At 56.6% G+C, this 56823-nt stretch carries 55 protein-coding genes and 1 pseudogene (2 of these 56 only partly in view); 40 read left to right on the top strand and 16 right to left on the bottom strand.

All coding sequences use genetic code 11. The features are described from left to right. Window positions 1-21, bottom strand: the 5' end (the start) of a protein-coding gene (locus AC0V6U_RS14005) for an acyl-CoA dehydrogenase family protein (RefSeq protein ID WP_472643745.1). 1752 nt of this gene lie to the left of the window's left edge; only the first 21 of its 1773 coding nucleotides appear in the window; it begins with the start codon at window positions 19-21; its stop codon lies beyond the left edge, outside the window. A gap of 61 nt (window positions 22-82) precedes the next feature. On the opposite strand from AC0V6U_RS14005, the gene AC0V6U_RS14000 reads away from it, so the two are divergent. Continuing rightward, window positions 83-1015 (top strand): L-threonylcarbamoyladenylate synthase, encoded by a 933-nt coding sequence (locus AC0V6U_RS14000; protein ID WP_472643744.1) that lies wholly within the window; start codon window positions 83-85, stop codon window positions 1013-1015. Here the strand turns inward: AC0V6U_RS14000 and AC0V6U_RS13995 are convergent. The 6 genes from AC0V6U_RS13995 to AC0V6U_RS13970 all read right to left on the bottom strand — a co-directional run bounded on the left by AC0V6U_RS13995 (window position 1012) and on the right by AC0V6U_RS13970 (window position 6557). Continuing rightward, window positions 1012-1356, bottom strand: a complete 345-nt coding sequence (locus AC0V6U_RS13995; protein WP_472643743.1) for a hypothetical protein — start codon at window positions 1354-1356, stop codon at window positions 1012-1014. The two genes, AC0V6U_RS14000 and AC0V6U_RS13995, sit on opposite strands and share 4 nt — an antisense overlap. A 52-nt stretch (window positions 1357-1408) precedes the next feature. Then, on the bottom strand, window positions 1409-2209 hold the full coding sequence (locus AC0V6U_RS13990; RefSeq protein WP_472643742.1) for a head GIN domain-containing protein: 801 nt from the start codon (window positions 2207-2209) through the stop codon (window positions 1409-1411). 152 nt (window positions 2210-2361) lie between these two features. Continuing rightward, entirely contained in the window at window positions 2362-2898 is a 537-nt protein-coding gene (locus tag AC0V6U_RS13985; RefSeq protein ID WP_472643741.1) for a CarD family transcriptional regulator, read from the bottom strand. A 295-nt stretch (window positions 2899-3193) separates the two neighbouring features. After that, window positions 3194-3532 carry a ferredoxin FdxA gene (gene fdxA / locus AC0V6U_RS13980; RefSeq protein WP_472643740.1) on the bottom strand — a complete coding sequence of 113 codons (339 nt, stop codon included), beginning with the start codon at window positions 3530-3532 and terminating at the stop codon, window positions 3194-3196. 47 nt (window positions 3533-3579) lie between these two features. Next, entirely contained in the window at window positions 3580-3837 is a 258-nt protein-coding gene (locus tag AC0V6U_RS13975) for a S4 domain-containing protein (protein WP_486169502.1), read from the bottom strand. Beyond that, on the bottom strand, window positions 3837-6557 hold the full coding sequence (locus tag AC0V6U_RS13970; RefSeq protein WP_472643739.1) for a helicase-related protein: 2721 nt from the start codon (window positions 6555-6557) through the stop codon (window positions 3837-3839). The genes AC0V6U_RS13975 and AC0V6U_RS13970 overlap by 1 nt, the downstream gene beginning before the upstream one ends. 280 nt (window positions 6558-6837) lie before the next feature. Here AC0V6U_RS13970 and AC0V6U_RS13965 point away from each other — a divergent pair, with 280 nt between their 5' ends. The 5 genes and pseudogenes from AC0V6U_RS13965 (at window position 6838) to AC0V6U_RS13945 (ending at window position 11243) form a co-directional block, all read left to right on the top strand. Beyond that, the gene (locus AC0V6U_RS13965) at window positions 6838-8481 is read left to right on the top strand and encodes a M23 family metallopeptidase (RefSeq protein ID WP_472645776.1); all 1644 of its coding nucleotides are present in this window, start codon (window positions 6838-6840) and stop codon (window positions 8479-8481) included. Window positions 8482-8574: 93 nt separating this feature from the next. Beyond that, a complete protein-coding gene (gene hemB, locus AC0V6U_RS13960) occupies window positions 8575-9570 on the top strand; it encodes a porphobilinogen synthase (RefSeq protein ID WP_472643738.1) in 996 nt (331 codons plus the stop codon). Then, window positions 9563-10120: a GNAT family N-acetyltransferase gene (locus tag AC0V6U_RS13955; protein ID WP_472643737.1), complete on the top strand. Its 558-nt coding sequence runs from the start codon at window positions 9563-9565 to the stop codon at window positions 10118-10120. The genes hemB and AC0V6U_RS13955 overlap by 8 nt, the downstream gene beginning before the upstream one ends. Continuing rightward, entirely contained in the window at window positions 10113-10670 is a 558-nt protein-coding gene (locus AC0V6U_RS13950; protein WP_472643736.1) for a GNAT family N-acetyltransferase, read from the top strand. Before AC0V6U_RS13955 ends, AC0V6U_RS13950 begins: the two co-directional genes overlap by 8 nt. Continuing rightward, a pseudogene (locus tag AC0V6U_RS13945) lies at window positions 10667-11243 on the top strand (gamma carbonic anhydrase family protein). Before AC0V6U_RS13950 ends, AC0V6U_RS13945 begins: the two are co-directional and overlap by 4 nt. 21 nt (window positions 11244-11264) lie before the next feature. On the opposite strand, the gene AC0V6U_RS13940 reads toward AC0V6U_RS13945, so the two are convergent. The 5 genes from AC0V6U_RS13940 to AC0V6U_RS13920 all read right to left on the bottom strand — a co-directional run bounded on the left by AC0V6U_RS13940 (window position 11265) and on the right by AC0V6U_RS13920 (window position 17299). Next, window positions 11265-11759 carry a DUF1993 domain-containing protein gene (locus AC0V6U_RS13940; RefSeq protein WP_472643735.1) on the bottom strand — a complete coding sequence of 165 codons (495 nt, stop codon included), beginning with the start codon at window positions 11757-11759 and terminating at the stop codon, window positions 11265-11267. A 47-nt stretch (window positions 11760-11806) separates the two neighbouring features. Next, the gene (locus AC0V6U_RS13935) at window positions 11807-13402 is read right to left on the bottom strand and encodes a cisplatin damage response ATP-dependent DNA ligase (protein ID WP_472643734.1); all 1596 of its coding nucleotides are present in this window, start codon (window positions 13400-13402) and stop codon (window positions 11807-11809) included. Further along, window positions 13403-14434 carry a ligase-associated DNA damage response exonuclease gene (locus tag AC0V6U_RS13930; protein WP_472643733.1) on the bottom strand — a complete coding sequence of 344 codons (1032 nt, stop codon included), beginning with the start codon at window positions 14432-14434 and terminating at the stop codon, window positions 13403-13405. It abuts the gene before it with no gap. A gap of 67 nt (window positions 14435-14501) precedes the next feature. Then, the gene (gene clpA / locus AC0V6U_RS13925; RefSeq protein ID WP_472643732.1) at window positions 14502-16928 is read right to left on the bottom strand and encodes an ATP-dependent Clp protease ATP-binding subunit ClpA; all 2427 of its coding nucleotides are present in this window, start codon (window positions 16926-16928) and stop codon (window positions 14502-14504) included. A 167-nt stretch (window positions 16929-17095) separates the two neighbouring features. Beyond that, window positions 17096-17299, bottom strand: coding sequence for a DUF1192 domain-containing protein (locus AC0V6U_RS13920; RefSeq protein WP_472643731.1), 204 nt, complete (start codon window positions 17297-17299; stop codon window positions 17096-17098). Window positions 17300-17434: 135 nt separating this feature from the next. On the opposite strand from AC0V6U_RS13920, the gene AC0V6U_RS13915 reads away from it, so the two are divergent. The 4 genes from AC0V6U_RS13915 to AC0V6U_RS13900 all read left to right on the top strand — a co-directional run bounded on the left by AC0V6U_RS13915 (window position 17435) and on the right by AC0V6U_RS13900 (window position 21965). Beyond that, window positions 17435-18457, top strand: coding sequence for an NAD(P)H-quinone oxidoreductase (locus tag AC0V6U_RS13915; protein WP_472643730.1), 1023 nt, complete (start codon window positions 17435-17437; stop codon window positions 18455-18457). After that, complete coding sequence (locus AC0V6U_RS13910) at window positions 18450-19079, top strand: glutathione S-transferase family protein (protein WP_472643729.1); 630 nt, start codon at window positions 18450-18452, stop codon at window positions 19077-19079. The genes AC0V6U_RS13915 and AC0V6U_RS13910 overlap by 8 nt, the downstream gene beginning before the upstream one ends. 186 nt (window positions 19080-19265) lie before the next feature. Further along, window positions 19266-20078, top strand: coding sequence for a cell cycle transcriptional regulator TrcR (locus AC0V6U_RS13905; protein WP_472643728.1), 813 nt, complete (start codon window positions 19266-19268; stop codon window positions 20076-20078). A 183-nt stretch (window positions 20079-20261) separates the two neighbouring features. Further along, window positions 20262-21965, top strand: a complete 1704-nt coding sequence (locus AC0V6U_RS13900) for a long-chain-fatty-acid--CoA ligase (protein ID WP_472643727.1) — start codon at window positions 20262-20264, stop codon at window positions 21963-21965. 103 nt (window positions 21966-22068) lie between these two features. Here AC0V6U_RS13900 and AC0V6U_RS13895 read toward each other — a convergent pair whose 3' ends face one another. Together AC0V6U_RS13895 and AC0V6U_RS13890 are read right to left on the bottom strand one after the other, a co-directional pair. Continuing rightward, window positions 22069-22482 (bottom strand): bactofilin family protein, encoded by a 414-nt coding sequence (locus tag AC0V6U_RS13895; protein ID WP_472643726.1) that lies wholly within the window; start codon window positions 22480-22482, stop codon window positions 22069-22071. 28 nt (window positions 22483-22510) lie between these two features. Further along, entirely contained in the window at window positions 22511-23680 is a 1170-nt protein-coding gene (locus tag AC0V6U_RS13890; protein ID WP_472643725.1) for a M23 family metallopeptidase, read from the bottom strand. A 306-nt stretch (window positions 23681-23986) separates the two neighbouring features. On the opposite strand from AC0V6U_RS13890, the gene AC0V6U_RS13885 reads away from it, so the two are divergent. The 10 genes from AC0V6U_RS13885 to AC0V6U_RS13840 all read left to right on the top strand — a co-directional run bounded on the left by AC0V6U_RS13885 (window position 23987) and on the right by AC0V6U_RS13840 (window position 31517). Continuing rightward, window positions 23987-25270 (top strand): glutamate-5-semialdehyde dehydrogenase, encoded by a 1284-nt coding sequence (locus tag AC0V6U_RS13885; protein WP_472643724.1) that lies wholly within the window; start codon window positions 23987-23989, stop codon window positions 25268-25270. 16 nt (window positions 25271-25286) lie between these two features. Beyond that, a complete protein-coding gene (locus AC0V6U_RS13880) occupies window positions 25287-25940 on the top strand; it encodes a nicotinate-nucleotide adenylyltransferase (RefSeq protein ID WP_472643723.1) in 654 nt (217 codons plus the stop codon). Between the two features lie 132 nt (window positions 25941-26072). Next, a complete protein-coding gene (gene rsfS, locus AC0V6U_RS13875) occupies window positions 26073-26420 on the top strand; it encodes a ribosome silencing factor (RefSeq protein ID WP_472645775.1) in 348 nt (115 codons plus the stop codon). Window positions 26421-26592: 172 nt separating this feature from the next. Further along, entirely contained in the window at window positions 26593-27012 is a 420-nt protein-coding gene (locus AC0V6U_RS13870) for a 23S rRNA (pseudouridine(1915)-N(3))-methyltransferase RlmH (RefSeq protein WP_472645774.1), read from the top strand. 21 nt (window positions 27013-27033) lie between these two features. After that, the gene (locus tag AC0V6U_RS13865; RefSeq protein WP_486169501.1) at window positions 27034-28269 is read left to right on the top strand and encodes a murein hydrolase activator EnvC family protein; all 1236 of its coding nucleotides are present in this window, start codon (window positions 27034-27036) and stop codon (window positions 28267-28269) included. Between the two features lie 158 nt (window positions 28270-28427). Next, entirely contained in the window at window positions 28428-29771 is a 1344-nt protein-coding gene (locus AC0V6U_RS13860; protein WP_472643721.1) for a S41 family peptidase, read from the top strand. Window positions 29772-29792: 21 nt separating this feature from the next. Next, a complete protein-coding gene (locus AC0V6U_RS13855) occupies window positions 29793-30269 on the top strand; it encodes a disulfide bond formation protein B (protein ID WP_472643720.1) in 477 nt (158 codons plus the stop codon). Next, window positions 30266-30787, top strand: a complete 522-nt coding sequence (locus AC0V6U_RS13850) for a demethoxyubiquinone hydroxylase family protein (RefSeq protein ID WP_472643719.1) — start codon at window positions 30266-30268, stop codon at window positions 30785-30787. The genes AC0V6U_RS13855 and AC0V6U_RS13850 overlap by 4 nt, the downstream gene beginning before the upstream one ends. A gap of 93 nt (window positions 30788-30880) precedes the next feature. Next, window positions 30881-31120, top strand: coding sequence for a hypothetical protein (locus tag AC0V6U_RS13845; protein ID WP_472643718.1), 240 nt, complete (start codon window positions 30881-30883; stop codon window positions 31118-31120). Between the two features lie 43 nt (window positions 31121-31163). After that, complete coding sequence (locus tag AC0V6U_RS13840; protein ID WP_486169500.1) at window positions 31164-31517, top strand: hypothetical protein; 354 nt, start codon at window positions 31164-31166, stop codon at window positions 31515-31517. A gap of 33 nt (window positions 31518-31550) precedes the next feature. On the opposite strand, the gene AC0V6U_RS13835 is transcribed toward AC0V6U_RS13840, so the two are convergent. Beyond that, the gene (locus tag AC0V6U_RS13835) at window positions 31551-32564 is read right to left on the bottom strand and encodes a GDP-mannose 4,6-dehydratase (RefSeq protein ID WP_472643716.1); all 1014 of its coding nucleotides are present in this window, start codon (window positions 32562-32564) and stop codon (window positions 31551-31553) included. Between the two features lie 50 nt (window positions 32565-32614). Here AC0V6U_RS13835 and pseG point away from each other — a divergent pair, with 50 nt between their 5' ends. The 9 genes from pseG (at window position 32615) to AC0V6U_RS13790 (ending at window position 42379) form a co-directional block, all read left to right on the top strand. Further along, the gene (gene pseG / locus AC0V6U_RS13830) at window positions 32615-33760 is read left to right on the top strand and encodes a UDP-2,4-diacetamido-2,4,6-trideoxy-beta-L-altropyranose hydrolase (RefSeq protein WP_472643715.1); all 1146 of its coding nucleotides are present in this window, start codon (window positions 32615-32617) and stop codon (window positions 33758-33760) included. Continuing rightward, on the top strand, window positions 33757-34392 hold the full coding sequence (locus tag AC0V6U_RS13825) for a formyl transferase (protein WP_472643714.1): 636 nt from the start codon (window positions 33757-33759) through the stop codon (window positions 34390-34392). Before pseG ends, AC0V6U_RS13825 begins: the two co-directional genes overlap by 4 nt. A gap of 73 nt (window positions 34393-34465) precedes the next feature. Further along, window positions 34466-35521, top strand: a complete 1056-nt coding sequence (pseI, locus tag AC0V6U_RS13820; RefSeq protein ID WP_472643713.1) for a pseudaminic acid synthase — start codon at window positions 34466-34468, stop codon at window positions 35519-35521. 130 nt (window positions 35522-35651) lie between these two features. Then, window positions 35652-36242, top strand: coding sequence for a sugar transferase (locus AC0V6U_RS13815; protein ID WP_472643712.1), 591 nt, complete (start codon window positions 35652-35654; stop codon window positions 36240-36242). Then, the gene (locus tag AC0V6U_RS13810) at window positions 36239-38209 is read left to right on the top strand and encodes an NAD-dependent epimerase/dehydratase family protein (protein WP_472643711.1); all 1971 of its coding nucleotides are present in this window, start codon (window positions 36239-36241) and stop codon (window positions 38207-38209) included. The genes AC0V6U_RS13815 and AC0V6U_RS13810 overlap by 4 nt, the downstream gene beginning before the upstream one ends. Before the next feature lie 39 nt (window positions 38210-38248). Continuing rightward, a complete protein-coding gene (locus tag AC0V6U_RS13805) occupies window positions 38249-39358 on the top strand; it encodes an O-antigen ligase family protein (protein WP_486169499.1) in 1110 nt (369 codons plus the stop codon). Next, on the top strand, window positions 39348-40256 hold the full coding sequence (locus AC0V6U_RS13800) for a sulfotransferase domain-containing protein (protein WP_472643709.1): 909 nt from the start codon (window positions 39348-39350) through the stop codon (window positions 40254-40256). The genes AC0V6U_RS13805 and AC0V6U_RS13800 overlap by 11 nt, the downstream gene beginning before the upstream one ends. A 178-nt stretch (window positions 40257-40434) precedes the next feature. Continuing rightward, a complete protein-coding gene (locus tag AC0V6U_RS13795; protein ID WP_472643708.1) occupies window positions 40435-41373 on the top strand; it encodes a nucleoside-diphosphate sugar epimerase/dehydratase in 939 nt (312 codons plus the stop codon). Next, entirely contained in the window at window positions 41342-42379 is a 1038-nt protein-coding gene (locus tag AC0V6U_RS13790; protein ID WP_486169498.1) for a UDP-N-acetylglucosamine 4,6-dehydratase family protein, read from the top strand. The genes AC0V6U_RS13795 and AC0V6U_RS13790 overlap by 32 nt, the downstream gene beginning before the upstream one ends. Before the next feature lie 49 nt (window positions 42380-42428). Here AC0V6U_RS13790 and AC0V6U_RS13785 read toward each other — a convergent pair whose 3' ends face one another. Continuing rightward, window positions 42429-43526 carry a DegT/DnrJ/EryC1/StrS family aminotransferase gene (locus AC0V6U_RS13785; RefSeq protein WP_472643706.1) on the bottom strand — a complete coding sequence of 366 codons (1098 nt, stop codon included), beginning with the start codon at window positions 43524-43526 and terminating at the stop codon, window positions 42429-42431. 386 nt (window positions 43527-43912) lie between these two features. On the opposite strand from AC0V6U_RS13785, the gene AC0V6U_RS13780 reads away from it, so the two are divergent. The 11 genes from AC0V6U_RS13780 to AC0V6U_RS13730 form a co-directional block, all read left to right on the top strand. Next, window positions 43913-45592, top strand: a complete 1680-nt coding sequence (locus AC0V6U_RS13780) for a right-handed parallel beta-helix repeat-containing protein (RefSeq protein WP_472643705.1) — start codon at window positions 43913-43915, stop codon at window positions 45590-45592. A 339-nt stretch (window positions 45593-45931) separates the two neighbouring features. After that, complete coding sequence (pseB, locus tag AC0V6U_RS13775; protein ID WP_472643704.1) at window positions 45932-46930, top strand: UDP-N-acetylglucosamine 4,6-dehydratase (inverting); 999 nt, start codon at window positions 45932-45934, stop codon at window positions 46928-46930. After that, window positions 46930-47334 (top strand): aminotransferase class I/II-fold pyridoxal phosphate-dependent enzyme, encoded by a 405-nt coding sequence (locus AC0V6U_RS13770; protein WP_472643703.1) that lies wholly within the window; start codon window positions 46930-46932, stop codon window positions 47332-47334. The genes pseB and AC0V6U_RS13770 overlap by 1 nt, the downstream gene beginning before the upstream one ends. Window positions 47335-47347: 13 nt before the next feature. Further along, window positions 47348-48076, top strand: coding sequence for a DegT/DnrJ/EryC1/StrS family aminotransferase (locus AC0V6U_RS13765; RefSeq protein ID WP_472643702.1), 729 nt, complete (start codon window positions 47348-47350; stop codon window positions 48074-48076). Then, complete coding sequence (gene pseF, locus AC0V6U_RS13760) at window positions 48076-48777, top strand: pseudaminic acid cytidylyltransferase (RefSeq protein WP_472643701.1); 702 nt, start codon at window positions 48076-48078, stop codon at window positions 48775-48777. Before AC0V6U_RS13765 ends, pseF begins: the two co-directional genes overlap by 1 nt. Window positions 48778-48852: 75 nt before the next feature. After that, a complete protein-coding gene (locus tag AC0V6U_RS13755; protein ID WP_472643700.1) occupies window positions 48853-50133 on the top strand; it encodes a lipopolysaccharide biosynthesis protein in 1281 nt (426 codons plus the stop codon). A 110-nt stretch (window positions 50134-50243) separates the two neighbouring features. Continuing rightward, a complete protein-coding gene (locus AC0V6U_RS13750; protein WP_472643699.1) occupies window positions 50244-51557 on the top strand; it encodes a hypothetical protein in 1314 nt (437 codons plus the stop codon). A 220-nt stretch (window positions 51558-51777) separates the two neighbouring features. Further along, window positions 51778-53169, top strand: a complete 1392-nt coding sequence (locus AC0V6U_RS13745) for an O-antigen ligase family protein (RefSeq protein WP_472643698.1) — start codon at window positions 51778-51780, stop codon at window positions 53167-53169. A gap of 74 nt (window positions 53170-53243) precedes the next feature. Beyond that, window positions 53244-53951 carry a polysaccharide biosynthesis/export family protein gene (locus AC0V6U_RS13740; RefSeq protein ID WP_472643697.1) on the top strand — a complete coding sequence of 236 codons (708 nt, stop codon included), beginning with the start codon at window positions 53244-53246 and terminating at the stop codon, window positions 53949-53951. An 8-nt stretch (window positions 53952-53959) separates the two neighbouring features. Further along, window positions 53960-56131 carry a GumC family protein gene (locus tag AC0V6U_RS13735; RefSeq protein WP_472643696.1) on the top strand — a complete coding sequence of 724 codons (2172 nt, stop codon included), beginning with the start codon at window positions 53960-53962 and terminating at the stop codon, window positions 56129-56131. Between the two features lie 39 nt (window positions 56132-56170). Further along, window positions 56171-56823, top strand: the 5' portion of a protein-coding gene (locus AC0V6U_RS13730) for a hypothetical protein (protein ID WP_486169497.1). It continues 421 nt past the right edge of the window; only the first 653 of its 1074 coding nucleotides appear in the window; it begins with the start codon at window positions 56171-56173; the stop codon falls past the right edge of the window.

The raw sequence follows: 56823 nt of genomic DNA, 5'->3' as shown, positions 1-56823 counted from the left end.
TCGTCCTTTGATTGGGTGCATTTCTCGGCTGGAGGCCGCCTGCCTCTTGGCAGGGCTTACGTATGAATATAGCGCAGATCGCATGAGCGACAAGAACCTTACGGAAGTGCTGGATGCGGATGCGCAGGGGATTGCGCGCGCGGCGGCGATTCTCGATTCGGGCCGACTTGTCGCGGTGCCTACAGAGACCGTCTATGGGCTGGCGGCGAGGGCGGATAGCGCCGAGGCTGTGGCAAAGATCTATGCGGCCAAGGGACGGCCGGATTTTAATCCGCTGATCGTGCATGTGCGGGATATCGAGCAAGCGGGAGAGCTGGCCGAGATTTCAGATGCGGCGCGGTCTCTGGCCGAGCAGCATTGGCCCGGCCCGCTGACATTGGTTTTGCCGTGCAAACCGGAGGCAAAGCTCGCTGGCGCAGTGACGGCAGGTCTACCCACGGTTGCGCTGCGAGCGCCCGCTCACCCTGTGATGCAGGCCTTGCTGGAGGCGGTGGATTTTCCGCTGGCCGCGCCGTCTGCCAATCGCAGCGGGTTCATCAGCCCGACGACCGCATGCCATGTGCTTGCATCACTCGATGGCCGGATTGATCTGGTGCTCGATGGCGGACCGACGCAGGCTGGTGTTGAATCGACAATTGTCGCTGTTCGCGCCGACGGCAGCTTGGAAGAATTGCGGCCAGGCCCTGTGGCGTTGGCAGGTGCGCATCGAGCCGAGGCGGGCGGTGTCGAGGCCCCCGGTCAGCTCGCGAGCCATTATGCGCCGGGCAAACCAGTGCGCCTAAACGCCGATCACGCCGAGACGGGTGAGTTTTTGATCGGGTTCGGCGCTGTATCGGGCGATTGCACTTTGTCAGCGGCGGGCGACCTGACCGAGGCTGCGTCCCGCCTCTATGATTGCCTGCACAGGGGCGCTGCCTCTGAAAAGCAGCGCATTGCCATTGCCCCCGTCCCAGAGGAAGGCATTGGCATCGCCATCAATGATCGATTGCGCAGGGCGGCGACCCCGCCAGACTAATCGTCTTCCGGCTCTACCGGGACGGTTGGCAGGATTTCCTGCATTTCAGCATAGGTCGCTTGGGCCTCATCGCAGGCCGCATCATCGCCTTCACGGCATTCCTCGATCTGCTTATCGTATTTGCGCTCAAGCTTGCCCAGCTTCTCTTCGCGGCGACGGATCTCGCGCCCGCGGTTCTCATCAGCCTCAGATTGGCTGGTGGTTGCCACATCCACCGCTTTACCGGCGACCTTCACTGGCGCCGTCACTACGTCGAGCGCAGTGCGGGCAAGGCATCCGCTCAAAGCGATGCTTGAAACAAGGGCGAGGGCCAAGGTTGAGGCAGGGGAAGGTGCGCGCATACGGTACTTGTTGCGCGCATCCCGCCGCTTGGCAAGTGAGGGAAGCGCCGGATTAGCTCTCGTCAGCCTCGTCTTGCGGTGTTTCTGTTTCTGTTGGTGGTTCATCTGCGGCCGGTTCTGCGCCCGCGCGCGGCGCGCAATTGAGGTCGCCTGAGCCGACCGAATTGAGCTCGCACTTGGCGCTGCCGAACACGTTGATATCGCCTGATCCGGCAATCGTCGCTTCGACTGTGCCATCAGAGGAGAAGGCCACATCCCCTGATCCGCCGATCGTCACTTCGGCGCGTTCGGCCATTAGATCATTGAGATTTACGTTGCCGTTGCCGCCGATCCTTACTTCCAACCGGTCCGCAGAACCCGCGCCGTTAACGGTGCCGGACCCGCCAATGTTTACGTCCAGCCTGCTTGCATCGAACTCGGTGACGGTCACACTGCCGCTGCCGCCGATATTGATTGATGCGCTATCCGCCATAACCGGGGTTTCGACATCGCCGCTGCCGCCGATATTGATATCACGCGGGGCGGGCATGGTGATGCGAACTGTTGTCGAACCACCGCTGTCCCAGCTGTCTTCACGGTAAATGGAGAGATCGCTGCCATCGAGATCAAAGCGCAGGGTTTCGACCGCTTCGTCATCGCCCTCCACCGTAATGTCGAGCGTCTCGCCTTCGGTGATGATCACCTTGTCCGGCCCTGCAATAGAGAGCGAATCGGGCGCTGCACCGGTCATTTCGAGTTCGGCCAATGGCACCCCGTCACCGCCGACATTGATGTCCATTTCACAGCCGGACAGGCCGACCCCCAGCATGAGGGCAGCGACGGGCGCGATGCGTTTTGAAAAAGGTGTCAGCATTGGGGGATCCTCCTCGGTATTTGAATAGCGTATTAGTGATATAATACACTACATGCGAAGGTTCAAGCATTGACTGGTTTCTGGCGCGCAAATGAAAAGGGGCCGCCTTTGTCAGGCAGCCCCTTTGAAACATTGCAATAGGAGTGGAGGGCTTAGCCTTCCTCGTCCGGATTGTCGTAATATTGCGGCGCATGTTCGCGCAGAACGTCGAGAATCTTCTCAAGCGCGGTTGGCTCGTCAGTCTCTTCCATTGCGGCCAGCTCCCGCGCGAGGCGGCTGGAGGCTGCTTCAAAGATCTGCCGTTCAGAATAGCTCTGCTCTGGCTGGTCTTCTGGGCGGAACAGATCGCGAGTAACCTCAGCGATCAGCACGATTTCGCCAGAATTGATCTTCGCTTCGTATTCTTGCGCGCGGCGCGACCACATGGTGCGCTTGACCTTTGGCTTGCCCTTGAGCGTTTCCATCGCTTCTTTCAAAGTCTTGTCGCTCGACAGCTTGCGCATGCCGATCGCTTCAACCTTATTGGTGGGCACCCGCAGGGTCATCCGCTCTTTTTCGAAGCGCAGCACATACAGTTCAAGCTGCATGCCGGCGATCTCTTCGTTTTGAAGTTCGATCACGCGGCCAACGCCGTGTTTGGGATAAACGACATAGTCGCCAACGGTAAAAGCAGGCACATTGCTTGCCATGCGAGTTCCTTTCAATTGGCTCAGTTCAATTGCAAATAGCCGACATGTCTTCCAGCGGCGCCGCGATGTGCAAACGCCGTCTAATCATTGCCGGATCTGTTGCTACTGGTCTGAAACCTTCCTGTTTTTCGACCCGGCGCTGGGACCAACCAGCGCGGTTGAACGATTATATAGCACAACCGCAACAAAATTGCGAATCGCAACTCTATTGGCCGCCTGTCAGCGTTTCTAGCTATGGAGCTGGATGCCCGGGCAGGGTCTTTGTTACGCTCTGGCTAGCGTCGGCGTTCGGGCCTTAATCGCCTTCGCCAGGTGCCTCGCTAAAGTACTTCTCAAACTTGCCTTCGACGCCTTTGAAATCATCGGCGTCTGCCGGTGCGTCCTTCTGGCTCGTGATATTGGGCCATTCGGCGGACAGCTTGGTGTTGAGCTCCAGCCATTTTTCCAGGCCGTCTTCGGTATCGGGTAGAATCGCCTCGGCTGGACATTCTGGTTCACACACGCCGCAATCGATGCATTCGCTGGGATTGATCACCAGCATGTTGTCGCCTTCATAGAAGCAATCGACCGGGCAAACTTCGACACAATCGGTGTATTTGCATTTGATACAGGCGTCGGTGACGACGTAAGTCATGAGGTAAGGCTTTCTTTCGATACCGTTTCGAGCGCTGCTAGTGCGCTTTACCCAGCGCGGTCAAGCTCGCGGTAGTGCGTGCGTGCTTCGTCGGGAGACCCGCGCCGCTGTGGCAGCGAGGTGATCTCAACTACGCGCACTTCATTACCGATTGCTAAAGTCAGCACGTCGCCTGCTACAACATCTTCGGATGCGCGCATCACATGCTTTCTATTGCAGCGTAAAGAGCGGCTTGCGATCATCTTTTGTGCGCGGGATCGGGTCCGCGCGAATCTGAGATAGACCAGCAGCCGGTCGAGCCGCATTAGCGCAAGAGGTCCGCCAAAGCATCGAAGGCGCCGCTGGCCTTGGCTGGGCCAGTGTCGGGCTTCTTACTGCGGTTTTGCGGTTTACCCTGTGGCCGCCCTTGGGGTGAGCCTTTGCCCCCTTTGCCGTGTTTTGCGCTCTTATGCTTGCCGTCTTCACGCTTGTTATTGGTGCCAGCGCCTTTGCCCTTGGCATTGGGGCGGCGTCGGCGCGGATTGTCGTCGCCAGCGCGCTTCGGTCGCCAGGTCCAGCTGTCGGGTGCGGGCGGTCCAAATGCACCTTCGGCGAGCGAGCGGGCGCGCTGCACCCGGAAACCCGCCGCGCTCAGCAGGCGGCGCGCATTGTCTTCTTCCAGACCAATTGAGATCGGCAGCGCCAGATCAAGCGCAAATTTCAGATTGCGCTGCTTGCCCGCTTTTTCCTGCGCTTTGCCGCGCGCATCGAAGGCCGCGCGGAAAATCTTCTCCGCCAGATCAACCCGGATCGCTTGAGTGCCGGCTGGACGATATCCAGCAGGGAGGCCCTTTGCCTCAGGGATGACCGGCAACATAGACGGGTTCAGCGGCCGTTTGTCGACGCCCAGTGCATGCAGCAATTGCCGCGGGGCTGGTTTCAGCAAAGGCGCAGCGAAAATATCAAGCGCGCCGAAAGTCACGCCGAGCTTGCGCAGGAACGGGCGCATTTCCTTGGGTAGATGCTCCAGCCCCGCCTTTTCGCGAGTCACAACCCCGCGCGCATCGATCAAGATATGCAGCAAAGCGCGCGCTTGCGATCCAGCCTCTGGGTCGCGCGCCGCCTCGGCCAGCTTGCGCAATGGCTCAAGCGGTTCCAACTGGCTTGTCAGCCACTGAGTCAGCCCGGCCTCCAGCGCAGTCCTGGGTGCCTCTGGCAAGGCCGAGATATCGCGCGCCAATATCAGGCGTGGCGCTGCGAAATCCTCTGGCCCAGAATTCGCCGAAAAGGTGATCTCGGCCAAAGTGCGATCTTGCCAACGGATAGCGCCGCGAGACAATTCCAATTCGCCAAGCCCCTCAGCCAGCAGCCAATTGGCCCGCTGCGTCAGGATCGTCGGCAGCGCCTTTTCTCCAGCGGCGAGCAGCATTTTGCGGTCGGCAACCGTGGCATTGGGGTCAACCACAAAGCGGAACCCATCGAGCCGCCCAATCGGCTCGCCCTCAACGCACATTTGCCCATCAGGCTCCAGCGTAACTGGCAATGCGTCGGCATCTTGTCCCAGCGACTTCATAAGTATTGTCGTCCTCCGATTGACGAACCTCTCGGTGAGCCGCCCATGCAGCGCATCCGATAATTTTGCTTCGACCGCGCGGGCGCGAGCAGCCATCTCATCCCGCGCCAGCACCCAATCGGGCCGCTGGCAAATATAGGCCCAGGATCGAATCGCGGCGATCCTACCCTGAAGTGTATCAATATCCCCTTGCGTGCGGTCCAGCTCTGCAATCCGCGCGGCAGCAAAGTCTGCGCCGATATAGCCATCGGCCATATCTTGCCAGAGCCGCGCGACGAACCGGGCATGATTGTCGGGGCCGATTTGGCGGAAATCAGGAAGGCAGCAGGCCTCCCAAAACCGCCGGACCTGCCCACTACCGCGAACAGTGCGGCCCAGATCATCCTCGGCCAGACGCTTTAGAACAGCGAGGTCAATCGCCCTGGGGGCTGCCGTCAAAACATCACTTTGAGGCTTGCTTTCCAGATCTCCGATCAAAGTGCTAATGCTGTCAAAGCGCGGCTCCGCCTCGCGCCAGAACAGCTTGGTCAGCGGCGCGAATTGATGCTCCTCAATCGCGTAAATCTCTTCCTCAGCAAATTCGAGCGATGCGCCGTTGCGCGTGCCGCCTCCGGCAAGCGTGCCGAAGCTGCCATCGGTCTGGTGCCGCCCGGCGCGGCCTGCGATCTGCGCCATCTCTGCGGGGGTCAGGCGGCGTTTGCGGCGGCCATCAAACTTGCTCAGCGCTGCGAAGGCGACGTGATGCAGGTCAAGGTTGAGGCCCATGCCAATCGCATCAGTGGCGACGATGTAGTCAACGTCGCCGTTCTGGAACAATTCGACCTGTTTGTTGCGCGTTTGCGGCGATAGCGCGCCCATCACCACCGCTGCGCCGCCTCTAAACCGCCGCAGCATTTCCGCCATCGCGTATACTTGCTCGACAGAGAATGCGACGATCGCGCTGCGCGGGGGCAGGCGCGACAGTTTCGTCTGACCGGCATGGGTTAGGGTGGAGAAACGCGGACGCTCGACCAGTTCAGCGTGCGGGATCAACTGTTTGACGATCGGCTCCAGCGTGGCTGAACCCAGGATCATGGTCTCTTCGCGGCCGCGCGCATTGATCAGCCGGTCGGTGAAGATATGGCCGCGCTCTGGATCTGCGCCAATCTGAGCCTCATCAATTGCGACAAATGCGTGATTGCCGCCTGTGCGGTTCATCGCCTCCATCGTGCAGCAGAAATAGCGCGCGTTTTCCGGCTCAATCCGCTCTTCACCCGTGATCAGCGCGACTTGCGCATCACCCTTGATCGCGCGAACCCGGTCATAAACCTCCCGTGCCAGCAGTCGCAGCGGAAAGCCCATCATCCCGCTGGAATGGGCGCACATCCGCTCAATCGCCAGATGCGTCTTGCCGGTGTTGGTCGGCCCAAGCACCGCTCGAACGCGGCTGTCGCTGTGATTTTGGCTGGGGTTCCAAGAGGGTCGGGCAGTCACATCATCGCTTGTGTCACCGCGACCGGCCTGCTGCAATGTCCCACGAACAATCCCTTAGACAGATTCTCCACAAGTCACCGCTTGGGCGAGTCCTTTGGTCGTGAGTTAAGGCAGCGTTTACTTTAATCGTGCAGGAAATCAGCCAATAGAGGTGATGCGCCGCCGGATTCGGGCCAGGCGCGCAGATTAGCAAGCCTTGCCAGTTTTAGGATGCGAGTTGGATCACGCACGCGACATTGCTGATGGCGAAATCGCCAGCTCTGCAGATTCTGCGGATCTGATGGACGTGGCTGACACGAATCTTGTGGGCCCTGAGGCGGGCGCATGCGATGCCCATGATGACGCGGACCTGTTCAGTTATTTTGGCGACAACGCTCCGGAAACCGGCGACGCTGGCACCGCCGTATCGACCAAGGTTTCGCTCACCCGCGCTGGCACTTGGCGCGATCGCTATGACGAGTGGAAGCATTCAGTCGAGGATCGCCTCGCAGCGATTGATCTTGCCCCCGATTTGGCGAGCAATATCGGCAGTCGCCGGTGGTTTCGCGGGTTTGGCACTATGGTCGGCCTGGCCGCTGTGGCGCTCGCTTTCTGGCCGGACATGAGCCCGCTTGAGGCCCGGCCAGCGATGAAAATCGATGCGGCCGCCCATGATGAGCTGCGCAGTCAGATGATTATGCCGCTGGCTCTGGGCGCCGACTCCGGTCGCCGGATGAGCCCGACCCCTGAGGTTATTCCGCTCACCAGCGCGCCTGAGCGCCCACAGATCGAGCTCGTTTCGACTTTGGCGGAAGGCGATAGTTTCCAAAGCATGCTTCGCCGCGCAGGCCTGTCCTCCAGCGACGTCAGCCGGGTGAGCGAGCTTGTGTCTGGCGCAATGCCGCTCAGCGAGATTGATGCTGGCACGCAAATGGACATCATTTTGGGCCGGCGCGAGGCGGACGGCGCGCCTCGCCCGCTCGATGAGCTGTCCTTTCGCGCTCGTTTCGACCTAGAACTGGCGATCACGCGGGAAAGCGGCGCTTTGGCGCTGGAACGCAACATCATTCGCGTGGATGAGACACCCTTGCGCATTCGCGGGACTGTGGGCGATAGCCTCTATCGCTCCATGCGCGCAGCGGGCGCTCCGGCCAGCGCCGTGCAAGACTACATCAAGGCGATTGATGAGCAGATCGATATGGACCGAGAGGTTCGATCGACCGACGAGTTCGACATGATCATATCCTACCGCCGCGCCGCCACGGGCGAACGCCAGGCAGGCAAATTGCTCTATGCCGGTGTTGATCGCGGCGGAACGTCCAAGACGCAATTGATGCGCTGGGGTGAGGATGGCCGCTTTTATGAGGCCTCCGGTGTTGGCGAACAGCGCGGCGGCTTGGTCGCCCCTGTACCCGGCCCGATTTCTTCACGCTTTGGCATGCGCCGTCACCCAATCCTCGGCTATCGCCGGATGCACTCAGGCATGGATTTCCGTGCTCGTCACGGAACGCCAATCGTGGCCGTTACCGATGGGCGAGTAACCTCGGCTGGCCGCGCTGGCGGCTGCGGCAATGCGGTGAAGCTGGATCATGGCGGCAATCTGTCCACCCGCTATTGCCACATGAGCCGAATGTCGGTGAGCCGCGGGCAAAATGTTCGGCGCGGACAAGTGATCGGCTATGTTGGCTCAACTGGGCTCTCAACCGGGCCGCACCTCCACTATGAAATGTACCGCGGCGGCCGCGCAATTAACCCGGCCAGCGTCAAATTCGTTACCCGAGCGCAATTGTCTGGTGAAGAACTCAAGAAATTCCGCGCCGCCCTTGGTCGTTTGAAAACGGTTGAACCAGGCCTCGCGCTGAAAGACCTGACCCCGACCAGTGAAGAGGTGGAAGCGCCTCTGCGCGAGATCGAGAAGCTCGACAGCGTCAAAGAGGTGGAATAGCGCGCCCGCTTTTGGCGGCGGTTGTTATTCCCCCAAGCTCCAGAATTTGCGGCGTGATTGCACGCGCTCCAAATTTGCGGCAACAGGTTGCCCATGACTGGCAGCTATCCGAACACCCGCCTTCGCCGCACACGCTCCACCGGATGGAGCCGCGCCTTGCACCGCGAAACTATGCTGACTTCGGCGGATTTGATCTGGCCCTTGTTCGTAACCGATGGCGAGGGAGTGGAGGAGCCGATCGCCACGCTGCCCGGCGTCTCGCGCTGGTCGGTCGATGGCATTGTCGAGCGCGCGAAAGAGGCGATTGCTCTGGGTATTCCGGTGATCGCGCTGTTCCCCAACACTCAGGCGGACAAACGCAGCGATGACGGCGCAGAAGCGCATAATCCCGACAATCTGATGTGCCGCGCGATCCGCGCGATCAAGGCGGAGTGCGGCGATGAGATCGGTGTGCTCACCGATGTGGCGCTCGATCCCTACACTGCGCATGGGCAGGACGGCCTGCTCAATGATGCGGGCTATGTCGTGAATGACGAAACGGTCGCGATGCTGGTCGATCAGGCGTTGAACCAGGCAGAGGCGGGCGCGGACATCATCGCTCCATCGGATATGATGGACGGACGCATTCACGCGATCCGCATGGCGCTGGAAATGGCCGGGCACACCAATGTCCAGATCATGAGCTATGCGGCGAAATATGCGAGCGCGTTCTACGGGCCGTTCCGCGATGCGGTTGGCTCTGGCGGGCTGCTGAAGGGCGATAAGAAGAGCTATCAGATGGATCCGGCCAACACTTTGGAGGCCTTGCGCGAGGTGGAATTTGACCTGGCCGAGGGCGCTGACAGTGTGATGGTGAAGCCTGGCCTCGCCTATTTGGATATTGCAACACGCGCGAAGGACCAATTTGGCGTTCCCGTGTTCGCCTATCAGGTCAGCGGCGAATATGCGATGATCGAGGCCGCCGTGGCGGCCGGGGCGGGAGACCGCGATGCGCTGGTGCTGGAGACATTGCTGGCGTTCAAACGTGCGGGATGCTCCGGGATACTCACCTATCATGCCGCGCACGCCGCGCGTCTTCTCAATGGCTGACTTTCGCCACGAGACGGAGCGGCTCATCCTGCGCGATTGGCGTGAGGAGGATTGGCCTGAGTTCTGGGAAGGCACCAACACGCCAGCAGTGATGCAATGGCTGGGCGGCGTGATCGACGAATCAGGTCAGGACAATGCGCGCCGTCGGTTAGAGGGGTATCATGCCGATCACGGCCACACCTTCTGGGTTGTAGAACGCAAATCTGACGGAGCAATTCTGGGGTTTTGCGGCCTGAAGCGCTGCAATGAACCCAAGGGCCCCATTGGCGATATGGAGGCCGGATGGCGTCTGCGCGAAAGCGCCTGGGGCCAGGGCTACGCCAAAGAAGCGGCTCAGGCCTCGCTTGAAATCGCGTTTCGCAAATTTGGTGCGCCCCATGTCATCGCGCTGACGGTGGAGGGCAATGCTGCAAGCTGGGGCCTTATGAAAAAGCTCGGGATGCAGCGCCGGCCCGATATGGATTTTCCGGACACTGTCTCTTGGGCGGAAGGTGAAAACATAATCGTTTACCGTATCGAGAAAGACGATTGGGAAGCCCCAAATGGGTGAGATTGTGCTGACGACCGAGCGATTGCAGCTGCGCCAGATTGGTGAGGATGACCTTGAAGCGCACTTAAAGCATCTCAACTCTCCCGCTGTGATGGCCAAGCTGGGCGGTCCGCGCACCGCCAAGCAGCTGGCAGAGAAGCACGAGGCCTCGCGCGCAGGCTTTGTGCAGGATGGGTTCGGCTTTATGTTTGCCTGCGATCGCAAGACTGGTGAGCTGGTCGCGCATTGCGGGATGAAACGCGTTTCCAACCCGCTTGCGCCCAATATTGGCGATCATGAGATCGGCTGGCTCGTGCGCGAGGATCGCTGGCGTCAGGGTTTAGCCGAAGAAGCGATGCGCGCCGTAATCCAATGGGCGTTTGACACGCATAACGCTCCGCATCTGGTTGCGCTCACCAGCGAGAGCAATATTGGCAGTTGGAAACTCATGGAGAAGCTCGGCATGCAGCGCCGCCCAGAGCTCGATTTTGACGATCCGTTCTTTGCCCCCGAACACAATCCAACCATTCAATACTCGCTCACCCGCGAGCAATGGGAGAACCATATATGAGCTCCGCCCAGCTACATCCCGGCGTCAATATCATCGAGATCCATGGCAAGACGCCTAAGATCCACGAAACCGCGTTTATCGCGCCCGGATGCACCATCATCGGCGATGTCGAGATCGGTGCAGGCAGCTCGATCTGGTACAATTGCGTGCTGCGCGCAGATGTCGCGCCAATCCGCATTGGCGAACGCACCAATGTGCAAGACGGAAGCGTGCTGCATTGTGACGGGCCAAAACCGGGCGATCCCGATGGCTGTCCGCTGATCATCGGGGATGATGTGCTAATCGGTCATATGGCGATGGTGCATGGCTGCACGATTGAGGATCGCGGCTTTGTCGGGCTGGGGGCGATTGCGATGAACAAATCCGTGATCGGCTCCGACGCTATGCTGGCAGCGGGCGCGATGCTGACCGAGGGCAAGGTGATGGAGCCGCGCATGCTGTGGGCCTAGCCGCCCGGCTAAGCCAATGCGCGAGCTAAACGATGCCGCGATTGCCGGTATGCGGCTGGGCGTGGCGCATTATGCGGAGAATGCAAAGCACCATGCAGAGGCGGTGGGCGAAGCGCTGGGCTAACGCCGCACCGCGCATTTCCGCCTAACCCTGCGTGTTCAGATGTCGCAGCATGTGCGGCACCAGATCCGCCTTGCCTAGCTCTACACCCAGGCTGCGCATGATCGCGTAGGCGATGCTGGTGTGGAAATAGAAGTTCGGAAACGACCAGTCGGCGATATAGTGGGCAACGGACAAGCGAAATTTCATCCCATTTGGCAGCTCCAGATCGACCATGGTGTCATCTGGCAGGAGCGCCTGCTCATCAAAGGCATCGAGCATGGCAAGAGTTTCAGCGAGCCTAGCCTTTGCCTCCGCCAGAGTGGTTGGATCATCTTCATTCGATGCCAGTTCAGCGCTTGAAATCGTGTTGAGCGATTGCCGCGGAAAATTGGCTAGCATCCGGATTTGCGTTGCAAAAGGCAGCATGTCCGGCGCGAGGCGGCCATCAATGATCGTGTCGGCGGCTTCATGGGAAGCAGCCTTGTCCAGCATTCCAGACAGGGCGGTGAGCATATTGCGATAGGTTGTGATGGGCATTGTGACCTCCAGTTGCAATTTGCAACTTAGGTGCTGGGCGCGATTGGTCAATCCCTGATAAGCGACCTTAGGTTGTCCAACCGGTCCGCCTCATGCACCGGCTTATCCCAGCGGATGCGGTGGATGCGCGGGAAACGCATGGCCAGGCCGCTCTTGTGCCGCTTGCTCGAGTGGACACTGTCAAACGCGACCTCGAACACCAGCGTCCGCTCCACCTCGCGTACCGGGCCAAAGCGGTTGAGCGTGGTTTGGCGCACTAGCTTGTCGAGCTTCTTCAGCTCAGCATCGGTGAAACCCGAATAGGCCTTACCCACGGGCAGCAGTTCGGCGCCCGCGTCTGGGTCGCCGTCCCAGCAGCCAAAGGTGTAGTCGGAATAGAAGCTCGACCGCCGCCCAGAACCGCGCTGCGCATACATCAGCACGCAATCCACCAGCAGCGGATCACGTTTCCACTTGTACCACAGCCCAACCTTGCGTCCGGCGATATAGGGCGCGTCCCTGCGCTTCAGCATCAGTCCCTCGATGGCGTCCTCGCGCGCGCCTTCACGGATTTCGGCAAGATGCGAAAAGTCGCGCGCCGCAACTATTTGCGAGAGGTCAAAGTGACTATTGGGCAGACGCGGCATCACCGCCTCCAAAGCCGCGCGGCGCCGTTCCCAACCCAGCTCACGCAGATCTTCACCTTCGAGCAACAAGACGTCATAGAGCCTCACAAAGGCCGGTAGCTCGGCGAGCATCTTCTTGCTGACCTTCTTGCGGCCTAGGCGCTGCTGCAAGGCGTTGAAGCTGGCTGCGCCGCCAGTCTCTCCGCCTTGAACCGATCCGCGCACCATCAATTCGCCATCGACCACCGCATCGATCGGCAAGACGTCGAGCAATTCGGGGAATGTCGCGGAGATATCATCGCCGGAGCGGGAATAGAGCCGTGTCTCGCCATTCACGCGTACCAATTGGACGCGGATGCCATCCCACTTCCACTCCGCGGCATAGTCGCTGAGGTCCAACTCCTCTTCCTCCAGAGGATGGGCGAGCATGAAAGGGCGGAACATAGGCCGGTTCGTGACATCCGGCGGATCGCCTCCATCGGCGGCCCAGGCGAACAGCTCGGCATAGGGCGGCTCCAGCGCGTGCCAATATTCCTCGACCTCTTCGACCGAGACATCAAAGCTTTGCGCAAACGCTGTCTTCGCAAGCCGAGCGGAAACCCCAATCCGCATGCCGCCAGTGGCAAATTTGATCAGGGCAAAGCGGCCATTCTCATCGAGCCGGTCGAGCAGCTTGGGCAGTTCGGTGGGGGCGCTGGCTCGGGTCAGGGCGGAGAGTGTCTCTACCACTTCGGCAATGCTCGGCGAGCTCTCCGATGACGCACTGCCTTCTGGCCACAGCAGGCTTGCCGTTTCCGCCGTGTCGCCGACGAAATCGCGACTCAGCGTCCATAACACCGGGTCGACGCGTTCCTTTAGGAGATTGCGGAAGGTGTTAGCCTTCACCGCCGGGAAATCGACCGATCCCGTCAGCGCTGCCAGTGCCCATCCGCGATCGGGATCGGGCGTCTCGCGCAAATAGGCGGCGATCAGGGCCAGCTTGCGGTTGCGGCTGGTGGTGTAGACGAGCGCATTGATGAGTGCGGCGAACTCTTCCACCTATTCGCCCTCTTCCTCGCGCCCGACCATTGCGAGTGCGCGTGCCTTTCGTTGGCCCAGCTCGCACCACCGCAGTAGCGCCTCTTCGCGCCCGTGCGTGATCCAGGTTTCGGTCGGATTCACCTCGAGGATGGTGCTGGTCAGTTCGTTCCAATCGGCGTGGTCTGAGATAATCAGCGGCAATTCAACGCCGCGTTGCCGAGCTCGTCCGCGCACTCGCATCCACCCACTCGCCATGGCGGTGATCGGATCGGGCAGCCGCCGCGACCACCGGTCATTGAGCGCTGCTGGTGTTGCGACGACGATGTGCCCGCGCATGTCGTCCTTCTCCGCTTCCGCGACCAGCCGCAATTCACCCAGATCGACGCCGTGTTCCTCATAGAGGCGGCACATTTTCTCCATCGCGCCATGAAGATAGATCGGCTGGTCATGGCCCGCCGCGCGCAATTCTGCGATCACCCGCTGCGCCTTGCCCAAGGCATAGGCGCCAACGGCGACGCATTGGTCGCGATTGGCGGCGAGCACGCCGAGCAATTTGGCCATTTCCTGCTCAATCGGCGGATGCACGAACACGGGGAGGCCAAAGGTCGCCTCTGTGATGAACACGTCGCATGGCACCACTTCGAAGGGCGCGCAGCTGGGGTCGTGACGCCGCTTGTAGTCACCCGTAATTACCACCCGCTCTCCGGCGTGCTCCAGCAGGATTTGCGCGCTGCCGAGCACGTGGCCTGCGGGGACAAAAGTCGCCTTTACTCCTCCGGGCAGGTTGATCGTCTCGCCATATTGCACCGGAGTCGCCTTTGAGGGCATCTCCCCCTCGCCGTTCTCAATGCCAGTGCGATAGCGCAGGGCCATGATCGCCAATGTTTCTGGCGTGGCGATTGTCTCTCCGTGCCCGCCGCGCGCGTGGTCCGCATGGCCATGGGTGACCAGCGCACGGTCGACGGCGCGCCCCGGATCGATCCAGCAATCCGCAGGGACGATCTGTACGCCCCATGGCTCGGGCCGGATCCAGGAAAATGGGGCGCTCATGACTTAAATACGAAAAAGGGCGCGAACCGTATGCTGGCGCGCGCCCCTTTTCTTTGGTTTGGTTGGCTTAGCTTTCGCTATCGCCGCCTCCCGTATCGCTCCCGCCGGTATCGCTGCCAGAGGCCTCTGGCTTGGTATCGCCGTTATCCTTTGCAGGCGGTGCCTTTTTCGCGGCGGGCTTTTTCTTCGCAGGAGCCTTGCGCTTCGGCTTGGCCTTGGGCGGGGCGGGGGTGAGTTCAAAGGTCGGCTTACCGTCCTTGATCCCGACATGCACTTCACCGCCATCGGCGAGCTTACCGAACAGCAGCTCCTCAGCGAGCGGCTGCTTGATCTTGTCCTGCAGCAAGCGGCCCATTGGCCGCGCGCCATAGAGCTTGTCATAGCCTTTTTCGGCCAGCCAATCGCGCGCGTCACCGTCAAACTGAATGTGGACGTTTTGCTCGGCCAGTTGCAGTTCGAGTTGCAGGATGAACTTGTCGACCACTCGAGCCACAGTGCTCCTACCCAGATAGGCGAATGGCACGATCGCATCCAAGCGGTTGCGGAATTCCGGCGTGAACATCTTCTTCACAGCCTCGCTGCCTGCGTCTTCCTTGGATACGTCGCCAAAGCCGATGCCCTGGCTCGCCATGTCGGATGCGCCGGCATTGGTCGTCATGATCAGCACAACATTGCGGAAATCGACCGTTTTGCCGTGGTGATCGGTCAGACGGCCATTATCCATCACCTGCAGCAGGATGTTGAACAGGTCCGGGTGGGCCTTCTCAATCTCATCGAGCAGCAGGACGCAATGCGGGTTCTGATCAACCGCATCGGTTAAAAGACCCCCTTGGTCGTAACCAACATAGCCTGGAGGCGCACCGATCAGGCGCGAAACGCTGTGGCGCTCCATATACTCAGACATGTCGAAACGCTTCAGCTCAATGCCCATGATCGAGGCGAGCTGACGCGCGACCTCGGTCTTACCAACGCCGGTTGGACCGCTGAACAGGAAGCTGCCAATTGGCTTGTCTGGATCGCGCAGACCAGCGCGGGACAGTTTCATCGCCGTCGACAAGCGGTGGATCGCTTCATCCTGGCCAAACACAACGTGCTTCAGGTCGCGTTCGAGGTTCTCGAGCGCTTTCTTATCGTCCTTGCTGACCGATTTCGGCGGGATGCGCGCCATTGTCGCGATGACTTGCTCAATCTCGCGGGCAGTGATCTTCTTCTTGCGGCGGCTGGGCGGCAGCAGCATTTGCATCGCGCCCACCTCATCGATCACGTCGATCGCCTTATCTGGCAATTTGCGATCATTGATATAGCGCGCGGACAGCTCGACCGCCGTTTTCAGCGCATCGGGCGTGTATTTCACGTTGTGATGCTCTTCGAAGGCCGTTCGCAGGCCTTTGAGAATCTTGATGGTGTCTTCAACCGTTGGCTCGTTCACGTCGATTTTCTGGAACCGGCGCAGCAGCGCGCGATCCTTTTCGAAGTGATTGCGGAATTCCTTGTAGGTGGTCGACCCGACACAGCGGATGGTGCCGCCAGACAGGGCCGGTTTTAGCAAGTTGGAGGCGTCCATCGCCCCGCCGCTGGTCGCGCCCGCGCCGATAACGGTGTGAATTTCATCGATGAAGAGCACCGCATGCGGCATTCCTTCAAGCTCGGTTACGACCTGCTTCAAACGTTCCTCAAAATCGCCGCGATAACGCGTGCCCGCCAGCAAAGCGCCCATATCGAGCGAGTAGATTACCGCCTCATTGAGCACCTCAGGCACTTCGCCTTCGACAATCTTGCGCGCGAGCCCTTCGGCAATCGCGGTTTTACCGACGCCAGGATCGCCGACATACAGCGGGTTGTTCTTGCTGCGGCGGCACAGGATCTGGATCGTCCGATCAACCTCGGGACCGCGGCCGATCAGCGGATCGACTTTGCCCGCCTCCGCCTTGGCGTTTAGATTGACGGTGAACTGATCGAGCGCGGTTTCTTTCTTCGCCGCTTCAGCAGGTTTCTCGCCGCCTTCCGGCTGCGGCTCGTCAGAGCCTTGCGCAGATTTCGCCTCCAGCTGGCGGCCGCCCTTGCCGATGCCGTGGCTGATATAGCTCACCGCATCGAGCCTGCTCATATCCTGTTGCTGCAGGAAGTAGACGGCATAGCTGTCACGCTCTGAGAAAAGAGCGACCAGCACATTAGCGCCTGTGACTGTATCCTTGCCCGAGGATTGCACATGCAAAATGGCGCGCTGGATTACCCGCTGAAAGCCAGCGGTTGGCTGCGGATCGGCCTCTTCCTCGGTCTTAAGTGATTGATATTCTTGATCGAGATACTGTTTTACGACCTCGCCAAGCTCCGCCAGATCGACCCCGCATGCGGCCATCACTTGGGCTGCGTCTTCATCATCGATCAGCGCGAGCAGCAAATGCTCCAGCGTGGCATATTCGTGGCGACGCTCCGACGCATGGCCAAGTGCGTGGTGCAGCGTTTTCTCTAGGTTCTGGGCAAAACTGGGCATGGGTCTGATTGTCTCTGGCTTAAACGGTTTGGCTTGCTGTTGGTCCGCGCGAATGCGCAGACCTCGGCGCTTGCAGCATATATGGGACGCCCTTTCTCAATTGCGACTCTGCACATGGGCTAAACCCACAAGACGGCATAAATCGGGCGGCGGGCTGTGGGATGGTACTATCCGCCCGGCTTCTTAAACAGGGCATCGGCCGCCTGCATATGCGCGGCGGTTTTCGCAGAATGGGCAGAAACTCGAGCGATTTCAGCCTCTAACAAAGCAATCCGTTCGCTGAGTTCGTCTTGCGAATAAGGCGCCAAATCCTCCGCTGCGAGTTTGCTCGCCGCGTCTCCTTTTGCGCGTGGCTGATCGTCGTCTTCCATATTGGTTCACAACATCGCAAGCAGAACGGCTTGCTGTCAATCCGCGCCATCGTTAATCGCCACCACTACCGAAGTTTCTCGCGTCTGACCCCGGGGCAAGGGGCAGGCCAATGAAGCGTGGCAAGGGGCAACACGATGGTCGATCACAATTCGGCGGCACTTCCGCAGCATATGCAGGCGATTGGTTTCGATGCGCCGGGCGGGCCCGACGTTCTGGTTCTGGAGCAAGCGGACGTTCCGCAGCCCGGTCCGCAAGATGTTCTGATCCGCGTGGCTTTTGCCGGGGTCAATCGGCCCGATTGCATTCAGCGCGCGGGCAATTACCCCGCGCCTGCCGGAGCCTCGCCGATCCTTGGCCTGGAGGTTGCGGGCGAGGTTGTGGCGGTAGGGACTGAAGTTCCGCCAGAGATGCTCGGCAATCGCGTTGCGGCGCTGACGCCGGGCGGCGGATATGCGGAATATTGCACGGCCCCGTGGCAGCATTGCCTGCCTGTGCCCGGTGACATGCCCTTGGAAAAGGCCGCGGCTTTGCCAGAGACATTGTTCACCGTGTGGCACAATGTGTTTGAGCGCGGGCTGGCCTGCGATGGGGAGCGGCTGCTGGTGCACGGCGGCACCTCTGGCATTGGCACTATGGCGATCATGCTGGCCAAGGCGTTTGGCGCAGAAGTGATCGTGACCTGCGGCGATGACGAGAAATGCGCCGCCGCGCGCGAGATTGGCGCGGATCTGGCGATCAACTACCGCTCGCAAGACTTTGTCGAGGCGATCAAGCAGCACACCAATGGAGAGGGCGTGAACATCGTGCTCGACATGGTTTCTGGCGATTACGTCCCGCGCAACCTCAAATGCCTCGCTGAGGATGGGCGGCATGTCACCATTGCGATCCTCGGCGGCGCGAAGGCAGAGATCAACATGGCGTTCGTAATGATGCGCCGCCTGGTGCTGACCGGATCAACCCTGCGCCCGCGCTCTGATGCGTTCAAGTCGGCGCTGGCTGAAGAGATCACGCGTCATGCCTGGCCATTGTTCGTAAGCGAAGAACTCGCCCCGATTATGGATCAGACCTTCCCCTTGGCAGAGGCCGCTGAGGCCCATGCCCGGATGGAGGCGGGCGACCACATCGGCAAGATTGTGCTAGAGGTATGCGGTGGCTGAAACCTATCACCTGCACGAGGACCCTCGCAGCGGAAACTGCTACAAAATCAAGCTGACCGCAGCGCTGGTTGGGCACGAGATCACCGCCACTCAATATGATATTCTGCAGGGCGAAACGCGTACGCCGAACTTTCTTAAGACTATTAATGCCAATGGCCGTATCCCGGTTCTTCAAATCGACGGAGACCAAGGAACGCGCTTTTTGCCAGAGAGCAATGCGGCGTGCTGGTATTTGGCGTCGGGCTCACCGCTCATCCCGCAAGATCGCTTTGCGCAGGCCGATATGCTGCGTTGGATGTTCTTTGAGCAATACAATCACGAGCCCAATGTTGCGACTCTGCGATTTTGGCTGGCAATTGTGGGCAAAGCCAATCTGTCTCCAGGGCAATCCGCTCAACTCGAGGCCAAAAGGGCGGCTGGTGAGGCGGCGATTGCGCTTCTGGATCAGCAGCTGAGCGAGTCGGCATTTCTATGCGGCAATCAAGCGACTTTGGCGGATATCGTCCTGTTCCCATACACCCACGTTGCGGATCAGGGCGGGATCGACCTCGAAAGCTACAGCAACGTTTGCGCCTGGATTGACCGCATCAAGGGATTGCCCGGCTTCACGCCAATGGTTTGAACCGCTGATGGGCGCGTTCTCGCGCTCAATCCGAGCCCTATTTGAAAGAATTTCAGGCCGAATTGCGCGCTAAGCCGCGTCATGTGCTGAACTCGCTTGCTCAATGCGGCGCAATTGCCTATCTACGGTCTCGCAACGGCCGCTCCGCAAGGGGCGGCCCTTTTAATTTTTAACGGAGTTTGCCTCATGGCCCAAGCGCCAAAGGAACAACCCAAGCCGCTCATGCCGCATGCGACCGCCACTTGGCTGGTCGATCACACCGGTTTGTCGTTTGAACAGATCGCTGAATTTTGCGGCCTGCATATTCTTGAAGTTCAAGCGATGGCTGATGATCTTGCGGGCAGCAAGTACACTGGCCGCGACCCGGTTCACGCCGGTGAGCTGAACCAGGAAGAGATTGACAAGGGTCAGGCGGACGCCAATTACGCATTGGTGATGCAGAAGGCTCCGGTTGAAGTGACCCGGACCAAGGGCCCGCGTTACACCCCGGTGTCGAAGCGTCAGGATAAGCCTGATGGCATCGCCTGGATCCTGCGCAGCCACCCTGAGGTGTCCGATGCGCAAATCTCAAAATTGATTGGGACGACTCGCAACACGATCGGCGCGATTAAAGAGCGTTCGCACTGGAACATTCAGAACATTCAGCCGAAAGATCCCGTGACCCTGGGCCTGTGTTCGCAGCGTGAGCTTGACGCGGTTGTTGCGAAAGCGGCCAAGCGTGCTGGCGTGGTTGCGGAAGAAGTGCCAACCGATGGCGATGATCGCAGCGATAAGGAAAAGCTCATCGAAGAGCTGCGCGCAGAGCGCGACGCCAATGTCAAAGCTGCCGCAGAGGCCGCGCAAGAAGCCGAAGCGGAAGCGTGGCTGGCGGCAAAGCGCGAAGCGGAAGAGAACGGCGACGTTGCGGAGACCGTTCCTGGCTACGCAGAAGAGCCAGCGGCTGAGCCGGAAGCAGAGCCTGCTCCCGCAGCCGAGGACGAAGAGACCAAGGACGACTGATCCCGCGCCATTTGGCGTTTCAGTTCAAGCCATAATGAAAGGCCGCCTGCAGGATCACCTGCGTGGCGGCCTTTTCGTATTCGCGTCACCTTTCGTGCAGCAGCGACCAAAATGGTTCAAAAAGATACTCCGCGGCGCGCAGAATCGCTTGTGACTTGCGATTGGATACGTCATGCTACTGACATGAATGTCAATAACGCGCCGTATCACCATCCCACCCCATGGGATTCGCAATTTGAGCTGATGAGCCTGCCGGACTTGCTCGAACGCTCAGTCCGCAGCGATCCCGGCGCGCCTTTGCTTCATTTTCTCGGCCGCACGTTCTCCTATCGAGAGATTTTTACTGAGGCTCAGCGGTTCGCGGCTGGCCTTCAAGCGATGGGTATCGAAAAGGGAGACCGAGTCGGCCTGTTTCTGCCCAACGTTCCGATCTACGCCTCGGCCTATTATGGGGCGATGATGGCGGGCGCGATCGTCGTGAACTTCTCGCCGCTTTATTCGGTTGAAGAACTCGCGTGGCAGGTTGAGGATTCGGGCACTCGCGCTCTAGTGACGCTGGGCGTTCCAGAACTTTATGAGACCGCCTCCAAAGTGCTCAGCGGCTCCAAGCTTGAAACGCTGATCGTTGGTTCGCTGCCCGATATGCTGCCCGGACTGAAGAGCTTCGCGCTAAAGACCCTTGGCCGCAGTAAACTCGCGAAAGTCCAATTCAGCGCCAATGTGAAAAGCTGGGCCGAAACGCTCGGTGATTGGGATTGGAGCGGTTGGGAAGCGGGGGCGGCATCTAGCCTGCCCGCGATTGACGCAGGCGAAGACCTGGCGCTGCTGCAATACACTGGCGGCACAACCGGGCGGCCCAAAGGCGCAATGCTGGGCCATGCGCAGCTTGTGAAGAACGCTCAGCAAGTTGCCGCGATCAACCCTTTCGGCAAAGGCTCTGATGAGGTATTCATGGGCGCGCTCCCGTTCTTCCATGTCTTTGCCAACACAGCCTTGCTCAACCACGCGGTTGCGAGCGGCGCCTCGATTGCAATCGTGCCTCGGTTTGAGACCAAGCAGGTGCTGCAAACGATCCAGAAATATAAGACCACCGGCTTTCCCGGCGTCCCAACCATGTTTCAGGCGCTGCTCGACCATCCTGATCTTGCGAAGACCGATGTGTCCTCGCTCAAGGTCTGCATTTCCGGCGGCGCGCCGATGCCCGCCCCGGTCCACGCTAAGTTCGAAGAGGTCACCGGCGTGCGCCTGGTCGAGGGTTACGGCCTCACAGAAAGCTCCGGCGTTGTCTCGGTCAATCCCTATGCGGGCACGCGCAAGCGCGGGACCATCGGCCAGGTTGTGGCAGGCACAGAAATCCTGCTGCTCGACAAAGAAGACCCGGCAATGCTCGCGCCAGCGGGCGAACCCGGCGAACTCGCCATTGCCGGTCCGCAGATCATGCGCGGCTATTGGAACCGGCCAGAGGCGGCGGCAGATGTTTTCATCGAGCATAATGGCAAGCAATGGCTGCGCACCGGCGATGTCGCGACCTTCGACGAGGACGGGTTCCTGCAGATCGTCGACCGGATCAAGGATATGATCGCGGTTGGCGGGTTTAAGGTGTTCCCGAGCCAGGTCGAAGACGTGATCCTTGAAAACGATGCGGTGAAGGAAGCGCTCGTGATCGGCATGCCTGACGACTATAAAGGCGAGGTGCCGCGCGCCTTTGTGACCTTGGCGGACACGGGCGCTGATGCGGAGAAAACTGCGGCGGAATTGCGCGATTGGCTAAATGGCCGGATCGGCAAGCACGAGCGGGTCGACCAAATTGTCATCCGCGATGAGCTGCCCAAGACGATGATTGGCAAGCTCGACCGCAAGGCTTTGCGGGCCGAAGTAATTACCTGAGCCCGCACGCCCAGCGAACGCGATCCCACTTTAGTTCTACCCAAACAAAAAGGCCCCGGAAAATCCGAGGCCTCTTGCAATGCTTTGAGTGTGTCGCTGCTCGCTATTGCGCGATCTTCAGCTGCGGCTCTTCATCGCCATTTGGCTTCGCGCCGCTTGCTTTGGGAGCAGCTGGCTTCACCTCAGGCTTGCGCCGATCGTTTGGGGCAAAACGGCCATCAACCTGAGCGCCTTGCTCGATGGTCAGCGCATCATAGTGCACGTCGCCTTCGATTTGCGCGCTCTTCAGGATCACCAATTCGCGAACATTGATCGAGCCCGTTACGCGGCCGGAAAGGCGCGCGGTCTCTGCCATGATCCCGCCGGTCACCAGCGAGGTTTCGCCTTGAACCAGTGAGGTGCACTTAATGTCGCCTTCGACCGAACCATCAACGTGCAGGTCGGCAGAGGCGGAAACATTCCCTTTGATCGAAACGTCAGAACCGATCACCGAGAAAGTTGAAGAATTGGATGGCATGGATTTTCCTCGGGGCTTGTCTTGGGGGTTAGTTTGAGGCGGTGCGGGCTGGTTCGGCTCCGCGGGCTTCTTTGAGAACATCGGGGGCGGTCTCCAGGAAAGGGCGCGGGTTTACCGCGCGGTCATTGATACGCACTTCAAAGTGCAGATGCGGTCCGGTCGAACGGCCAGTGCTGCCGATTGCGCCGATGGTTTCGCCAGCGGCAACTTGCTCGCCTTCGGCCGCGTCAAACCGCGACATGTGAGCATAGCGCGTCATCACGCCATTGCCATGGTTTACTTCGACGACTTTGCCATAGCCAGACTTGCGGCCCACAAATGTGACGACGCCTTTGGCGGCTGAGAAGATCGGCGTTCCGGTTGGACCTTTGAAATCCAGCCCGCCGTGCATCGCGCCGCCGCCATTAAACGGATCGCGGCGATAGCCAAAGCCGGATGAAACCGTCGTCTTCGAAAGATCGGTTGGCGTGAACTGCGGCACAGATTCGAGCCCGCGCTCCAGCGCCGCCATGCGGGCGAGGCTGAGACCGAGGCGCTCAAAGCGCGGATCGATACTGCCATCAGCAGAGGTCGCGAGAATCTCCAGCGGACCACCAACGGCTGACATGTCGGCGCTTTCCACCATGGATTTGGGGTCAAAGCCGAGCTTGCGCAGCGCACTCTCAGCGCGCTTGGCGCGGTCATCGGCAAAGCGGGTCACCCGCTCCACATAGGCGAGCTGCCGCGCTTCGATTTTGGCCAGAGATGCCGCTTCAGGGAACGATGCGCTGACCTTTTCGATCATCTCCGCGGTTTCGGTGGTCGAATCGGTCACGGTGCCGCTGGTGTCTTTCACATCAGCTGGCAGTGCTTCAGTCATTTGCTCAATGAAATTCTGCCGTGCGGTCAAATCTTCCGCAACAGCGCTGAGATCGTCACCATAAGTGTCCAACCGCTCCTGCGCTGTGGCCACTTTTGCTGCATTTTCGAGGAGAGAGAGCCGGTCTGCGTCTGCTTGATACTTAGACCACGCCATCGCCCCCATCGTCACCGCCCAGCCGACAACGAGCACGACGATGGTCGCCGCTGCAATTTTCTGCATGCGCGATGTGAATGTGATGAAGCGAACCTGACCCTGCGAGCGCATAAAAAACTCACGGTCAGGAAACCACTTCTCCAGCTGGTCACGCCAGCTGGCGGTGGAACCTTCTTTTAGCAAGGCGAACCCTTTTTTCTCTCTGCCCCAACTTGATTGATGGCGGCGCTACCAAGCGGGGTGCCTCAGGTCGAATCCAAAGGTTAACGGGCCGGGCGAAGTGTGAACATAACGCGATGAAGCGTTCATCTGAGCGAAATATGCCCGATAGGCGGGGATTTTCTGAGGGTTTTCGCTTAGGGATTGATGCTGAGAGAATCGCCCAATTTGGCCGATTTTGCGCCTTTTAGACGCCCGATTCGCTGCGCGACCGATCATGGCGTCATCGGGACTGACAGCGCTGTTTCGCGGTGCTATTGCCGTCAGATTATGACTGCAATTTCTCCCACTTTGCCTCAGCAAGCCAGCGCTGCTGAGATCGTCACAGAGCTGGCCCATTCGGCCCGCGCGGCCCAACGTCAGCTTGCCTCCATGCCGAGCGAAGCGCGCGCCGCCGCGCTGCATCATGCAGCAGATCAATTGCGCCGTGACGTCAGCGCAATTCTGGAGGCGAATGCGAAGGATCTGGCTGCTGGGAAGTCCGCCGGACTGCCTGGGGCCATGCTTGACCGGCTGGCGCTGGATGAGGCGCGAATTGAAGGCATTGCGGCCGGGGTGGATGCGGTTGCGCGCCTGTCTGATCCAGTGGGCCAGATTATCGACACCAGCGAGCGGCCCAACGGGCTGAAGCTGTCGCGGATACGCGTGCCGATTGGCGTCATTGGGCTGATCTACGAGAGCCGTCCCAACGTGACCGCTGATGCGGCGGCGCTGTGCGTGCGGGCTGGCAATGCCGCCCTGATGCGCGGTGGGAGCGAGGCAGTTCATTCGAATCACGCGATCCATGCCGCAATGACGTCAGGCCTGGTCCAAGCCGGCGTGCCCGCGGCGTGCGTGCAGATCATGCCGACCCAAGACCGGGCCATGGTTGGCGCGATGCTTACAGCCAGCGGGCTGATCGACATGATAGTGCCGCGCGGCGGCAAGGGGCTAGTCGCGCGGGTTCAGGCCGATGCGCGCGTCCCAGTGCTCGCCCATCTTGATGGCATTTGTCACACCTATGTTCACGCGGACGCAGACCCCGCAATGGCGCAAGATATTGTTCTTAATGCAAAAATGCGGCGCACGGGGATCTGCGGCGCGATGGAGACGCTGCTGATCGACGCGCGCTTCCCTAAAGCGGCAGAGCTGGTCAAAGCTTTGCTTGCCTCAGGCTGCGAAGTGCGCGGCGATGGCCGGGCGCAGAGCCTTGATCCTCGTGTCGAGCCCGCTGGACCAGAAGATTGGGACACGGAATATCTCGACGCAGTCGTCTCCGCCGCAATCGTCGACAATATGGGCGAGGCGCTGGCGCATATTGCCGCGCATTCGAGCGCGCACACCGATGCGATCATCACCGAAGATCAGTCAGCGGCAGAGCGGTTTTTTGCCAGCGTCGACAGCGCGATTGTGATGCACAATGCCTCCTCGCAATTTGCCGATGGGGCGGAATTTGGCCTGGGCGCAGAGATAGGCATTGCGACCGGGCGGCTGCATGCTCGCGGGCCCGTCGCGCTAGAGGGGTTGACCACGTACAAATGGCTGGTGCGCGGCACTGGCCAAGCGCGGCCTTAAGCCAATCGCACGCGTCATGCAGAGAGGCCTGCGAACGGGGCTGCTGGGAGGCAGTTTCAATCCTGCGCATGGCGGGCACCGGCGAATCACCCTGTTTACGATGGATGCGCTGGGCCTTGATGAGGCCTGGTGGCTGGTTTCGCCCGGCAATCCGCTAAAGCCGCGCAAGGGCATGGCGCCGTTGTCGGCCCGCGTCCAATCGGCGCAAAAGCAGGCGCGCCGCGCGCGGATTGTGCCCACCGCTATCGAACAACAGCTCGGCACGCGCTTCACGCTCGATACTCTGCGCGCGCTCAAACGCCGCTATCCCAAGCGCGAGTTTATTTGGCTGATGGGGTCGGACAATCTAGCGCAATTCCACCGGTGGAAGGCCTGGCGCGATATAGTGCGCACAATGCCGATTGCGGTGATCGCAAGGCCCGGCTATACCGGTCAGGCTATGGCGAGCCCCGCTATGGCCTGGCTCAGGCGCTACCGAGTGCCCGCCGCCAGCTTTCAAAAACGGGGGCGATGGAGCGCACCTGCACTGGTGTTATTGCGTTTCGATCCTGACACGCGTTCGGCCACGGCAATTCGCCGTGCCAATGCGGATTGGGCGGAGCAATATTCGCAGACAGGCGTGCGAGACCGGCTGACGTTCAGACGGATTCAGACATCGGAGGGAGTATGAGGCGCATATTCAGCGTTTCAAATCCTGCATTTACCCACCCCAGTATCTGGAGTTCTATGGTCGCCTATGAATCAGGCACAAACTTCCGCGTCCAATGCCAATGTGGCCCCGCCAGCAGGCGGAGCAGCTGATATGGCTAGCCATGAATTGCACGATTTGGTGATGCGTCAGCTGGACGATGATCAGGCGCAAGAAATCGTCTCGATCCCGCTTGAAGGCAAGAGCTCGATTGCCGATCACATGGTGATCGCATCGGGTCGCTCGACCCGGCAAGTGGCTGCTATCGCTCAGAAATTGGCTGAAACGGTCAAGCAGGCCGGGCATGGCCCGGTGCGCATTGAAGGACTGCCAGCGGCCGATTGGGTGCTGGTCGATGTCGGTGATGTGGTGGTGCACCTGTTCCGCCCCGAAGTGCGCAGTTTCTACAACCTAGAGCGGATGTGGGCGTTCGACGGCGAAGTCGGCATGGGTAAGGCTTAGTTTTCTAGCCTCAAGCGCCAGCGGCGGCATCCGCCGCCTCGGCTATCCTCGCTCACGCGATCAAAGATCGCATCGCTGCGGGCGGCCACTTGGCCTTGCGGCCCGCTACACGGGCCGGACCAGTTCAACATCGCAGCGAACCGGACCAGCGCTAGCAAATGGAGTTCTGACCATTCTCCTTCACGTCATCGCTCGCGGTAAGATCGCTCGTTCGCCCGAGGCAGAGCTGGTTGCGCGCTATGAGAAGCGGCTGACGTGGCCGGTCAAACTCACCGAATTGCCAGAAACCGGCGGGAAAATTCCTGATCCTCAGGCGCCGCTAAAGACCGTGCTGCTTGATGAGCGCGGCAAAACCATGAGCTCGGAAGAGTTCGCCGCGCTGCTTGGCCGCTGGCGCGATGACGGCATTCGCGAGGCCCGCTTTGTGCTGGGCGCGGCGGATGGGCACAGCCGCGAAGAGCGCGCTGAGGCCGATTTGTTGCTCGCGTTTGGCCCCGCAACATGGCCGCATTTGCTCGCCCGCGCGATGCTGATGGAGCAGCTCTACCGTGCCTCCACCATTCTTGCAGGTCACCCCTATCATCGCTCGTAATGATCGGGCAAAAGGGCGGGCATGAAGAGGCAAATCCTAGCTACCGCAGGCGCTATGACCCTGGCGATTGCGGGCTTTGCAGCGCTTGTCCCTGATGGCAATGCTCAGCGCGATATTGCGCTGCTCGATCCGGCTGAAGCGCGCCAGCAATTGGCCCGCGCTCAGCATGCGGCGGCGGATGCGCAAAAACGCGCCGCTGAACTAACCGAAAGAGCTGAAAACTCTGCGCTGGCCGCAGAAAAGACCGCGAGCGAGGCGGCGGCCTTGGCGGCGCAGGTCCAGCAATCCGAGGCAGAGATTGCAGCGGCTCAGGCGCGCTATTCCTTGGCTCAAACGCGCCGCGCAGAGCTTGGCGCACGCCTGGCGGAGCGGCAAGAGCCGCTGGTCCGTCTAACCGGCGCGCTGCAAGCGTTATCGCGCAGACCGCTCGCGCTTGCGGCGCTGCAACCCGGCTCCTTGCGCGAAACTGTCTATGTGCGCGCGGTTCTCGACAGCGCGGTCCCTCAAGTGCGCGCTCGCACCGCCGCCTTGCGCAGCGATCTGGACGAAGGCCGCGCTCTAGAGGATCAGGCGCGCGAATCGCTCGCTGATCTGCGCGGCAGCGAAGGCGCGTTGCAGGAGCGCAGAGCTGCGCTGACGCAGTTGGAAGCAAGCCAGCGACAAGCGTCCAGCGAAGCCCGCGCCATTGCTGCGCGCGAGAATGAACGCGCTCTCGCTTTGGCTGAAGATGCGCGCGATCTCGATGGACTGATCGGAGAACTCGGCAATGCGAGCGAATTGCGCCGTGAGCTAGCGTCTTTGTCCGGGCCGGTCCTGCGGCCTGCTCAGCCAAGTGCATCACAAGTGTCGATCGAGCCTTCGCCCACCCCGTCACAGGCCGCGAATGAAGTGATCCCGCCAGCGGATTTTCAGCTTCCGGTTCAAGGCCGCACAGTCGCTGGATTTGGCGCTCTCAGAGATAGCGGGTCGCGCAGCACCGGTGTGGTGATTGCGCCAGCTTCCGGGGCCCAAGTGATCGCGCCTGCGGCTGGCCGTGTGGCGTTCTCCGGGCCCTATCGCGGGTTCGGGCGAATCGTCATTATTGAGCATGAAAATGGCTGGACCAGCCTCGTCACAGGGCTCGCCACCAGCGATGCGGAGGTTGGCGATCAGCTCGTCAGCGGCAGTCCGTTGGGGGTTGCCGCCAGTCAGGATCCGGCCATTACAATTGAGCTTCGCCGCGCTGGAAAGCCAGTTAACCCGCTGCAATTCCTTTAGAAATTAGGGCGCGTCTGCCGGTCCAAGTGCCGCTTCCCAGATACCGGGCCTCACGCAAAACGACCCACTCTGATGCACAAAACTCATGTGGTCGCTCTCATCTGGCATTCAGACAGTTTGCGCGATACACATGGCATATTACGCTAGAGGAGCCCTGCGTGCCCAAGAAGTTTATCGCATTGCTGCAAAGTGCAGCGCTCGTGACCACCATCGCGCTTATCCCGACCGCCACGGCCAGCATGGCCCAAGTGGAAGGCCGCGCCGGTCCGGAATTTTCGAAATTGTTCGCCACCTATCAACGGATCAAGGCGAGTTATGTCGAGGATGTCGAGGACGAGGTTTTGGTTCGCGGTGCGATTGATGGGATGCTGGCGGCGCTTGATCCGCATTCCGCCTATCTCGATGGCAGCAGCCTGCAGCGCCTCAACACCATGATTGACGGCAATTACTCCGGTCTTGGCCTGTCTGTGGTGATGGAAGACGGCGCAGTGAAGGTGATCTCGCCATTCCGCGGCAGCCCTGCAGAAGAAGCGGGCATTAAGGCAGGCGACTTCATCACGCACCTCGATGGTGACCTGATTTACGGCGGCGAATTGGACGATGCCGTTGCGCGCATGCGCGGCCAGGCTGGTACTGCGATTGAGCTGACGATTTTCCGGGCAGGGCGCGAAGAGCCGCTGGAAGTATCGGTGACACGCGGCGTGATCGAGCTGGAGCCGGTTACGCATAAGCTGGAAGCAGGCAATGTCGGCGTGATTTCGGTCAACGAATTCTCCGCCGATGTCGGCCAGGACGTGTTCAACGCATGGGAAGCCATCCGAACCGAAGCGACCGGACGGGTCAGCGGCCTGATCCTTGATTTGCGCTCCAATCCGGGCGGCAGCTTGGATGAAGCAGTCGCACTGTCCGACCTGTTCCTCGATAAGGGCCGGATCGTATCGCAGCGCGGCCGGGCTCGCGGTGAAACCCTGCTGTATGATGCCGAAACCGTGTTCCGCGGCGATATGGCAGAGGGCACTCCGGTTATTGTGCTGATCGATGCGGGCTCTGCCTCGGCCTCTGAAATTGTCGCAGGCGCTTTGCAGGATCACCGCCGCGCGCTGGTGATGGGTGATCGCAGCTTTGGCAAAGGCAGCGTGCAATCGCTGTTGCCGCTGGGCCGTGACACCGCGCTTAAGCTGACCACGGCGCGTTATTACACGCCGTCGGGCCATTCGGTGCAGGAAGGCGGGATCAAGCCCGATATCACCGTGCCGCAATTGTCCGATCCGGATTACGCGCTGCGGAGCAAATATGTGACGCGTGAGAGCGATCTGCGCGGGCATTTGGTGAATGAGCTGGGCCTCAAGGACGATGAGCTTGAGGGCGATAAGATCGATGATCCGCGCTTCAAACTGACCGCTGAACAGCTGGAAGAACAGGGCGTTGAGGATTTCCAATTGCACTATGCATTGGAAACTCTGCGCCGCACGACAGCAAGTTCGGTGGCGCTGCGCGATTAAGCCGCCTAAAGCGGGCGCGTTATGGCTGATTTCTCGCGGTTAAAGGCCGCTCAAACCTTGGCACTTGCGCTCCCGGCGGGCCTGCTGGGCGGTGCTTACGTGTCGCAATATGGCTTTGACCTGTTCCCGTGCGAAATGTGCTGGTGGCAACGCTGGCCGCATTTTGCCGCGCTTGCCTTTGCCGTTCTGGGATTTTTTGCTGCGCCGAAGCGCCTTTGGCTTGGCCTTGCTGGACTGGCGGTGATCGTCTCTGGCCTGATCGGCGGATTTCATGCGGGCGTCGAATATGGCTGGTGGGAAGGCATCACCGGCTGCGCGACCATTCCCTCGGGGCCGGGAGCTGCGGCTTCGGTCATGGACACCAGCACGCCGCTGGTGCGCTGTGATGTCGCGCCGTGGAGCCTGTTTGGCGTTTCGCTGGCGGGTTGGAATTTCCTCTTTTCATGTCTCGGTGGGATCACCATCTTGGGACTGGCAGCCAAGCAGGAGCGAGCATGAAACGCGAAGACATCCACCGCATGATCCGGGTTGATCAGGCCGGCGAATTCGGCGCGACGCGGATCTATGAAGGCCAGCTGGCCGTGATGGGTGATCGCGGACCGCACAGCCAGGAAATCGCGCATATGGCCGAGCAAGAGAAGGTCCACCGCGAGAAATTCGATGCGCTTATGGCAAAGCGCGGTGTGCGCCCAACCGCGCTGCAACCGTTTTGGTCGATGGCGGGCTATGCCTTGGGCGCGGGCACAGCTTTGCTCGGCCCAGAGGCGGCAATGGCCTGCACCGCGGCGGTCGAAACCGAGATCGACAAGCATTACTCGGATCAGCTTGACGCGCTGGAGGCCGACAATGCCGACCCAGAGCTGGCTGAAATGATTGAGAAATTCCGCGAGGAAGAGCGCGAGCATCACGATGCAGCGATTGCCCACGGCGCGGAAAAAGCGCCCGCTTACGGCCTGCTCTCAGGCGCGATCCGCCTGGGTTGCCGCGCCGCGATCAAGATCAGCGAGCGGATTTAGCCCCGCGCGCCTGCTGCGCCGCGACCCTCTTCAGCCATGGTTCACGGGTGATGGTGTGATATAGCGTTCAGAAATTCATGTGAGGAACATCCGATGACGTCGCTGCCCCGTAAGACCCTGATCGCCAGTCTCGCGCTCGGCGCCTCTGCCATGCTTGCCGCCGCGCCTGCCTCGGCTCAGGAAGACGAGGCGCTGCCTGATGATGTGCAAACCGCCTATGTTTACGGCGATGATGACGCCCCGCCTTGCCCTGAAGGTACAATTTGCGTGATTGCGCGCCTGCCGGAAGATGACCGGTTCCGCATTCCGCGCGGCTTTGCGCTTTTCGGATAACCCCAAAAACACGGCATGGTCTCGTCGGGTTGAAAGCCTTGAATTGGTTGGCGCTTTTGGCACCCTCTCGTGCGATCCAGCGGGTGCAGGCGGACTGACCGGTTGCACGCAGCAGCTGATCAACGACGCCTATAAGGACCGGGCCGAAGGTCAGGATGTCCGCTTTAGCGAGCTGATCGAGCAAGCGCGCCAAGAGCGCCTGTCCAACATCGATGTCGATGCCGCCGCTGAACAGCGCCGGGTCGAACAGATCGAGCGCGAATATCTGGAGCGGCTCGAGCGAGAACGCTCGCAGGCGCTGCCAGGCGAAGACGGCCCGCCTGCTTTGACCGAGCCAGAGCCAGCCGACGCGGCAGAGCCTGCTGAGACACCCGCTGAGGAAGCGCCGCAGGGCTGAGTTTTGGGGCCGCGCGGCTAGCGCGCTGGCACCTTAAATCTTGTAATAGTCGCGATACCAATCGACGAACTGCTTAACGCCGTCACGCACATCCGTTTGCGGCACGTATCCAGTCAGTTCTTTCAGCAAGGTTGCGTCGGCCCAGGTCGCGGGAACATCGCCCTTTTGCATCGGCATGAAGTTCTTGACTGCCTTACGCCCGCACGCGCTCTCAATCGCCTCGACGAAGTCCATCAGGCGAACCTTGTCATTGTTGCCGATGTTGACGACCCGGTAGGGGGCGGCTGGTGACAGGCTGTCGTAGTCAGCGATGTCCTGTGGAGTTTCCGGCCGGATTGGTACGGCATCGATCAGTAGCCGGATTCCGCGCACCAAGTCTGAAACAAAGGTGAAGTCACGGTACATGTCGCCATTGTTGTAAATGTCGATCGGGGTGCCCTCTAGGATCCCCTTGGTGAACTTGAACAGCGCCATATCCGGCCGTCCCCACGGCCCATAGACCGTGAAGAAACGGAACATGGTCGTCGGTAGGTTCCACAGGTGGGCGTAAGAATGGCCCATGCTTTCATTGGCTTTTTTCGTAGCGGCATAAAAGGTCAGCGGCGTGTCGACCTTCTCGCGCTCATCAAAAGGCATGTCCTCATTTGCCCCGTACACAGAGCTGGTGGAGGCCATCAGCAGGTGGTCAACCTCAAGTTCGCGCGCGATTTCCATCACATTGAACGTGCCCGTGACGTTCGCGTCCAAATAGGCGCGCGGGTTTTCCAGACTGTAGCGAACGCCAGCTTGCGCCGCGAGGTGCACAATCGCATCCGGCTGCTCTTTCATCGCCAATTCGCGCAACGTGTCGAAGTCTTCCAGCATCCCCACTTTGCAGCTGAAGTGCTGATTTTGCAGCAGCATCTGATGCCGCCGCTCTTTAATGCGCACATCATAATAATCGGTCATCGCGTCATATCCGACCACCGCGAAGCCTTCCTCCAGCAACAGGTTTGAAAGGTGGAAGCCAATGAAGCCGGCGGTGCCGGTAATGAGAATTTTGCGCATGATACTTGGTCCCTAGGCCTCGATTGCAGCCATCTAGAAAAGAATGGACTATGCAGCAAAGCTGGGTAACGCAATTACCCGGAACTTGGAGACCTTTTTCAGTGCACCTCATTTTTCGTGTCGATGGTGATGTTCAGATTGGGGCGGGACACCTCTATCGGTGTTTGACTTTGGCCAATGCGATGAAGGCGGCTGGGCACTCTTGCGTATTTCTTTGCTCTCGAGTGCCGGATGGCTTCGGCGAAAAGCTGACGGAGGCTTACCATCGTCTGCATCTTATTCAGTCGGATGTGATTGGGGCAGATCTCACTTACGGGTGGGAGAATAATCCAGCAGTTCATGCTGACCAGCTCGCGGACTGGGAGGCTTGTCAAAATGCACTGTCCGAAATTTCAGTCGATCTGGTAGTCGTAGACCATTATTTGCTCGATCAGACGTGGGAGAGCCAGTGGGTGGGCGTTCCGTTGATGGTTATAGATGATCTTGCCAATCGGGAACACGAATCTACGGTCCTCCTAAATCAGAATCTTGGTCGCGAAGCTGAAGAGTATCTAGGTCAGATTCCTACAGACTGTCGTCTTCTGATGGGACCCTCCTATGCATTGTTAAGGCCAGAATTTGCAAAAGCGCGTGCCCAAGCCAAACAAAAAAGGTCTCAAGCTGAGGAGGTTGGCAACATTCTGGTCAATTTCGGAGCTGCTGATGCTGGCGGTCTGACCTTGCCGACAGTTCAGCATTTGACGAAACTCGATTGCAAGGCCCAAATCACCATTGTTTGTGGCTCAAACTCGGCTGAACTTGCGCAGTTGTCGGCGTTAGTTGAAGCTCATGTCAACGTTGAGCTAGTGTTGGACTCGCGGGATATGGCCAACCAAATGCTGAGAGCGGACCTCGCTGTAGGTGCTCCCGGTGCGACAAGTTGGGAGCGCTGCGCGCTGGGCTTGCCGAGCATTCTCGTAGCAGTGGCTGACAATCAGAAGGAAATTCTGGAGGAGTTGTCGAAAAGTGGTACGGCCATCGCCGCAGCCAATCCAGTGGAGGCGGCGAAAGCCGCAATTGATCTCGCTGGTAATTTTTCGAAATGGCGTCAGATGACTGAGCTCGCATTCGATCTATGCGATGGACGGGGCGTGCAAAGAGCAATAGATGCGCTGGCAGAGATTATTTTAGCCAAACGACAGGCACAATCCCGATGAAAGTCACCATTTTATGCTCTGATGTAGCGCATCCAATTTATCCGTACCTCGTCGGTTGGAGAGCGGCTCGAAGTGACGAAGTGACTTTGGTCAACGAACTCTCTCAAGTCGAGCAAGGTGATATTCTTTTCCTGATCTCGTGCCAAAATATCGTTGGACCTGATATTCGTGCTCGCTTTGCCCACACGTTGGTGGTTCATGCGAGCGATCTGCCAAAAGGACGCGGCTGGTCGCCTCTGGTGCACGAGATATTGCAAGGTTCGAAGCGCATTTGTGTTAGCTTGCTTGAAGCTGAAGATGTCGTGGATTCCGGCGCTATTTGGGAAAAGCGCTGGATTGAGTTTGATGGAAACGAAGTTCACGACGAAATCCATGCCTCTTTGTCGGTGGCAACCCTAGGGTTAATGGATTTTGCTATCGAGCAAACCAAGCTGACGCCTACGCCAAGCCAACAGGTTGGTGAACCAAGTTTTTGGCCCAAACGAACGCCAGCAGACAGCCGCGTTTCAGCGTCAGATCGTATTGAAGATGTGTTTGATCTTCTGCGCATCGCCGATAGTCAAAGGTACCCAGTTCATTTTGACTACCGCGGACGCACTTACAGTTTGGTTTTGGGTATCCACAAAGAGTAGTTTGAACGACCTTGCGCGCCTTTTCAGCGCTTAAGTAGATCGCAGACCGAGCAGGCTCGAAAGAGGCAATATTATGAATGAAGTGACAATTGATGGGCGGGCTATTGGGCCAGATCATGAGCCATATGTAATCTGCGAAGTATCAGGTAACCATAATGGCGATTATTCCCGGGCGATCAAACTGATCGAGGCTGCTGCGGCCACTGGTGCCGATGCGATAAAGATCCAATCGTATACTCCAGACACCATTACAATAGACAGCGACCGAGATGACTTTTTGATCAAAGGAACGCCGTGGGACGGCAAGACCCTTTATCAATTGTATGGCGAGGCTCAAACGCCGTTCGAGTGGCACGAAGGCTTATTCAAGAGGGCGCGCGAGCTTGGTGTGACACTATTCTCAAGCCCGTTTGACGAAACCGCGGTTGATCTTCTGGATGACCTTGGAGCTCCAGCCTTCAAGATTGCCTCATTCGAAGCCATCGACTTGCCCTTGATCCGCTACACTGCGGCCAAGGGCAAGCCCATGATCATTTCGACCGGCATGGCTAATCTGAGCGAAATTCACGAGGCCGTTCGGGCTGCGCGCGAAGGTGGGTGCAAGGATCTGATATTGCTGCATTGCGTCAGCTCGTATCCTGCTCCTGATGAGCAGACCAATCTGCGCACCTTACCGCATTTGGGCGAAGCGTTTGATTGCGTCGCTGGCTTGTCTGACCACACTATGGGCAGTGCCGTCGCGGTTGCATCCATCGCTCTCGGAGCGTCGGTGATCGAGAAACACTTCACTCTGGCCCGCGCAGATGGCGGCCCAGACGCTGATTTTAGTTTAGAACCAGATGAGTTCTCAAGCCTGGTGACAGATTGCAAGCGCGCATGGGTCGCGCTCGGCGATGTCGCTTACAGCTTAAAGGGTGCAGAGGAAGGGTCTGCCCAATTCCGGCGATCCCTTTACGTCGTCAAAGATGTTGAAGAGGGGGGCGTTCTGTCTGCACAAAACATCAGATCGATCCGACCCGGCTTCGGTATGTCACCAAAGCATCTTGATGCGGTCTTGGGCTCCAAAGCCAGCAGGGTTCTAAAAAGAGGCGAGCCGTTGAGTTGGGATATGGTTGCCTCATCCAACTAAGTGCAAAGTGGTGCTTGGCTTCGATGGCTGGTTTAATCCGCTTGTTTGATGGGCTGAGTTTGGTAATGACGCGCGCATCAGGAGAGGGTGACCATCGTCTAAGGTTCGGTCACTGGGAGTCGTACTACAAATGACTAAAAGGGTGTTCGATGTGGCGCTGGCATTGACGCTCTTGGTTTGCCTTGCCCCGGTCTTGCTTATCGTATCTTGCGCGATCGCGTTCTCGCTTGGCCTGCCCGTTATCTTTGTGCAGCGAAGGTCAGGATTGGCGGGCAAACCATTCAATATGTTCAAGTTTCGCACGATGACAAATGAAGTCGATGCGAGCGGCAAGCTGCTTCCTAATGCCGAGCGTATGACAAAGCTTGGAAATTTCTTGCGTGCGACGAGCTTGGACGAGCTTCCGGAATTGATCAACATACTGCTAGGAGAGATGAGTCTTGTTGGCCCTCGACCGCTGCTTCCAGCATATGATGAATTGTATTCCGATGAGCATGCCAGGCGCTTGGATGTTCGACCTGGTCTTACAGGCTGGGCGCAAGTCAATGGTCGTAGCTCCAGTAACTGGGCAAGCCGGTTCGACTTGGACGTTTGGTATACGGACAACCAAAGCCTGCTTTTGGATCTGAAAATATTGTTTTTAACGGTCGGTAAGGTGCTTTCCCGCTCCGACGTAACGACACCCGATCAGAACGAGCGCTTCAAAGGCTATGATGAATGAATAGCAGCAAAATACGTGTCCTGGTGACTTGTGCTGGAAGCGGCGTCGCGCAATCTGTAATTGACTCCCTGCGGTATTACAAAGAAACTTACTTTGTTGTGACCTCAGATCAGGGCCGTCTGAAATACTCGGTTCCTGATTGTGATGCGTTTGTGGATTTGCCGCAGATTTCAGATGCCGGCTATGCAGCCGCTGCGATCGATGTCTGCGAGCGTCTTGCAATTGATGTACTTGTACCCGGTCACGATCTTGAATTGGAATTGTTTTCGCGTGAGCGCGATCAATTTAACGCTATTGGCACTGAGGTAGCTGTTAGTGGCCCTGCCTTAACCAAATTGCTCCGTAACAAGCTTGATTGGGCAAGGGCGTTTCGTAAGAAAACGAAGGTTATCGCCCCATCGTATTCTGTTGACGAAGTGAGAAAAGGTGCGGCAGACGGCGAGTTTCCTATGATTGCGAAACCTGCTGGCGGATCGGCATCTTCCGGTCTACATATCTTGCACTCGGTGGACGATGCAGAAGGTTTGCCCGATGATCTAGTGGTCCAGGCTTTTCTCTATCCGAAACGATCTGCGCCAGAATTCGAAGCAGTGCAAAGTGCTGTTAAAGCTGGCAAAGTCGTCCAAATATCTGAAGTCTCTGTGCAATTGGTGTATTCCCATAAGGGTGCGTTGATTGGACGCTTCGCTTCGCTCAATCGTTTAAAGGGAGGGGTGCCCGTCGAAATTGTGCCGATCGAAGATGAGGGCTTATGGGCGGCCGTCAAAGAGATCGAAGATGTGCTTGCGGATATGGATCCGGTCGGACCCATTAACATTCAGGGTCGAATAACTGACGAGGGCGTCAGATTCTTTGAAATGAACCCTCGTTTTACTGGAATTACTGGGAACCGAGCGCAGTTTGGCTTCAATGAAGTTGACGCGGTTTGCAAAGATCTGACTCGCCAAAATGTGCCTGAATTGAAAGTGAGTCTCTCGAAGGTTGGCGTCCGCCAGGTGGCTTGCAGAGTTTGGCCAGATGAGAGTTTTGGATTTAGGCGCTCCGCTCGTAAGCTAGCGACTGTAGCGGTCTTAGGTGGCACGAGCTGGTTGGGACGCACTTTTATTGATCGATGTGAAGGCGCTGGGCTGCAGATTGCCGTGTTGTCTCGTGCAGCCTCAGTCGAGAAGGCGAAAAGCCAATTTTCGCACCTACCATTTGTCACAGTAATAGACAGTGCTGGCCCTGATGCGATGAACTATCTGGCCTCAGCAGATGCATTGGTTAATTTGGCGTCTGCGAGGCCGCCAGATGGCGTCGACGCTATACGCTCTTCCTACGAATTCCAGGTCGATTTGATGACAAAGGCGGTTGCTTCGCAAATACCATTCATCCTGAATGTATCATCTCAGTCGATTTATGGCCCTTCCGAAAAGGCGTGGGTTGAGGGATCTGAAATCCAAACCGCTACGCCATATGCATTTTCGAAGTATGCTATTGAAACCCATCTGCGTGAGCTGAGCTTCCTTAATCCGCAAATGGCAGTTACTTCGCTTCGTGTGGCCCGGTTGTTCGGAGCGGCGGATGGCTTGCGCGACAATGAGTTCCCGCACAAATTTGTAAAAAGTGCACTCACGGGCGGGGAAATTGTCGTAACTACTCCCAATGACACGTTAGACTTGCTGGACGTCCATGATGCGTCAGAATCGATAATGCACTTTTTGCATGTCCCGCCTGAAGCCGGGTCAAAGGTCTATAATGTTGGGGCAGGACGAGGAACGACGATTAGGGAGTACGTTGATGCGGTCGGCGCAGTTAGTGAGGAGCTTGGCCTGCCTGGACCGAAGGTATCAATAAACGCGAGTGTTGGCGCGCAAATTATCAGTGGCGGCTTTATGGATTGCGGTCTAGCGCACGAGGCTGGGTGGTCACCGAGTTATTCTATTGTTAAATCAATTAGATCGCTGGTGTCACATTTCCAAAAATGACCTTCGGTTTGCCATGCGGATTTTGAGAGATTTTCGGGTATGTCCGTGAGTCGAAACTTTCTGGTTTCAATCTTTGCCGCTCTTGCGGTGTGGTGCGTGACTCTGACGTTTCTTTCTCCCATTTTTTGGGCTGGAGGGGTGATGTTCCTCGCTGCTCTTTTTATGGTGGGTAGTAATGAAATTGGATCAATCAATAAGCGCGATACAACGCTGTTGTTCCTCATATTCGTTTTGTTGATGATTCAGTTTTCATGGGGGTATCTCAATGAATACTACAATCTAAGGCAGCTTTTGTTTGTCGCGTTTAGCGCAGTTCTCGCCATGGCGATTAGTAAAATAAGGGCCTCGGTCGAAGTCGCTTGGTTACCTTTTTACATAACTGGAGGTTTGCTTTTACTGTTGATCCTATCTGGGATTGACCCGGAGAGGGTGTTGGTTCGCAACTCACGTAACTTCCTTTCAGTCGTTATGCTTGGGTTATTTGCTTCTGCGATCGTGCTCTCGAAGCCGCCACAAGTGAGCAAAAATCATATTTTGGCCGCCTTCTTGACGATCGTGATTTCAGTCCTGAGCGAGGGACGAGCTGGGATCATCGCTTCTGTATTATTGATGGTACTCGTTCTAGCTAAAGGGGCGCTGGATGAACGTCGCGTGGTCTCCAGCGTCATCCGGAATGCCATTCTGGTAACCGTTTTGATGATATTGCTAGCTGCAGTGGCTGACTCCTTGCTGGAGCTGGTACCTAGATTGCGTAATCGCGGCCTGCATGACTTTTCTCGTATGACGATTAACTTGATGTACTTCCAAGGGATATCGTTTTCGGAGTTCATTTTTGGCCGGAATTATTTCGAGATATTTTTTCTGCAGAAATTTGGCTACAATCTGCACAACTCGTATTTGGCGGCGTGGGCGAACCTCGGCATTGCGTACCTTGGCCTAATTGCTTTTTGCCTACTTAAATCCGTCCTAAAAAGGCGCGAATGGCCATTTTTTTGGATTGTTTTGTTTTGCCTAGGCCTTCGAGCTACTACCGACGTTCAGATGCTCGGCGCAAAATACGACTACCTATTTTTGACTATGCTCTTTCTGGGACATCGGCATGTGCCAAATCTAATGCGATCGAAAGTGAAGCCTGACCATGCCGCATAAGCCAATAGACTTTTTCATCCTAGGTGCGCCGAAGTGTGCGACGACCGCTTTAGCCACCTATTTGGATCACCACTCACAGGTCGAAATCTCTAAGCCGAAGGAGCCACATTTCTTCGATGCACATTACACCGAAGACAAGCAGGCTTATGAGGCAAGATATTTCTCCAGTTCTAACAATGTAATAGCCCGAGGGGAAGCCACTCCAAGTTATTTGATGGTGCCTTGGGTGGCGAAAAGGATCGCGCAGTACAATCCGCGGGCCAAGCTTATTGTCTGTTTAAGAGATCCAGTTGGTCGAGCATTTTCCTCATGGTGGATGCTGTATTCACGAGGTCTCGAAAAATTGGATTTTGCTGAAGCGATCCGCGCGGAGCATGATCAAGGCAGCATATTTGATCAACCAGTAGCTCAGGAGCTATGGACTGCACAGATTGATGCGATTGCCAAAGGCAAGGAGTTGCCAGTTAGAACTTATTTGGCGGCGGGGGATTACGCCAAACATTTGGCGCGTTACATGGATCTGTTCCCGCGGGAACAGATCCATTTGGTTCTAAGCTCTCGGCTAAAGTCCCAACGGCAATGCGAACTTGAGCAGGCCTATCGCTTTTTATCAGTAGATCCACCGTCCGCTCCTTTGCAAGACGAGGGTCCAGTCAATGCAGCTTACGGCGCGAACGCTAGAAAAGTCTTACGCCTCGCTCAGAAGCTGAATTTGATGCAGTTTCGCTCAATAGTGCCCAATGCTCTGAGGGAACCGATCAAAGCGCGCTTGTCGAAAATGGGCAAGCCGCCGCAAATCGATGATCAGACACGATCTTACCTTAAGGGCCACTTTGAAGCTGGAATCTCTGCGCTCGAGGCGCAATGGCAGTTGGACCTAGCTGAATGGCGGAAGTAGTCTGGCCTTATGCGGCTTCACGTGTTTGCTCATCACCTAGAGGCTTTCTCAATGGGATGCCTGTTTGGAGTTTTCGGGGCGCCCCTGCACGTTTAATGATTGCGCTAATCTGGGTAGGCTTAACACATTCCTCGCCTGATTCAGCAAGGCAAAATTGTCAAAAAAATAGGGTTCACAAATGGTCGATTGGCTAAAGTCTCTATCGACTCTGAACCGGCGCAGTAAGGTCGCTCTGCAAGTTCTTGTTGACTTATTCCTGATTGTTTTGTCGTTTAATGTAGGCATGCTCATTCGCCTGGAGAGCTTTGAATATCTGGCGAATGACCGGCTCTGGCTGCCCCTCGCCTTCGCAACTGTCGCCACTATCGCGACGTTTCGTATCACTGGTCTCTACAAGTCATTGGTTAGATTTGTGACCAGCCAAATAATGGTCTCGATCAGCAAGGGTGCGCTGGTTTTCGCCGCAGTCATATTGATAACCAACTACCTGACAGTCGCGGGCCTCCCGCGTTCAGTGCCCATCATTTCTATCGGTCTCATTGTCTTAACAGTTGGTGGTCTGCGCTTTTTCGTCAGACAGATTATTCGCATGCCAATGCAAGTCATTAAGCAGCCTGTTGTCATTTATGGCGCGCGCGACGCAGGCCTCGAGGTGCTTAATTCACTGACTTACGGACGCGATTACGTCCCAGTCGCGTTTGTGGATGATGATCCGAACTTGCAAGGTCTAACGGTGGGCGGATTGCGTGTCCATGCGCCATCGAAGATGCCGAAACTGGCAGAGAAGTATCCGCTGCAGGCGATTTTGCTTGCGATGCCAAATCTTAGCAATGCTCGCCGCCGTGAGATATTCCGTGAGCTGGAAGACCTTCATTTGGAGGTCAAGACGGTACCTGGGTTATCTGATATTATCAGTGGGAAGGCGCAGATATCGGATTTGCGCAACGTGACCGCTGAAGACTTGTTGGGACGCGATCCTGTTGCTCCAGATAAAGAACTTCTTTCTCAGAACGTTGTAGGAAAAGTGGTCATGGTTACGGGCGGTGGTGGCTCAATTGGTAGTGAGCTTTGCTTAGCAAATACTTTTGCAAAACCCCAAGGCGTTGATCATCTATGAGATGTCCGAGTTTGCATTGTATGCTATAGATGCTGAGCTAGCAGACAATGCGAAACGTAACGACATAAGCGCCAAAATCGTTCCAGTGCTTGGATCTGTTCAGCATGCGAAGCGGTTGCAGGCGGTGATCGAGCAATTTGATGTGCAAACTGTCTACCACGCAGCGGCCTACAAGCACGTCCCTCTTGTGGAAGACAACATGGTCGAGGGCATCCGGAACAACGTTTTCGGAACTTTGGCCATTGCCACGATTGCACAAGATTCCGGTGTTGAGAACTTCATCCTGATTTCGACTGATAAAGCGGTGCGGCCCACCAACGTCATGGGCGCGACCAAACGAATTGCTGAGCTGATTTGCCAAGCATTGTCGGAAAAAGGTGGCGCGACCACCTACTCAATGGTTCGCTTTGGTAATGTACTGGGCTCTTCTGGCTCGGTGATACCACGCTTTCAGTCTCAGATTGATAGCGGTGGTCCAGTGACGGTGACGCACCGCGACATTAACCGCTATTTCATGACGATCTCTGAGGCGTCCCAACTGGTCATTCAGGCCGGAGCTTTGGCTAAAGGCGGGGACGTTTTTGTCCTGGATATGGGTGAGCCCATCAAGATCGTCGACCTCGCCATAAGTATGATCAAGCTCCATGGTCTTTCGCATTACTTCATGGACAGCCCTTCTGATGTTCAGAATGGCAAAGGTGAAATTCCCATCTGTTTTACGGGTCTGCGGAAAGGGGAAAAATTGTACGAAGAATTGCTCATCGGCAATGATCCTAAGCCGACGCAGCATTCCCGAATAATGACCGCATCAGAAGTCAGTCTACCTCGTGAAACGCTGGATCTTATGCTCGACAAGCTTTTGGCGGCCTGCGAGGCTTTTTCTCAACAAGAGATTATCGATATATTATTGGAACTGCCGTTGGACTATCAACCGCGCAATGCTGATACCCGCGGCGCAGTAACAGACGCTCTCGCCCAAGAAGCAGAAAACGCGCCAGCAAAATAGGATGAATAAGCCTCCCAGTAGGGAAGAAGATACTCTCAAGTTGACGGTCTTAGGAAAGTAAGCTGAGAGTTCTATCAATCACCTCGGTGAATTCTGCATCAGACATGTCACTCCCTGAGGGGAGACAAAGGCCGGTTTCGAACAGCTTCTCATCAAATCCTGCACCGTGGTATGTCGTACCTCGGTAAATCGGTTGCATGTGCATGGGTTTCCATAAGGGTCGCGACTCGATTTCGTGCTCAAGAAGCATCAACCGGACCTCTTCTCGGGTCACGCCTGTTACATCGGGGTCAATCGTTAAAGTTGTCAGCCAGCGAGTTCCTCGACACCCCTCTGGTTCTGGCATGAACTGCACGCCGCTTCTTGTTAGTGCCCGTTGGTATTGATCAAAAATCTCCCGTCGGCGCGCCACACGTTGATCGAGAACCTCAACCTGCCCCAAGCCGATCGCTGCGGATATGTTAGAAAGCCTGTAGTTGTATCCCACACTGGAGTGCTCGTAATGTGGCGCGGGATCCCTGGCTTGTGTCGCAAGGAAGCGTGCCCGCTCCGCCCATTCTGGGTGCCGGGTTACGAGCATGCCGCCACCGGACGTGGTAATTATCTTATTGCCGTTGAATGATAAAATCGCGGCGTCGCCGCCGGTGCCAGCCTTTCTAGATCCATCGAGCTCAGCACCAAAACTCTCTGCAGAATCGACAATAAGGCGAACGCCGTATTTGGCAGATAGGGCCTCCAAAGCTGTTAGATTTACGCTTTGTCCGTAAAGGTCGGTGGGAACGATAGCTTTTGGGAGGCGACCTTCCATGGCGGCCAATTCCAGCTCATTTGCCAATATATCGCAATTTATTGTCCATGTTGCTGGGTCCAAATCAAAGAAGCGCGGCTTTGCTCCGAGATAGGTAATCGGGAATACTCCGCCGGCGAAGGTCATCGAAGACACCCAAACTTCGTCGTCAGGCCCAACTCCAGCAACCATCAACGCGAGGTGCAACGCTGCTGTACCTGAAGACAGGCCAACACAGCATAGCCCGCCGCCGAGATATTCCGATACGGCGGCCTCAAATTGATCCAATTGCGGGCCGAGCGGCGCTACAAAATTAGAGGCAAACGCCTCTTTCACATATATCTCTTCCTTCCCTGACATGTGAGGGCGAGATAGGAAAATTCGCATCGAACTGGTGTACTCCAATTACCTATATACCGCGCTAGGCGCTAGCTGCCCTCGATAAAGGAGCGGCGGTCACGAAGTCCTTCGGTCCTTGCACCTCATATTCGCAGGCTGACCAAGTTTGGGTGCCGCTATTGCCAATCGGCGGTTTCCGGCTTCGGCTACTACCATCTTTGGCCCAAAACAATGGTCAGCTTTAACGCAAGCTGCGGACGAAGAGTTGCAATGTGACGCCAGTCGGGGTCGCAATGCTCAAGGTTGGTTGAGAATAAGGTGGCGCTTTTCAGGTCTGATACAGCATTGTGCGGTGAAAAGTCTGTTTTAGGTCAAGCTGGGGAAGCGTGGAGCGCTAGGATGAGCCGTTGTCTTTAAAAACTTCGAGAAAATTTGCTTTCCCCAATGTGGCCCTCGGGATTGCTAGTACTTTGAGCGGTGAGCACTTTGCCGTTGCTGCTGACCAAGGCATGATGGTTCTATACCTCAACGAGCGAGGCACGGCTTTGCCATGCAAAGAAATGTGCTCCAGCCCAGCGCTTCATAAAATCGCTGGCCCGACCATTGTCTTGCAAAAATTCTCAGAGCTGGCGTCCCGCCTTTCCTATGCCGCCGACTTGAGCCATCATTTGCAGGTTGCCGAAGGAGATATCGTCACGATCCCTGACGTCGGTACTTACCGCGTGCTTTCACCAAATTCGAAGTTTCAGCACTTGGCACATATCGGTGCGGAGGTGTCGCTTGAGGTGCTGCCCACTGACGGTGTTCACGACATTAGAGCCTTTGGCGGTGTAGGCGACTATGACAATCTGAAGGAAAGCCCTGGGAAAGTTGCAGCTAAGGCCACGGACAATTTCCCAGCAATTCTTGCAGCTGCACAAGCATTCGAAAAACACTTGAAGCGCGGCATACTCGCTTTCGCTGATGGCGGAGATTACTGGGCGTCTAACATGCCGCGGTTCCGTGTGTCGGACTTCACGTTATGGATTGCGAAAGGCACCACCATACGCACGACCACACCAACATCTTTTGGGACAACAATCTACGCAGGCCAGACTGGCAAGACTAGAAACGTCAAAATTATGGGCGGAGGGTCGGTACGCAGTTACCTGCCTAATCTCGATACCCTAATGGCTTGGCAGCCGAATACACTGGTGGCCGCAGGGTCTTATGTCAAAACATCGGCAAATCACGCTTATTGGACGAGAGATGGCGGGATCACAGGTACATCGGAGCCAACTGCAATTGCTGGATCTGAGCGTGATGGAGTAGTTGATTGGCGTGACGCACTAAACGAGAATGGCATAAGTGTTCACGGCGAACAGGTGGAAGTCGTGGGCATGATCGTGCCTGAGGCATCGAACAAAGGGATTACCTGCCAGTCTCCGCCTTGGAGCAATATCTGGTTCGAGGGCAATATTATAGGCATGACTCATCATGACGGTATCGAACTCAAAGGTAACCAGGGAGTGGCAGGACAAGAGGCATTATTTGGGCAGCGGGGTGCGATAATTAAAAATGTTGTCGAAGATGCGGGGCGCCATGGTATTCATGTGCAGCAGCCAGCGGCCGGTACAAATAAGAACCGGCACGTAACGGTCCGAGACAACACAGTGCTAAAGAATGGCTACCGACATAGTGGTAAGCGCCATACTGCATTTCGTATAAATCGATGCATTGAACCGGTCGTAGTTGGAAATAGAGTTATGGATTCATCCGGCAACGGCTTTCATTTTCGCAAATGCGACTCAATTGTTGGTGATGTGTTTGTCGAGCGGTGCGGGGTTTACGGACTGCATCTACAAGAGTGCGATGGATTTAAATTTGAGAGAATTACCATCAATGGGGGGTCTGGAAAATTTGCCGCAATTAGGGAAATGAAAGCTCGAGGCTTTGGAAGTTACGGCAAAGTAGAAGTGCTTGGTGGCAATTACACTTATGCGTTCGAAGAAATAGGACGAGCAGGCCAGGTCCAGGCATCCAGCATCTCATTTGATGTTGGGGAACTTGGCGAAATAAGGGGCGTTGGACCGAAAATTGCGTCTTGATTGATCCGATTTGAGTCTGTTGACGTGAAGTGCTCGGAAAAAGTCTCTATAAGCGTGAGTGCCGGGCCCAATTCTGTCGCAGGGCTTCGACCTCTCGGCTGTGGCTGATTGTGCCGCCGTTTTGTGCGATTGAGCGAGGGCTGCGGGCCGGACGAAAGTCACCCTCTTACTGGCTTGACTGCCGCGAATTTGTCCTTACCGCCGAGCCTAGCATACTCAGGTGCAACATTTCAAAATTGGATATTTTGGGACGAGCGACTATGGGAACCAACTGTTATGGTTCGCAGCACGTTAGCACCATCTTCACGACGTAATTTCTAGGTTAAAAAGGCCATTTCGATGCTCGAGAATTCCACCATCCTTCTTACCGGCGGCACCGGGTCCTTTGGGCATGCCTTTGTCCCGCTAGCTTTAGAAAAATACAACCCCAAGAAACTGATCATTTTGTCGCGTGACGAGATGAAACAGTGGGAAATGGCGAAGAAGTTTCAGGGCGATTCTCGTCTTCGCTTCTTTATTGGCGATGTGCGCGATCGCGAGCGGATGTATCGTGCGCTTGATGGTGTGGATTATGTGGTGCACGCGGCGGCGACCAAGATCGTGCCGACGGCAGAATATAACCCGTTCGAGTGCATCAAAACCAACATAAATGGCGCAATGAATTTGATCGACGCCTGCATCGATCAAGGCGTGAAGCGCGTCGTAGCTCTGTCGACTGACAAAGCCTCAAGCCCAATTAATCTGTATGGCGCAACCAAGCTTGCGTCAGACAAATTGTTTGTCGCTGGCAATTCATATGCTGGAGAACACAATACGCGGTTTGCTGTTGTTCGTTATGGCAACGTCATGGGGTCACGCGGGTCCGTCATTCCATTCTTTATGTCGATCAAGGACTCTGGCGAGTTGCCCATCACGGATGACCGAATGACTCGTTTCATGATCTCTCTGGAAGAAGGGGTGGAATTGGTATTTCACGCTTTTCAAGACATGGTGGGCGGAGAGGTCTATGTGAAAAAGATCCCGTCGATGAAGGTGACTGAAGTCGCAGGCGTGATCGCACCAGACGCAAATCAGAAAATCGTTGGGATCAGGCCCGGCGAGAAGGTACATGAACAGATGATCGGTGTGGAGGATGCTCCCTACACATTTGAGTATCCTGAGCATTTCAAAATTCTACCCGCTATCCATGAGTGGTCTGAGGATCCTTATCGCATCAAAGATGGAGTGCGGGTGCCAGATGGATTTTCATACACGAGCGACAACAATTCGGACTGGATGAGTCGTGAGGCATTGGCCGAGTGGATCGCTGCTAATCGCGACAGAATTGGGGCAATCTGATGATCCCTTATGGGCGGCAAGACATCCGCAAAGAAGATATCGATGCGGTTGTAGATGTCCTAAAGTCTGATTTCCTCACGCAAGGACCAGCAGTCCCGCGTTTTGAAGAAGCCATAGCGAAGGCGGCTTCAGCACCTTACGCTGTCGCCATGAACAGTGCTACCTCGGCCTTGCACGTGGCCTGCGCTGCTCTCGACCTGGGTCCAGGTGATAGCCTTTGGACATCGCCCAACACTTTTGTCGCATCCGCTAATTGCGCTAGATATTGCAGCGCAGACGTTGATTTCGTTGATCTTGATCCAAGCACAGGAAACATGTGCGCGCAAAGATTTGAGGACAAGCTCGCGCTGGCGGAACGCGATGGCAAGCTTCCCAAAATCGTCGTGCCAGTCCACCTTGCCTAGCCAATCATGCGAAATGGACCGCATTGGCCAGCTGGCGAAGCGATATGGCGTTCGCGTTATCGAAGATGCCTCCCACGCTATTGGCGGTGCCTACCAAGGCAGACCGGTGGGTTCTTGTGAGCACAGCGATATAACGATCTTTAGCTTTCATCCGGTGAAAATTGTCACATCAGCAGAAGGCGGGGCAGCGGTCACTCGTGACGCTCAATTGGCCAATCGCATGGCCCGGTTGAGAAGCCATGGCATTACTCGTGATCCTTTGGAAATGACACACGAGCCTGATGGGCCCTGGTACTATCAGCAAATCGAGCTTGGATGGAATTACCGGATAACCGACGTCCAGGCTGCCTTGGGGACGCAACAAATGGCGCGTCTAGACCAATACGTGGCAAGGCGAAACGCGCTGGCTGACCGCTACGATGAGCTCTTGTTGGACACTCCCGTGGGGCTTCCTGGCAGGCAGGCTGACGCCCTTTCCGCCTTCCATCTCTACGTGGTCAGAGTGGAGGCAGACGTACATCGGCGTATTTTCGAAGGCCTGCGACAGCGGGGGGTGGGCGTGAACCTGCACTACATTCCAGTGCATCTGCAGCCTTACTATCGGCAGCTTGGATTTGGGGATGGAGATTTCCCTAATGCAGAGCGCTATTATGCTGAGGCGATTAGTATTCCGCTGTTCCCCACTATGACGGAAGAGATGCAAGACGAAGTTGTCCGGGCATTGCTTTCGGAGCTCGAATAGTGTCTTTGTGCGTCATACCTGCGCGAGGAGGAAGCAAGCGCATCCCCCACAAGAACATTAAAGAGTTTTGTGGGCGGCCAATGATTGCTTGGTCAATTGCTGCGGCCCTGGAAAGCGGCTGTTTTGAACGCGTCATCGTGTCGACTGACGACCAGGAAATTGCAGCGATTGCTAGGGGCGCAGGGGCAGAAGTTCCGTTTCTGAGGTCAGGCGAACTTGCGGATGACCATACTCCGACTCGTCCGGTAATGGCCGATGCCATCCAATCATTGGGTTTTCAGGGTTACGTATGTTGTCTTTATGCGACCGCGCCGTTTGTTACGCCGGAAGATTTGCGGCGAGGCAAAGAGCTGGTTCAAGCGGTCGGGGCGTCATACGCGATGTCTGTCACCAAGTTTGCGTTTCCGATACAGCGCGCCCTGCTTATGCAGCCGGACAATAGCGTAACGATGATGCAGCCAGAACACGTTGAAACACGCTCTCAAGACTTGGTCGAGGCGTGGCATGATGCAGGCCAATTTTATTGGGCGACCGCAGAGCAGTGGTGCACCCCCTCGCCAATATTTGCTTCCGGGGCAGTCGGCGTCTCTATACCAAGGTCTCGTGCTCAAGATATCGACACGCAGGAGGACTGGCAGTTCGCAGAATTGCTGTTTCGAGCCCAATCACTTGATGGGTGTGGAAGTGCCTCACCTGCCTGAAACCGCGCTCCTCAACAACGGCTTGGGTTGTCATCCTTCTACTGCTGACGTTGGCTTTGAAATGGTGCCTGTATAATGCAGGCTAAGCTACGCACAGCTTCGCTTCTGTTTCGATCCGCGGCATTGGGAGCGAAATTCGGTCTATTCTTTGTTTTGGCCATTTTTCTTGCTCCGGAGGAAGTCGGTGTTTTTGGCCTAGTCGCCGCAACCGTGAATTTCAGTCTCTACTTTCTCGGTATGGATTTTTACATCCACGCCAATCGCGAGTTTCGAGTAGGGGACCGAGACAAGCGAAAATTCGTCCTCGCACAGACGGCTCGGCTATTTGTCGTCACACATGCTGTGATGCTGCCCACATTTTTCCTATTGTTTCATTTCGAGGTTTTGCCCTGGAGGCTATTCCCTTTCGTCATTGCCTTGTCGGTATTGGAGCATATTTCGACCGAATTGTACCGGCTCTTGATCGCCTTTGGCCGCCCCGTTTTAGCCAGTTTTGGTTTTTTCCTCAGATTAGGTCTTTGGCCATTTGTCGCTGCGCTAGGATTCTTCCTGTTTCCGCAAATGCGCACTCTGGAAACAGTGATGTTTTTTTGGGCGATCGGAGCGGCATTGTCGATCATTACGCCAGCGATGTTTGTGGTGAGGTGGCCGCGGAGCATGCAAATCCCGGCTTTTGACTGGGGCTGGATTAAAGCGGGGCTCTACATCGCTTTGCCATTCCTACTCGGCACACTTTGCTTGAGGGGAATGCAGACCGTTGACCGCTACTTGTTTGATTTTCTTGTAGGGCCTGAGATTTTGGGCGCTTTCGTGCTTTTCTTAGGATTGGCGGGCGTTGTACCAGCGATGCTTCAGGCGGGCGTCTATTCGTTTGCATTGCCCGTTTTGTTATCGAGCGCTCATGATAAAGAGTGGGAGAAGTTTTCTGGCCAACTCAAAGAGCTTCGCACTGGCCTCATCATAGGCTCTGTGATCTTATCAGTCGGAGTTCTCATTGGCGCGAGACTGATGCTCATTTTTATCGACAATCCGGTCTATCTCGAAAATTTCTCCCTGCTGTTTTTCGCAGTAGCGGCCAATCTGCTGTTTGCGTTTTCAATGTACTTTCACTTGGCATTATATGCTTGTAAGAAAGACAACTTGCTGGCGCTCAGCCATGTGACTGGACTTGTCGCGTTTGGGCTGGGCACGATCGCATTCATCTCCGTTTCTATCTTTTACGCCGTGCCTTTTGGGTTGGTCTTTGGCAATTTCGCCATTTTGCTCACTAAATATCTATCATTCCGCAAGCACGATCCTCGTAAGGCAATTGCGAACGCAGAACCGGGCCCCGCAACAAATCAGAGAGAGCTATAGTTGTGCCGCAAAACGCCGGGGCCTTAGCGCGTGAGTATTCTGACATACTACGCTGGGAAATGGATAGCGGAGTTTACGACGCCTTGGTCGATGGGGTCCCCATTTGGCGCTTGATCCGCAATAGCTTCATCGTCAATCACACAGTCCGGCTCGGCCTCGATGAGCCGCATAGACGCGGTGACGCAGGCGTTAGCGGTGCTGCTGCTATAGCCTTCGGATCTTTGGCTTCACTGTGGGACTTGAAGAGTGTTCCAGCGGCTGAGGTGGCTTTCTGGGGCTTTGGTAGAAGACAGCTCACCGAGGCTGGTTATGTCGATCCATTTACTGACCCGGTCGGCGATTTTTTAACGCTAAAGGGCCTAAGCACCCTCTCATTTGAGCGCCCGCTTGAGGGCAGACATCTAGAACCCGCTGTCACTAGTAACCTCCGCAAATATGATGCTCCTAAAATCCTCTCCCGTGTCGCAGGGCGGCTTCCGAGCAAAATTTCGCCTAAGGACAAGGAAACCATCGCGGCATTGGCGAAATTGTTGGGCGATAAGTTCGATCGTCCATCGGCCAACGTACAAACGCTCCTTAGCCGGGAATTGAGGGCATTTCGTAGCGAGAAAAAGTCTGCTTTGCGTCTCTTAGCGAAAGTCCGACCAAAAGCAGTATTTGTGGTCAACCGTTGGATCAACAGCGGTGTCTTGGCTGCTTGTCGCGACATGGATATCCCATCTTATGAGTTTCAGCACGGAGTGGTTGGTTCGATCGGTTTTAAGTATGAAACGCCTTATTGCGCGGGCATCGATCCTAGCGGCTTTTTGACCTTCGGGTCGGAGTGGTTGGACAAGGGCTGGGGACTTCCTCAAGGGCGAGTGTTCAATGCTGGGGCGCCGAATATCTGGACCCAGCGCGCTCAGCGCGCGGCAATGCCCAGTGGGCGAAAAATCTTGCTGGTCTCTCAGCCTAATTTGGCTGACCAACTCAATCAGGCATTTGTTGAGATTTGCTCCAATATGCCTGCACAGGAATTCGTTTTGCGAGTTCACCCGCAGGACAGACGCGACCTCAACAGGCGTTACTCTTGCCTCGCTTTGCCGAATGTTTCTGCTGGCTCGGCTGGCCTCGCGCTATACGATCAGTTTGCCGACTGTCAGGCTGTTGTGGGCCAAGATTCTACAGTCCTTTTTGAAGCGTCATTCTTCAATCTCAAGGTGGGCCTGCTGTCGCTACCGGGTGCGCTGCAAAATGGACTGCGCGAGCGAATAGGCGATCATAACTTCTTCGACGCAAGCAATGCCCAGCTTGTCGCAGAAATGCTTAATTCGCCTCGCGAAGCGGAGGCGCGGGATGGCAATGGCTTCTTTGACCCCTTGCAAAGCGCGATTTTGATGCAGCTGGTCAACAAGGAAAAACCGCAGGAAGGCTCGCTTGTCTAGCCATGAAAGCACTCGTATCTGGGCGCCAGATGACGATTTCGAGGACAGCCCCAATTTAGGCGGTGGTCTCACGCACCTTGCGCTGAATCAAAAGCGGGGTATTGCTGAATGGCGTTGGCCAGAACTGCTCGGTCGGCTTACATTGTTTAATCCTTCCGCAGCTCATTTTAGATCTGAGACCTTTTGATGCGTGCCGTTTGTCTATGACTTCTAACATGATTTGCTGGTTTTCGTGATCGACTATCGACGCAACGCTATGGCGCTTCCCGTCGTGACACTTGCGCTGTTCGCGATGACTTTGGCCGTGCTCGGTGGCAGCTCTCGCACAGATCCAGTGCAATTAATCGCACTGCGCCCTCTTGCCGCCCTATTCTTGATCCCTGCCCTCTATTGGTTTGAACGGGGCGAGATCAAGCGAGTGAGGGTATTGGCGACATTGCTCGTCGCTTTGATCGGTTGGACCCTCTTGCAGCTTATCCCTCTTCCCCCGGGGCTCTGGACTGCTCTTGCCGGGCGTGAAGAAGTTGCCGCATTGGATGCTGCCTTGGGGCTGGAGGATAACTGGCGGCCCATATCAATGGCACCTGCGAGGGGATGGAATGCCGCAGCCGGCCTGATTGTCCCATTTGCAGCACTGATGGTGGCTCTTGCGGCTAAGGCGAATTCGCGGCTTCTGTTGGTCGTCATTGGGAGCCTAGGTGTTCTTGATGCGATTCTCGGCGTCGCTCAAGTGATTGATGGATCCAATAGCGCGCTTTATTTTTATCAATATAGCAACAGAGGGGCGCCAGTCGGGATTTTCGCCAACGAAAACCATTCCGCGGCTTTTTCCGCTTGCGCATTGTTAGTGGTCACTAAACTGTCTCTTGATGAGCCGAACGCAAGGCGGCGAGGGCTTGCCAGGGTAGGCTATCCTGCCGCAGCGCTTATCATAGTGTTGGCGGCCCTGATTAGCGGGTCGCGAGGCGGGATCATCTTTGTGTTCTTCGCAGGTATAACAGCAGCTGCGATGATCTTTTTTGCGAGTTGGCAGCCTGGGAAAGGTGGGCGGTCGCGCCGCAAGCCGCACCAGGAAAGTATCGCTCGCAAGCGGCGGTTGTTTGTGGGCATCGGCATCTTGATGATGGCATTCGTGCCGGTCATTTTTCTGCTTTTTGATCGCGTTCCAGCGTTCTCCGATATTCTGAGTAAGGACCCATTCGAAGATCTTCGTTGGGAAATATGGCCAGCACTGACTGAGATGATCAACACCTATTGGCTGTTTGGTGCTGGCTTTGGCGCATTTGAACAACTCTATCACATTTACGAACCCACCAGTCTATTGATGCCAAAATATGTCAATCAGGCGCACAATGATTGGGCGCAGCTCGTAATCGAAGGCGGTGTGCTTAGCGATTGTTATTCTCGTTTTGGCCCTCCGTTGGGTTTTTCAGTCCATTATCCAAATCTTGGAGAACCAGCGAACCGGCATTTCATCGGCTATTTTCTGGGTAGCCATCTTCTCGATCATTGCGTTCGCGTCTTTGTTCGACTACCCGTTGCGCGCCCCTGCGTTCCAGGCAATTGGGGTTTGGTTCTTAATGGCCATCGGGTTCGAGCGCGAGTGGGCTGACAAAGGAAAATCGCCTTCTAAGAATGGTGACGTCTGATGAACTGCGCTTCACATGAATATTTGGAAATTGACTAATGAATACAGGTAGTCGCCTTGCGGTTGCGCTCTGTCTCGCAATTCTTCTGTCCGGCTGTGCGGTAGATCGATCATACGGCACTGCGCCTGACATCGAAGTAACCGATCTGCAGACATTGCCTGAGCCTAGAGGCGATTTCATTTACAGGATTGGTCCACAGCAAGTCTTGGAAGTCGAGGTCATCGGAGCGGAGCTGTTAAGTGGCAAATTCCTGACTGATGAGCTGGGTCGGCTTCAGTTTCCTTTGGTTGGGATGGTCGATGTTGACGGCAAGTCTCCGAACGAGGTGGCACGATTACTCGCTGAATCATTGCGCGGTACATACGTCGTTGATCCTCAGGTCCGTGTGGTCCCTGATAATTTTCCGGTCCCAACGATTTCTGTTGGCGGCGAAGTAGAGCGGCCCGGCAGTTATCCTGCGGCAGGTGCCCAGACTTTGCTGCGCATTATCAATGCTGCGGGTGGACTGGATGACTTTGCCAAATTGGATGACATTTTGGTGTTGCGCGAAGTCAATGGCCAAAACTATGTCGGCCTCTATAATATGCAGGCGATCCAACGAGGAAACTACGAGGATCCCGTCCTATATCCCAATGACATCGTGATGGTGGGTGACTCTCCGGCTAGGCGGCGCTTCCAAACGATCCTTCAGTTGGTTCCAATTGCCACAGCAGCATCTGTCATAATTGACCGCACGACGAGATAGAAAAATCGATGGCTGATCAATCCAGTATGACCGAGGCTCAACCCTCATATCCTGCCGGTGCCGGTGGCACCGAAAACGATATTTTTCACCTCAATCTTGATCGTTACATTAACGAGGCCCGCTCGCTGCGCTATTGGCTTGGGGGCATCATAACCTTCATGATCCTAGCGGGTCTCATGGTGACCTTGCTTGCGACGGAATTGTTCCGCGCCAACGCTCGTCTGGAGATCAATCAGCTGGCCGCCAACGTCACCGACATCGCGATGTTGGAAACGGACAGCACGGTCAACGAACTCCAATATTTGAATACGCAATACGAGCTCTTGGAATCTCGTTTCATGACGTCGCGAGTGATCGAGGCAGGGAACCTGATGCGCAATCCCGACTTCCTGGCCGCAGTGGGCGTGGAAGATGAGACTGAGGTCACGCAGCAAGGCTTAGAAGACACCTTGCTTGATAATTTGACCATCGAACCAATCGCTCAATCGAGTCTCGTGGATATTGGTTTTTCAAGCGCGGACCCAGAGGTCTCGGCAACTATTGCCAATCTTTGGGCAGATGAGTTTATCGCGGCCAACTATGAGAAGCGTTTCGGGACCAACATCGAGGCTCGCAACTTTCTTGAGCAACAAATTGAAGAATTGCGCATTCGCCTGGCGGAATCCGAAACTGAACTAGTCGAATATGCCAACGCGAATGGGATTCTGGTTCTCGAGAGCGGGGCGTCAGAAGACGGTGGTTCCAGCACTGCTAGCCAATCCTTGATTGCCTCTGACCTATCCGCGATCAACTCGGCTCTGGCGAAAGCGGTAACTGATCGCATTGTGGCCGAGGCAAACTTGCGCGCTGGTGCTGTTGAGGGCGGTAGCTCGCAAGATGCCTTGGCAAACAGGCTCGCGGTTGCAGAGGGTGAACTCGCGTCCCTCAAAGCCAATTTTGGGGAAGGTTATCCGCTCCTTATCCAAAAGGATGCTGAGGTGGCTTCCTTGCGTAAAGCGGTTGATGACCTTCGCGGCTCGAAACTATCGGACCTGCAAGCGAATTTAAACGCCTCAGTGCTGCGCGAGCGAGAACTGCGAGGAGAGCTTCAGGCTGCAAAATCGAACTTTCTTGGTCAGCAAGGCCAAGGCATCCAATATGGTATTTTGAAGCGTGAGGCAGATACGAACCGGGAGCTCTATGAGGCGCTGCTCCAGCGTTACAAAGAGCTTGAGGCGGCTGGGGCAGGCCAGAATAACATCAAGCTGATTGATGAAGCATATGTGCCGGACGAGCCTTACTCTCCCTCGTTGTTGCTCAATCTTGCTGCAGCACTCGCGCTCGGGCTGGGGGCATGCGTTGCTATCGTATATCTCAGAACGGCACTCAGTCAGACCCTGAGGGATCCTCAGGACGTGAAACGCCGTCTTGGACTGACTTTGCTCGGCGCTATACCTGACGCAAGGACAGACGATATTGTGCCGGAAATCATCCATCGGGCATCTGAAACCAATGAAGCCTATGCTTCCATACGGACGAATTTGAGCTTCCTGACGTCGGATGGGGCTCCCGACACGATAATGGTAACCTCGTCTGTGCCGAGCGAAGGTAAGAGTGTCTCTGCAACGGCTCTCGCCACAAGCTTCTCTCAGCTTGGCAAGAGAACTCTGCTTATCGACGCCGATTTGAGGAACACGCGTCTGGTAGAAATGCTGGATATTGACGCGCCTCCGGAGCTCGGTTTGTCGTCACTTTTGACGAACAAGAACCTGCGTGTGGACGAGGTTGTTCACCCTCAAGAGCGGTTTGGCTTTGACTTTCTCCCTGTTGGGCAGACGCCGCCCAATCCGGTTGAATTGCTTGCTAGCGAGCGCTTGAAGGAAGTGATCGATGAGGCGAAAGGCCAATATGATCAAATCATCGTTGATAGTGCTCCGATGCTTGCGTTGGCTGACGCAATTGAACTCTCCAAGGCCGTCGAAGGCGTCATATACGTGATCGAAGCGGATCGCATTAAACTGCGAGGGATTGAGAATGCCCTCACTCGCTTGCGGACTGCTGATGCGACAATCCTTGGCGCGATTGTGACTAAGATTAACGAAGGGGACTCCGCGTACGGCTACGGATATGGCTATGGATACGGTTACGGTTATGGCTATGGGAGTAGCGCTCGCGACGACGATGGCGACGACAAAGCGTAATGGGACTTTTGGAGTAATATCATAAAGATCACCCACCCCATGCGTTTGGCCTTAGCCGTTTTCTTCGGCCTACTGCTTGCTTGCCTTCTAACGCTTCAGGCGATCAGTATGGTCGCTATCCGTAGCGCACCAGAAACGGCAGTATCCGTGATGCCAATGAACGGAAAGGCATACGAGCGCTTGGCATTCAATAGAATGACACGCGGGGTTGCTGACCCAGCAGACCCTGGGCTCGTCGAAGAAGCTGCAATTTCTGTTGCTCCTTTGGCGCTTAAGGCGGTCGCGGCAGAGCCGCTGACGCCAAAGGCTCATGCAATCTTGTTGATGGCAGCGCGTGACAATGCGACCCAAACTCGGATCATGGAGGCGGCTAATGCGCTGGATCGCCGGGACCCCGCATTGCAGGGGGTGGTTTTGCAATCACAGCTCAACGCTACCGACTACAACGGAGCTTTTGAAACCATCGATCGACTGCTGAGGGTCAATCCTGAGTTAACTAGCCAGTTCTTTCCAGTTCTCTTAGTCGCATTGCAAGATGGAGATGGAGCAGAACTGCTCGCGGATCTTTTTCGTGGCGAGCCTGGTTGGATGACACCTTTCTTAAGGTTCGCCGCTCTTGAAGAAACTGCCCTGCCAGACCTCCTTCAGCTGCGAAAACTAATCCAAATCGAAGATCCTACCTTTCATGGCCG

It is taken from the genome of Erythrobacter sp. W36 (genome assembly GCF_057364935.1).
This window is presented reverse-complemented; position numbering and strand designations above follow the sequence as displayed.

Excerpts from the sequence above, each read along its gene's own strand:
- AC0V6U_RS14000 (WP_472643744.1), top strand. The coding sequence starts at position 83 with ATGAGCGACAAGAACCTTACGGAAGTGCTGGATGCGGATGCGCAGGGG.
- AC0V6U_RS13995 (WP_472643743.1), bottom strand. The coding sequence starts at position 1,356 with ATGCGCGCACCTTCCCCTGCCTCAACCTTGGCCCTCGCCCTTGTTTCA.
- AC0V6U_RS13990 (WP_472643742.1), bottom strand. The coding sequence starts at position 2,209 with ATGCTGACACCTTTTTCAAAACGCATCGCGCCCGTCGCTGCCCTCATG.
- AC0V6U_RS13985 (WP_472643741.1), bottom strand. The coding sequence starts at position 2,898 with ATGGCAAGCAATGTGCCTGCTTTTACCGTTGGCGACTATGTCGTTTAT.
- fdxA (WP_472643740.1), bottom strand. The coding sequence starts at position 3,532 with ATGACTTACGTCGTCACCGACGCCTGTATCAAATGCAAATACACCGAT.
- AC0V6U_RS13975 (WP_486169502.1), bottom strand. The coding sequence starts at position 3,837 with ATGCGGCTCGACCGGCTGCTGGTCTATCTCAGATTCGCGCGGACCCGA.
- AC0V6U_RS13965 (WP_472645776.1), top strand. The coding sequence starts at position 6,838 with ATGGACGTGGCTGACACGAATCTTGTGGGCCCTGAGGCGGGCGCATGC.
- hemB (WP_472643738.1), top strand. The coding sequence starts at position 8,575 with ATGACTGGCAGCTATCCGAACACCCGCCTTCGCCGCACACGCTCCACC.
- AC0V6U_RS13955 (WP_472643737.1), top strand. The coding sequence starts at position 9,563 with ATGGCTGACTTTCGCCACGAGACGGAGCGGCTCATCCTGCGCGATTGG.
- AC0V6U_RS13950 (WP_472643736.1), top strand. The coding sequence starts at position 10,113 with ATGGGTGAGATTGTGCTGACGACCGAGCGATTGCAGCTGCGCCAGATT.
- AC0V6U_RS13940 (WP_472643735.1), bottom strand. The coding sequence starts at position 11,759 with ATGCCCATCACAACCTATCGCAATATGCTCACCGCCCTGTCTGGAATG.
- AC0V6U_RS13930 (WP_472643733.1), bottom strand. The coding sequence starts at position 14,434 with ATGAGCGCCCCATTTTCCTGGATCCGGCCCGAGCCATGGGGCGTACAG.
- clpA (WP_472643732.1), bottom strand. The coding sequence starts at position 16,928 with ATGCCCAGTTTTGCCCAGAACCTAGAGAAAACGCTGCACCACGCACTT.
- AC0V6U_RS13920 (WP_472643731.1), bottom strand. The coding sequence starts at position 17,299 with ATGGAAGACGACGATCAGCCACGCGCAAAAGGAGACGCGGCGAGCAAA.
- AC0V6U_RS13915 (WP_472643730.1), top strand. The coding sequence starts at position 17,435 with ATGGTCGATCACAATTCGGCGGCACTTCCGCAGCATATGCAGGCGATT.
- AC0V6U_RS13905 (WP_472643728.1), top strand. The coding sequence starts at position 19,266 with ATGGCCCAAGCGCCAAAGGAACAACCCAAGCCGCTCATGCCGCATGCG.
- AC0V6U_RS13900 (WP_472643727.1), top strand. The coding sequence starts at position 20,262 with ATGAATGTCAATAACGCGCCGTATCACCATCCCACCCCATGGGATTCG.
- AC0V6U_RS13895 (WP_472643726.1), bottom strand. The coding sequence starts at position 22,482 with ATGCCATCCAATTCTTCAACTTTCTCGGTGATCGGTTCTGACGTTTCG.
- AC0V6U_RS13885 (WP_472643724.1), top strand. The coding sequence starts at position 23,987 with ATGACTGCAATTTCTCCCACTTTGCCTCAGCAAGCCAGCGCTGCTGAG.
- AC0V6U_RS13880 (WP_472643723.1), top strand. The coding sequence starts at position 25,287 with ATGCAGAGAGGCCTGCGAACGGGGCTGCTGGGAGGCAGTTTCAATCCT.
- rsfS (WP_472645775.1), top strand. The coding sequence starts at position 26,073 with ATGGCTAGCCATGAATTGCACGATTTGGTGATGCGTCAGCTGGACGAT.
- AC0V6U_RS13865 (WP_486169501.1), top strand. The coding sequence starts at position 27,034 with ATGAAGAGGCAAATCCTAGCTACCGCAGGCGCTATGACCCTGGCGATT.
- AC0V6U_RS13855 (WP_472643720.1), top strand. The coding sequence starts at position 29,793 with ATGGCTGATTTCTCGCGGTTAAAGGCCGCTCAAACCTTGGCACTTGCG.
- AC0V6U_RS13850 (WP_472643719.1), top strand. The coding sequence starts at position 30,266 with ATGAAACGCGAAGACATCCACCGCATGATCCGGGTTGATCAGGCCGGC.
- AC0V6U_RS13845 (WP_472643718.1), top strand. The coding sequence starts at position 30,881 with ATGACGTCGCTGCCCCGTAAGACCCTGATCGCCAGTCTCGCGCTCGGC.
- AC0V6U_RS13835 (WP_472643716.1), bottom strand. The coding sequence starts at position 32,564 with ATGCGCAAAATTCTCATTACCGGCACCGCCGGCTTCATTGGCTTCCAC.
- pseG (WP_472643715.1), top strand. The coding sequence starts at position 32,615 with ATGCAGCAAAGCTGGGTAACGCAATTACCCGGAACTTGGAGACCTTTT.
- AC0V6U_RS13825 (WP_472643714.1), top strand. The coding sequence starts at position 33,757 with ATGAAAGTCACCATTTTATGCTCTGATGTAGCGCATCCAATTTATCCG.
- pseI (WP_472643713.1), top strand. The coding sequence starts at position 34,466 with ATGAATGAAGTGACAATTGATGGGCGGGCTATTGGGCCAGATCATGAG.
- AC0V6U_RS13815 (WP_472643712.1), top strand. The coding sequence starts at position 35,652 with ATGACTAAAAGGGTGTTCGATGTGGCGCTGGCATTGACGCTCTTGGTT.
- AC0V6U_RS13810 (WP_472643711.1), top strand. The coding sequence starts at position 36,239 with ATGAATAGCAGCAAAATACGTGTCCTGGTGACTTGTGCTGGAAGCGGC.
- AC0V6U_RS13805 (WP_486169499.1), top strand. The coding sequence starts at position 38,249 with ATGTCCGTGAGTCGAAACTTTCTGGTTTCAATCTTTGCCGCTCTTGCG.
- AC0V6U_RS13800 (WP_472643709.1), top strand. The coding sequence starts at position 39,348 with ATGCCGCATAAGCCAATAGACTTTTTCATCCTAGGTGCGCCGAAGTGT.
- AC0V6U_RS13795 (WP_472643708.1), top strand. The coding sequence starts at position 40,435 with ATGGTCGATTGGCTAAAGTCTCTATCGACTCTGAACCGGCGCAGTAAG.
- AC0V6U_RS13785 (WP_472643706.1), bottom strand. The coding sequence starts at position 43,526 with ATGTCAGGGAAGGAAGAGATATATGTGAAAGAGGCGTTTGCCTCTAAT.
- pseB (WP_472643704.1), top strand. The coding sequence starts at position 45,932 with ATGCTCGAGAATTCCACCATCCTTCTTACCGGCGGCACCGGGTCCTTT.
- AC0V6U_RS13770 (WP_472643703.1), top strand. The coding sequence starts at position 46,930 with ATGATCCCTTATGGGCGGCAAGACATCCGCAAAGAAGATATCGATGCG.
- AC0V6U_RS13765 (WP_472643702.1), top strand. The coding sequence starts at position 47,348 with ATGGACCGCATTGGCCAGCTGGCGAAGCGATATGGCGTTCGCGTTATC.
- AC0V6U_RS13755 (WP_472643700.1), top strand. The coding sequence starts at position 48,853 with ATGCAGGCTAAGCTACGCACAGCTTCGCTTCTGTTTCGATCCGCGGCA.
- AC0V6U_RS13740 (WP_472643697.1), top strand. The coding sequence starts at position 53,244 with ATGAATACAGGTAGTCGCCTTGCGGTTGCGCTCTGTCTCGCAATTCTT.
- AC0V6U_RS13735 (WP_472643696.1), top strand. The coding sequence starts at position 53,960 with ATGGCTGATCAATCCAGTATGACCGAGGCTCAACCCTCATATCCTGCC.